We start from the raw sequence: 54,633 nt of genomic DNA on the forward strand, positions 1-54,633 counted from the left end.
CGAAGCGACGTTTCGCGAATGCGGTCGCCGAAGTGCGATGGGATGGATCGCCCGAGGCGTTGCTGGATCTGCTGCAGCAGATCGAAAATGCCTTCGGGCGGCGGCGGTGGCGGCGCTGGGGTGCGCGGGTGCTGGATCTGGATCTGCTGGCCTTCGGGCAGCTGAGGCTGGATGGCCGGCGCCTGCAGGTGCCGCATCCCGATCTGCACCGGCGTGACTTCGTGCTTCGGCCGCTTGCGGAGGTGGCGCCGGACTGGCGGCACCCGCGGCTGGTGTTGCGTGTGCGGCACATGGCCAGTCGACTTGCGCGGGCGCGGCCGCAGGATTGAGCGCGACCGATTTGACGGCGCGGGCAGGCCGCCTTACAGGCCGCGCGACAGAAGGCGTGTGGGCTCGTAGCTCAGTCGGTAGAGCAACGGACTTTTAATCTGTAGGTCCCGGGTTCGAATCCCGGCGAGCCCACCAATTTTCTCAACAGCTTGTTTCCAATTTGTCTGTGCCAGTGTGCCGGTTCAGGCACTGCGCAGGCGAGGCTGGTTAGCAGCGGTTCGCCTGAGCGGTTCGCCTGAGCGGGGCGGTTGAAGCTCGGCAGCGCTGCCTGGTTTGCCAGTACGCACTTGAGCCTGACTTTTCGCTTCCGAGCTTCTTCACAGGCCGGGTCAGCGGCGGATGTCAGGGGCGAGGCGTTTGCTGCGATGTGCGTTGCTGCATCATCTTCTGCATGGCGGCGCGTCCCTCTTCCCGGGTGACCTTTCCGTCCTTGTTGGCATCCATCATGGCGAAGCCTTCGGGGCGTCTGCCGGCGGCTTCCCATTCGGCCTTGCTGAGAGAGCCATCCCCGTTGGTGTCAGTCGCGTCGAAAAAGCGGCCCGGCTGGGGCTGCTGGGCGGCGGCCGGGGCCGCGAGAAGGGTGGCAGCGAGGGTGGCAATTATTATGCGGGGCACGGGATTCTCCTTCTTGCTGGCGAATGTCCTACGCGAAGTGTGGCGGAATTCCCACGCGCCGAGGACCCCATTGACGGCGGGAGGTGCGGATTGCTTGCCATTGAACGCGCGGGCTTTAGGGTTTGCAGGATGGCGGACGCTGGCGGAGATCATCGCATCGTGGCGGTCGAGCTGGATGAACGCACCGTTCTCTGGCGCAACGCGGACGTGGAGCAGGAGCGGCGTGTCGCCATCTTCGACCTGCTGGAAGGCAATATGTTCCGTCCGATCGAGATCGAGGGGCGTGGCCCCTGGCGGCTGCTGCTGCGTGTCGAGGATGGGCGGCTGGCGATGGATGTGGTGCAGGATGGCGGGGATGCGCGGGGCAGCATCCTGCTGGGGCTGGCGCCGTTCCGCCGGATCGTGCGGGAATATTTCGCAATCTGCGACAGCTATTACAAGGCGATCCGCAATGCGTCCCCCAGCGCGATCGAGACGATCGACATGGCGCGGCGGGGAATTCACAATTCCGCCGCGGAACTGCTTATGGAGCGGCTTGACGGGAAGGTGGAAACCGACTTCGACACGGCGCGCAGGCTGTTCACGCTGATCTGCGTTTTACACATCAGGCAGTAATGAGGTGATTCATGGGCGTGATGCCCGATAGCTGGATCCGCGAGCGGGCTTTGCGTGACGGCATGATCGAGCCCTTTGTCGAAGCGCAGAAGCGCGACGGCTGCATATCCTATGGGCTTTCGAGCTATGGGTATGACGCGCGGGTTTCCGACGAGTTCAAGATCTTCACCAATGTGGACAGCGCGGTGGTGGATCCGAAGCAGTTTTCCGACGCGAGCTTCGTGGACCGCAAGACGGACGTGTGCGTGATTCCGCCGAACAGTTTCGCGTTGGCGCGGACAGTGGAATATTTTCGCGTGCCGCGCGACGTGCTGGTGATCTGCCTGGGCAAGAGCACCTATGCCCGCTGCGGCATCATCGTGAACGTGACCCCGCTGGAGCCGGAATGGGAAGGGCATGTGACGCTGGAGTTTTCCAACACCACGCCCCTGCCGGCGAAGATCTATGCCCATGAAGGAGCGTGCCAGTTCCTGTTCCTGAAGGGCGAGGGCGTGTGCGAGACGAGCTATGCCGACCGGGCAGGCAAATATATGGGCCAGCGGGGCGTAACGCTGCCGAGGCTTTAGGCGGGCTGTTCAGAAGCGGCGGATGAGGGCCTGTACGCGGCCGACCCACGGGGCATCCGCCACGACGGTCTGCCGGGCGCCCGGCCGGGCGGGGAGGATCTGGAGCCGGTTGCCTTCGGTGGCGACGAGGCGGCCGAAGACGAACCGCCCCACCGAACGCGGGATCAGGACATCGGTGTTGACCGCTTCGGCGAAGCGATCCGGCGGAAGCTGTTCGAGCCAGAGGTGATCGCCGGCGCGATAATCGCCCTGCGAATCGCGGACGATCAGACCGATCGTGACGGCAAGCGGCGTGGGGGCGTGGATCTGAAGCTGTTCCGAGAGGGGCTGCGCGCCGTCTGCCGTGAGCTGGGCGGCGACGGCGATGGTGGAGTCGCCTTCCTGCGCGATGAGTTCCCGCGGTTCGATCTGCAGGGCGACGGCAAGCTTTTCAATCCAGGGAACGGTGAGCTGGCGGGTGCCGGTTTCGAGGCGGCCGATGGTGACGGCCGTTGTCGGCGGCGTGCACAGGGCGGCGACTTCGGCAAGGGTGAGGCCGCGCGATTTGCGGATTTCCCTGAGGCGGCTCATCATTTCAAAATCTCCGGCAAATTGCTGTCCTACAGAATGACCAATATGGCAATTCCGTTGTTCTGTCGAGAGGAGAGCTGCCATGGTGGATGCAATTGACTATCCGAATCGGGTGATCGGGCGACGGGTGCTGGCCCCCTCGGATGCGGTGGACCGGCAGCTTGTGGCGGTGAATCTGACGGAGTCGCCCGTCGGCTGGCTGGCGCGGCGGGGACTGCTGACGGCGGTGCAGGTTGCGGCGGCGGAACGGCTGCGCGGGGATCATGCGAAGGCCGGCCTGGGCGCGCGGGTGACGATGCGCTGGGATGCGGCACCTGGCGGGCGCAGCCAGGGCTGGCGGGACGGCGCGCATGCGCAATCGCTGACGGCGATCGACGCACGGCGCCGATTCGATGCCGCGCTTGCGGCGGTGGGGCCGGGGCTTTCCGATATCCTGTGGCGCGTGGCGTGCGAAGGCGAGGGGCTGGCGGAGGCCGAGAAGGGACTGGGCTGGCCCGTGCGGGCGGGCAAGCTGGTGCTGGGCCTGGCGCTGGACCGGCTGGCGACGCATTATGAAAACCAATATGGTAGAATATCTATTGACAATCGTGACGATGTGGACTAAAGACATTGGCATGCTCCGGAATTGCGGCTGAGGGGCGGGTTCCGGGCGGATGCGGCGGCCAGAGGCGAAAGGTGGGCGTTCCAATGCGCGAGCTTTCGCTGATGGAGCGGTTTGTCCGGCTTCCGGCCGAGCGGCGGACCGCATTGCTGTCGGATCTGGATGCATCCCGGCGGCTGCGGCTGATGCGGGCCTGGCGCTGGACGGCTCGCCCCGCGCAGTTGGCGCCGCCGGGGGATTGGGGCCTGTGGCTGATTCTGGCGGGGCGGGGCTTTGGCAAGACGCGCGCCGGGGCGGAATGGGTTTCGGCGATCGCGCGCAGCCATCCGGGGGCCCGGATCGCGCTGGTGGGACAGAGTGCCCGGGACGGCCTTGCGGTGATGATCGAGGGCGATTCCGGATTGCTGGCGACCGGGCCGGATTGGTTCCGGCCCCAGTGGAAGGGCACGCGGCGCACCCTTGTGTGGCCGAATGGTGCGCAGGCGACGCTGTTTTCGGCGGTGGAGCCGGATCAGCTGAGGGGGCCGCAGTTTCACTTCGCCTGGTGCGATGAGCTGGCGGCCTGGCCGAACGCGCGGTCCACATGGGACATGCTGAAAATGGGGTTGCGGCTGGGTGGGCACCCGCGGGTTGTGGCGACGACGACGCCCAGACCCGTGCCGCTGCTGAGAGCCCTGATGGAAGCGCCTGGCACGGTGATGACCCGGGGATCGACCTTCGACAATCGGGCCCATCTGCCCGAGCGGTTCCTTGCCGATGTGGCACAGGACTATGGCGGATCGGCGTTGGGCCGCCAGGAACTGATGGGTGAACTGCTGGAGGCGCGCGAAGGGGCGCTGTGGACGCCGGATGGGCTTGACCGCTGTCGGGAGGCGGAGGCGCCCCCACTGACGCGGGTAGTGGTGGGGGTGGATCCGCCTGCGGGACCGGGTGGCTGTGGCATCGTGGTCGCCGGTGTGGACGCGGCCGGCATCGCCCATGTGGTGGCGGATGCCAGTGTTTCGGCCATGTCGCCAGATGGGTGGGCAGCGGCGGTTTCGGCCGCCTTCCACCGCTTTGGAGCGGACCGGGTGATCGTGGAGGTGAACAATGGCGGGGCGATGGTGGAAACCACGCTTCGGGCCTCGTTCGGGGGACTGCCGCTGAAGCAGGTTCGTGCGAGCCGGGGCAAGGTGGCGCGGGCTGAGCCCGTTTCCGCGCTGTATGCTGCGGGTCGGGTGAGGCATGCGGGCGGATTTCCCGAACTGGAAGACGAGATGTGCGGGCTGATCCAGGGTGGCGGGTATGTCGGCCCCGGGCGATCGCCTGACAGGGCCGACGCGCTGGTTTGGGCGCTGACGGAGTTGATGCTGGTACGGCCCGGTGCGGGCCCTGCCCTTCGGATGCTGCAGGACTGAGGGAGACAAGCGAGATGCAACCCTTCTGGACGCGGGAGCCCTGGGCTTCCGCGATGACCTGGGCGCGCCTGCGCCTGACCGAAAGTTCCACCTGGGTGGGTTTCGCGACGATCGCGGTGGTGCTGGGTTCGGACCCCATGCAGGCCCATGGGCTGGCACAGGCCGTGTCGCTGATCATCGGCGGCGGCCTTGTGACGATGGGGCCCGCCGGGCGGCCGGAGGATGACCGGTGAGTTGGGCGCGCAAGATCATGGGGCTGGGCGAGACGAAATCCGCGCAGATGCCGCGCCCCTGGCTGTTGGCGGACCCATCCGGAGCCGAGCCGCCTGCCGGATATGCCGGACAGGTGCGGGCGGCAATGGCCAACCCTGTGGCGCTGCGGGCGATCCGTGTGGTGGCGGAGGGGCTTTCCAGCGTGAAGTTGTCGGCGGGCGGGGAGGCGCATCCAGCGGCTGCGCTGCTGACCCCGATTGTGCTGGAAGAGGTGGCGACGCATCTGCTGCTGCATGGCAACGCCTTCCTGGAGACCGGGCTGGACCTGGCCGGGCGGGCCGCGACGCTGTGGACCCTTCGGCCCGAGCGGATCCAGCTGGAGACGGACACGCGGGGCTGGCCAGTCGCCTGGCTGTACAGGGCGGGCGGCCATGTGCAGCGCCATCCTGTTGGTGGTGATGCTTCCCGCCCCGGACTGCTGCACCTGCGGGCCTTCGACCCGCTGGATGATCATCTTGGTATCGGCTGCGCCGGCGCTGCAAGCGAGGCTGTCGCGCTGCTGCAGGCGGCCGGGCGCTGGAACCGATCCCTTCTGGCGAATGCTGCGCGGCCTTCCGGGGCCCTGGTGCTGGACGGTGCAGAGGGCCCGCTTTCGGCCGAGCAGTTCGCGCGGCTGAGGGACGAGATCGAGGCCGGGTTCCAGGGTGCGCGGAATGCCGGGCGCCCCATGCTGCTGGAAGGCGGGCTGAAGTGGCAGCCGCTGGCGCTGACCCCGGCCGAGATGGATTTCCAGAAGGCGCGGGAAGCGGCGGCGCGCGACGTGGCGCTGGCATTCGGGGTGCCGCCGATGCTGCTGGGGCTGCCCGGCGATTCGACGCACGCCAATTATGCGGAGGCCAATGTGGCGCTGTGGCGGCTGACCATATTGCCGCTGCTGAACCGGATCCTGGACGGGGTTTCGCGGCACCTTTCCGCCTGGTGGCCGGGGCTGGTGCTGGAACCTGACCTGGATCTGGTTCCGGCCCTGTGGGCCGATCGCGAACGGCTGTGGCGGCATATCGGCGCGGCCGGCTTCCTGGACGATGACGAGAAGCGTGAAATGCTGGGCTGGGCGCCGCGAGCGGGAGGGAGCGGACAATGACCGAAGGCGTGCGGATCAGCGGCTATGTGAGCCGGTTCGATACGGCCGACCGTTGTGGCGACATTGTTCGCCCGGCAGCCTTTCTGGGCGCAAGGGCTGATGTGCCGCTGTTGTGGCAGCATGATCCGGCCCGGCCGATCGGGCGCGTGGTGAACCTGACCGAGGATGGCATCGGCCTGAAGATGGTGGCGGCGCTGAGCCCGGATTGTCGTGATGGACGGGATGCGCTGGCGCTTCTGCGCAGTGGAGCGGTGGACGGGCTTTCGTTTGGCTATCGTGTGAAATCGGCGCGTCCCAGACCAGCCGGAGGGCGGGAGTTGCTGAAGCTGGAACTGATCGAATGCTCGGTGGTGACGCTGCCGATGCATGGAGAGGCGCGCATCGAGGCGGTGGGCTGAGGCGCCTTGGAACTGGAGGAACCCGATGGACGGGTTCCGGTGAGGAGATGGACAGCATGGGGTATGAAACCAAGGCTGCCGCGGTGGTGACCGCGGCGGAAGCGCCGGCGCATGTGGACGCTGGCGGCATGGCGCTTCGCGGCGAGATCGAGGCGCTGCGCATGGAGCTGAAGCAGGATCTGGACGGATTTTCGCGGCGGCTGGCGACGGCGCCGCCGGCGCTGGCCGCCGGTGGGGCCGGGCGGGGCAGCGCGTTCGGTGACGCCTATCTGCGCAAGGGACTGGATGCGGGGTTCGAAAGCAAGAAGCTTTCGGTCGGGACCGGCAGCGAGGGCGGCCTGGCGGTGCCGCTGGAGATCGACCAGCGGATCGAGACGATGCTGAAGCAGATCTCCCCGATCCGGGCGCTGGCGGACGTGGTGAAGATCGGCTCCTCCAGCTATCGCAAGCTTGTGGCATCCGGTGGCTTTGCATCGGGTTGGGTGGCCGAGACGGCCGCGCGTGCCGAGACGGCGACGCCGACCTTCACAGAGGTGATGGCGCCGATGGGTGAGCTTTATGCCAACCCTGCGGCGACGCAGGCGATGCTGGACGACGCGCAGTTCGACGTGGAGAGCTGGCTGGCGCGGGAAGTGGCGGTGGAATTCGCGCGGGCGGAGGGCGTCGCCTTCGTGTCCGGCACGGGGACGTCGCAGCCCAGGGGTTTCCTGACCTATCCGGTGGCGACGGCGGGGGATGCAAGCCGGCCGTTCGGCACGCTGCAATATGTGCCTTCGGGTGCGGCAGGCGCCTTTGCCGCGAGTAATCCGCAGGACCGGCTGATCGACCTGGTCCATTCGCTGCGCGCGCCATATCGGCAGGGGGCCGTGTGGGTGATGAACTCCAACAGCATCTCGACCGTGCGGAAGTTCAAGGATTCGACCGGCGACTTCATCTGGAAGCCGGGCCTAGCCGACGGCCAGGCTTCGACGCTGCTGGGTTATCCGGTGGTGGAAGTGGACGCGATGCCGGACATTGGGGCCAACAGCCTGTCCATCGGCTTCGGCCAGTTCCGCAGCGCCTATGTGATCGCGGACAGGGGCGAAACGGGGGTGCTTCGCGATCCCTATTCGAACAAGCCGTTCGTGCATTTCTATGCGACGCGGCGTGTCGGCGGGGCGCTGGTGAACAGCGAGGCGCTGAAGCTGATGCGCTTTTCCGCGACCTGAGGCCTGAGGGCTGAGCGACTATCCCGGGGGCAGCTGCCCCCGGGTATTATTCCTGTGTTTTCCCGATCGGGGCGGAGCCGGCGATGACGATAGTCTCGACTGCCGTGGAGGCGAATGGCTGGGTGCTGGCGGTGACCGGCGACTGGCCTGCGACCGGTGGCGCCTGGGAGTTCGGCGGCGCCGACCGGCCGCATGGGCGCTTCCTGTTGGGCGGAATCGACCAGCTTCCGCTGGATGCCAATGGATCGCAGAAGGTGCAGCTGTTGGTGGATACGCCGGGCTTCGACCGGGTGGGCGGGCAAGCCCTGACCAATCCGGCCCGGCGGCGAACGGTTGTCGCCACCAAGGCGTTGCGCCGGCCGCATGGCGCGGCGACTCAGCTGGATGAACGGGACAATGGCGATGGCACGCGGACGCTGCGACTGGCCCTTTCCGAGCGGATCCACGCATCGGCTGTGGTTGTGGAAGCGCGCTTCGCCGCGGGTTGGAAAGCGGGCCACCCCGGGGGTGTGCTGACGACCGTTTCCAACCTGAGCAGCCGTCAGCCTGTGCCGCCCATTTCCCGCTGGGCCGTGCCGCCCTATGGCATCGTCGGCGGGACGGTCGATGCGCCTGCACATGTTGCGCAGGTGGACGTTCTGATTGCGTCCCATCACCCCGAGCATTGGGAAAGCGATCGCAACCAGGCCTGTGCGGCCCTGAAACTGACGGCGACCGACGGGACGACCAGTAAGGACTTCTGGTTTGCCGCGCCCCAGACCTCGCCGCTGTACGGGGACGAGCTGCGATGCTGGGGCGGCGGCATCGATCTTTCCGGGCTGAATCCGGGGATGATCACGATCCACCGGACGGTTTATCCCTGGCTGGGCAATGCGCGGTCGAGCGGGAGCGGGCACAACAGCAGCATCACCGGCTCGCTTTCGAGCGCGCACGATACGCCGCTGCAGCTGCTGTATGACCCGGATGGTTCGCGGTATCTGACGCGGCGGCGGTTCCTGTTCGTGGATGCGACGAGCCCGCTGACGACGACGGCGCAGGCGGGGCAGGTTGTGCTGCATACGAGCATCAACGCCGCGCGGGCTGCCGATGCGGGGACGAAGCCGGCCAATCTTGCCGTTGCGCTTCAGGCCTTCCGGAGCTTCCTGGACGCAAATCCGGCCCTGAACCTGCCGCAGGCGAACGGGGTGACGCAGGCGGGGACGCGGGCGGCGGATTTCTGGGAAATCCTTCTGACGGACAACCAGATTCATTCGACAGGCCCGGCCGTGACGGGATCTGGTTCCAGCATCAACGGCCGCGAGGGACTTGTGATCGTGCGATCCGATCCGGACGCGCCGAACCCCCGGGCGACGACCATTCTGCGGAGCGGATCTTCTGCAGGCGGGTTCCTGCAGTGCACGCGCTGGTGGTGGCGGAATTTCCGGCTGGAACTGGGGCAGGCGACGCTGACATCCGGCAGCGCATCGGTGCTGGTGCTGGACAACATGACCGTCACGGGAAAGGTCGGCTTCGAGGCCTCCACGAACCTGTTCTTCAGCTCTGGCGGGGAGACCCGCTTTGTTCTTCAGGGCGACATGCGCGCCTATGGCAACCAGCCGGGCGGACAACTGGTGCGGAACAGCCGCTATACCCGGACCATCGGCGGATCGACGCTGGTGAACTGCCGCATCGAGCGGGAGGCGGGCACCAACCGTGGCGTGCAGGCCTTTGCCCTGCCCAATGACACACCGGATTCGATGCTGTGGAATTGCCGGGTCTATGAATGGACCGGGCCGATCTTCAGCGCGCTATCGGGCAGCGGGGGCCACGGAAACCCGGCCACCCTGCGGCGGCTGGCGATCATGAACCTGCTGATGGAAGGCGCGGCGGGCGAGGCGGCGCTGCAGATAGGGGAATATTTCCATACCCAGATGCAGGATTGCATCTGGGAAGGATCGACCCTGCTGGGCAGCCGGTACAACTGGCACAACGAAACGCCGATGCCCTTCCAGGCAAGTGGAGCCACCGTGACGGCCGGTCTTGTCGGGCATGGGCTTTCGGCCGGGAGCGCGGTGATCATTTCGGGACTTTCGCCGGCAGCCTTCAATGGAAGCTTCACGGTTGTCAGCGTCCCGGACGCCAACCGCTTCACCTATGTGGCCGTGAGCGCGCCGGGCCCCCTTGCCGCTTATCAGGGGGGGACAGTGACGCGCGTGAGCGACGGCAAGATATTCGCTGTCGAGCGGCCATCGCTGGAGCATGGCGGAAACTGTGTGCGGAACATGGTGTTCGACCGCAATGCGACGAAGCAGGATCAATGGGTTGCGGACGGCACGCAGACAGGCGGCTGGGAGCTGCTGTATGGCGTGGGGCAAAGCTGCGTGTTCCGGGCGAACCGCGGGGTGAACAGCCCCCAGGACTGGCAATATGCATGGGCCGGCCTGGGTTCGGAGACGGACACCGCCTATGCTGTCCAGACCAGTCCGGCCGACTATGTCGATTATTATGGGCTGGTGAACGACGCGACCAACAGCGGGAGCGGCACCTGGGGCGGGGACTATCGGCCGAGCGGCGCGAAGGCGAGCAGGCTGATCGGCAAGGCCAGCCTGGCCTGTATCGATCGGGACATGGATGGGCGCGCACGGGCCGCGCACTTTGCCGCCGGCGCTTTCGAGGCGGATTACCTGCCCGCCCCGCCGGAAACGGTTTCGCCTTCGGCCGGGATGCATGGCCATCTGGCCGGACAGGCGATGCTGCATTGGCGGGGCGTGCTGAGCCCTTCTTCAACGGTGTTGATTCACGCCGCGGACGAGCCGGCGGTGACAGGATCCGCGCCCGGCCCGGATCCCGGCGCCGGGGTTCGGACGCTGGTTGTGGAATTCGAGGATCGGGGCCTGCTGGCCCCGGGCGATTGAGGCGGCACAGTTCGGGAGACGATGCATGGGCAAATGGGTGGCAGCCGGGATTCTGGATGGGGCGCTTCAGGCGATCGCGGCGGCGGACACGATGATTGCGGTGGAGGGGCAACCGCTGGACTTCGGTTCGGCAATGAGCGGGAAGCTGGCCGCAACCGCGATGACAGCGGGCGATTTCAACCTGGTCGACGGCGTCGCCGGCGGGCGGCGGCTGCTGATCCCCGCGAAGGGGGAAGTGCCCGTTTCGGCTGCAGGGGTGGCGGATCATATTGCGCTTGTCGACACGATCGGCGGGTCGCTTCTGTATGTGACGACCTGCCCACCGCGGTCGCTTTCGGCGGGTGGGAGCGTGAGCTTCGAGGCCTGGACAGTGGAGATCGGAGCGCCGGTCTGACGCTGCGGTCGGGGGAGACGAGCATGTTCCTGAAAGATGCGGAAGCAACACTCGACTATCGTGTGGACTGGTCGGCTGCGACGGGGGGCGGGCTGACGATCATGGCGAGCAACTGGGCTGCTGGTCCGGGTGGGCTGGTTGTTGCGGATTCGGGTTTGGATGGGGCTGTCGCCTGGGTGCGCCTTTCCGGCGGCACGCCGGGCGATGTCTGCCTGGTGCGGAACCGGGCAGTCTTTTCGGACGGGAGCGCAGATGAGCGCAGCCTGACGATCCGGGTGGGGGAGCGCTGATGGTGGCGATCGATCGGGCGCCGCCGGCGGCGGCACTGGCGGAACTGAAGGCGTTCCTGCGCATCGAGACCAGTCTTGAGGATGCCCTGCTGACGGGATTTCTGCGGGCGGCGACCGAGGCTGTCGAGGCGTTGCTGGGGCAGCTGATGTTCGAGCGGCCTGTGGCGGAGCGAGGGGTTCTGTCTGACGGGGGGCTGCGGCTTGCCGCCGGGCCTGTGCGCAGCCTGGTTTCGGTTGAGACGATCGGCACGGACGGCATGCTTTCGGTGGCGCCGGACGGCGCAGCGAGACTGTTGATCGGGGCCCATGGCGAAGGGCGGATCGATGCGCCGGAGTTGCCCGAGGGCGTCGGCGTTCAAGTCCGCTATCGGGCGGGACTGGCGGGGGACTGGAACGGGGTGCCGGAAGTGCTGCGGCTTTGCGTGATCCGGACGGCGGCGCATTTCCATACGCATCGGGATGCGCCGGATGATCCCGGCATTCCGCCGGCCGTGCAGCGAATGCTGGGGCCCTGGCGCGCGCGCCGCATCCGATAGGAGAGGATCATGGGCGAAGTTGCCGGACGGCTTTCGGAGCGGGTCTGCTTCGAGAGCAGGGACAAGGTGCGCGGATCCGCCGGGGAAATCGACGGCGCCTGGCGCCGGCGGTTCGAATGCTGGGCGAAGGTGGAGCCTGTTTCACGGTTCGAGACGCTGACGCCGCGCGCGGACACGCGGCAGACGACGCGGCGATGGCGACTGGAACTGCGCGCAGAAGTGCGGCCTGAGCTGGACATGCGGATCCGCTGGCGGGGCGAGACACTGCTGCCGACCTCTGTCGAGGTGGATCCGGCTGTGCCCGGGCGCATCATCCTGTGGGCCGAGGACTGGGCGGACTGAACATCGGTTGGAGGCGAAATGAGGGCTAGCCTTGAATTGCAGCGCCGGGTGGCGGCTGCACTGGCGGACGATGCGCATTTCCAGGCGCGGGGGATTCCGGTTTTCGACGGGCCCCCTGCCAATGCCCGGCCGCCCTATCTTTCGATCGGGGCGGACAGCATGGCCGGGCGGACCTGGCAGGGTGGGGCGGGAACCGAGCATCGCTTCGCGGTGAGTCTTTGGGACAATCGGGAAAGTCTGGCGGCGGCGAAGGAGATCCTGGCCGATGTCGAGCGCGCAGTGCTGACCATGCCGCCTTCGCGGGGCGGGTTGCGCCTGATCGGGCTTCGGCTGGTTCGGGCAAGCGTGCGCCGGACCTCCCGGAACTGGCTGCTGGGCCAGCTGGAATTCAGGACGCTTTCAGTGATGGAGAACTGACATGGCAGTCGAGAGTGGGGCGGCGTTTCTGCTGAAGATCGGTGACGGCGGCACGCCGGAGGTGTTTCAGACAGTGGCGGGACTGCGGACGACGCAGATGAGTCTTTCCGCGGAGCCGGTGGTGGTGACCCACAAGGGATCCGGCGGGTGGCGCGAGCTGTTGCCTTCGGGCGGTGTACGGTCGATTTCGATCAGCGGTGCGGGGATTTTCACGGGATCTGACGCCGAGGCGCGACTGAAGGGCCAGCTGCTGTCCGGTAGCCTTGACCGGTTCGAAGTGAGCTTCGAGGGCGGGGAGCGGTTCCGGGGCCGCTTTCAGGTGACGCGGCTGGATTATGCCGGCGATTTCAACGGGGAGCGGAGCTATACGCTGTCGCTCGAGAGCTCTGGCCCGGTGGACGCACTTTGAGTGCCGGGCGTGCGAATGCGCATCGCGGGGAAGTCGACCTGCCGCTTGAGGGCGACGTGCGCCTGTTGCGCCCCAGTTTCGAGGCGCTGGTGGCGGCCGAAGCGGAAGCCGGTAGCCTGTTCCGGTTGCTGGATCGCGCGGCAGCCGGTGAAGTGCGGCTGTCCGACATGGATGCGATGTTCTGGCATTGCCTGGGCGACAGGCGATCCGGCGAGCGGCGCGAGGCCTTTCAGGCGAGCCTGGTGACTGAGGGGATCTGTGCGCTTCTGCCGGTGTACAGGGCGCTGCTGTCGGCCGTGTTCAGGGCCGCGGGATGACGGGCTTTTCGGACATGGCAGTGCGCGCGGCACAGGTGGCGACAGGCGTGCTCGGCTGGAGCCCGGACCAGTTCTGGCGGGCGACGGTGGCGGAACTGGCGCAGGCGCTGGAGGGCCGGGCGGGACCGGCATCGCCCGCGCCGCTGGATCGGGGCGGACTGGAGCGGCTGGAAAGGGGAGCGGACGATGGACGATGAGCTGGATGCGCTGGCCCTGCGGGTGCGGGCCGGATCCGACGAGTTTGCCCGCGACGTGGCGGAGATGCGGGGCGTTCTGCGGGACGGACTCGGCCGGGAGGCCGCCAGCGCGGGCCGCGCGATCGAGGATTCACTGAGGCGTGCGGCGCGGAGCGGGCGGCTGGAATTCGAGGATCTGGGCCGGGCTGCTGCGAAGACGCTTGGCGAGATCGCGGGCGCGGCCCTGAAGCTGGATGGCGCGGGCCTGGCCGGGCTTTCTGCCGGTATGACCGGCCTGCTGGGGCTGCCCGGGCGCGCAACGGGTGGACCAGTGGCGCCCGGCCAGGCCTATCTGGTGGGGGAGCGTGGCCCGGAAGTGTTCGTGCCGACTTCCAGCGGGCGCATCGAGACTGGCGCACCCGCGAGACGTTCGGTGCAGCTGACGGTGAACATGCGCGGCGAGCAGCGTGCAGCAAGCCCGTTCATGGCCCCGACCGCGCGGCAGGTAGCGCATGAGATTCGCCGGGTGCTGGAGCGGCTGGATGGCTGAGGTGCCGCCCTATCTGGCGGCCCGCGGGGACCAGGCGCGGACGGGCTGGGCAAAGCGCTTCCGTCCGCAGCTGTGGACCGTGGATTTCGCCCGGCCGATGATGGCGGCGGCGACCGCGCCGGCGCCGGGCGTGCTGCGCCTGGATCTGGATTTCCTGACGCGCGCCGATCTGGCGGGGTTGATCTGGGAGAGCGAGGACAGATGGTCTCATCCCCTGCTCGCCTATGAAACGGACCGGGATTACCGGGGGTGCAGGCTGCGCTTCCGCTGGGTTTCCGGACCCGGCGTCATGCCGCTGGACGCACTGAACGGGCCCGTTCTGACCATAGAGGGCCGGGATTCAGCGGGCGTGGGGCGGACCTGGTATGTCAGGTTGTGGAACCATGCCGCGGGTTCGCCCACGGACGCGGTGATCGAGCTGGTGTTCGACGAACTGCGTGCCGGCTTCGGCCCGCACGGGGATGCCGTGTTCGCGGGTGATATCGACCGGATGTTCATTTCGATCGTGCCGGAGGGTTTCGACGGATCGGTCGATGCGCTTCCCGCGCCGGTTTCGACCTGGGTCGAACTGAGGGATCTTTCGGCCGACGGACTGCGAAGCGTGGTGCGCGTGGGGGATGCGTTCCTGCCGCCGCACGGGCTGCGGATGGCATCTGGCTATGACGACAGCTATCATCAGCCGCCCGAGCGCCTGGTGGAGCAGTGGGAGGCGCTGGGATACCGGCGGCTTGTCAATCATTATGTCGGGATGAGCCATTACCCGGCGCTGGCGCATGCGGGCGGTGGCCGGTTCGAGGTTTCCGGCGGGCTGTGCGCCGCAGCGACGGCCTGGCACCGGCGGCTGTTCGAGATTGCCGGCGACCATGGGTTTGAACTGATCCTTTCATTGTCGTTCGAACTGTTCGACGCCCATGCGCCGGACGACTGGGCGCAGAGGGATCTGGAGGGAGCGCGGGCGCTGACCGGCTGGTTTCCGCCATCCACGCTGCTTTCGCCCTGCAATGCGGCGGCGATGAGCTGGTTGCAGGAAATCGCGCGGGCATTCGCTTTATTGGCCGCCGAAGGGGGGCGAGATGTCTCCTTTCAGGTCGGGGAGCCCTGGTGGTGGGTCGGGCCATCGGGGCGGCCCTGTTTCCATGACGCGGCAACGGTGGCGCGATGGATCGCCGAGACCGGGACGGCACCGCCGGAAATGGCCGATGTGCGGGGCGTGCGATCCGAGACGGAGCGGGTGTGGCTGGTGTGGCTGGGCGCGCGGCTGGCGGAGGCGACACTGGCGTTGCGCGACGCGGCTTCTGCGGTTTCCGGGGCCGGATTTCGTTCCCACCTGCTTTTCTATGCACCCCAGGTGTTGGACGAAGCCACGCCGGACCTGGCGCTGGCGAATATGCCCGACGGCTGGGCGAGCCCCGCATGGGATCGCCTGCAGCTTGAGGACTATGAGTTCGTGACCGGCGGGAACGAGGCGGGATTGGCACGGGCGACGACCGCCGTCACGGCCCGGCTGGGATATGGCGCGGCGCAACAGCAGTATCTGGCCGGATTTGTGCCGGATGCGGGGCAGGCACAGGCGCAGTGGCCAAAGATCGCCGCCGCCGTGCGGTCCGCCCGTAGCCGGTCGGTTCCCGAGATATTCGTGTGGGCCTGGCCGCAGGTTGCACGCGACGGATTCACCTGGGTGGAACTGGGGCCTTCACCGGATGAGGAGATGGGCGTGGACGAGTTTCATGATGTCCGGTTTCCGCTGGATGTGGGATTTGATGCAGTGGGCGGGCCCGCCTTTTCGACGCAGGTCGCGATCCTGGCTTCCGGCCACGAGCAGCGCAACAGCATGTGGCAGGGCGCGCGGCTTTCCTATGACGCGGGGCTTGGTCTTCGATCCGAGACCGATCTGGCCTTGCTGCTTGCCTTTTTCCGGGCACGGCGCGGGAAGGCGGCCTCTTTCCGCTTTCGCGACCCGATGGACTGGACGAGCGGATCGTTCGGTGCGGAAATCACGGCGGTCGATCAGCTGATCGGCATTGGCGATGGCACGACGCTGAGCTTCCGGCTGGTGAAGCACTATGGTTCCGAGGCCGGTGCAGAAATTCGGTCCATCACGCGTCCGGAAGCAGGAACGGTGCGCATTGCCATCGGCGGAGTCGAGTGCCTTGCGGGCTGGGTGCTCGAGGATCGAGGCATAATCCGGTTCGACGATCCACCCGCATTGGGGATGGAGGTGCGAGCGGGCTTTGCGTTCGATGTGCCGGTTCGGTTCGATGTCGATCAGCTGCAGATTTCGCTGAGCGGTGTGCGTGCGGGCGAGGCGCAGTCGGTTCCCCTTGTCGAGGTATTCGAATGAGTGGGCCCGAGGCCTGGCTGGGCTGCCCTCTGACGTCCATTGCGCTTTGCTGGAAGCTGATCCGGACAGATGGCGTGGCGATGGGGTTCACAAGCCATGACCGGGATCTGCGGTTGGGCGGCCTGCTGTATCGCGCCCGACCGGGCATGACCCCTTCCGCCGTGAGCCAGTCGAACAGGCTGGAGCCCGATGCGATGGACGTGGAGGGCGTGCTGCAGGACAGTGCGATCCGCGGATTTGATCTGGAGGCCGGACGCTGGGCCGATGCACGGGTCGAGCTGTCGGCATGCGACTGGGCGGATTCTGCGGCCGAGCCGCTGGTTCTGCTGCGGGGCAGGTTAGGGCAACTGAGCCATGCGGTTGCAGGCGCCGGCGGGCAGTACCGGATGGAGTTGCGCAGCGGTTTGGATGGCATCGACGACAGGTCGGCGCCGGTGCTTTCGCCGACGTGCCGGGCTTCGCTCGGGGATGATCGCTGCGGCGTGGACATGGCGCCAAGGACCTGTCGCGTCGTTGCAGCGGGGGGGGCGGGGATGGAAATCCGGCTCGAACAGCCGCTGGATTTGCCGCAGCGCTATGCCGGTGGCCGGGCACGGGTGCTGGATGGCAGCCTGGCCGGTCTGGATCATCGGATCGAAAGGGCGGCTGGAACAACGCTGTTGCTTGACGAGCGGCTTGCCGCCGATCTGGGGCCTGGCATCCGTATCGAGCTGCGCGAGGGGTGCGACAAGCTGTTCGCAACCTGCCGGGATCGTTTCGGCAACTGCGCGGCATTCGATGGAGAGCCGCATGTGCCCGGCGCGGATGCGTTGCTTCGCTATGTCGATCCCTGACGTGCATCCGCGTGCGGCCCTGATCGTGGATCGGGCGCGCGGCCTGATCGGCGTGCCATTCAGGGCGCAGGGCCGCAACGAGGCCGGCGTGGATTGTCTGGGCCTTGTGTTGCTTGCGGCCGAGGCCGCAGGCGTTCGCCCGGTGATTGGGGCTCAGCCTTTGCGCGGACTGGCCATGAGGGATGTCAGCGACATGCTGCGCGTGGTTGGCTGCCATGAACAGGCATTGGCTGAATCGCGGGCCGGAGACGTGCTGATATCCGTACCCGGGGCGCGGCAGGTCCACCTGGGCATCTGCACCGACCGGGGCGTCGTTGAGGCGTGCGCGCGCATTCGGCGGGTTGTCGAGCGCAACACCATCGAGGCCGGAAGATGGCGAACAGCCTGGCGGCTTCCCGCAGGAGATGCATGATGGCATCGGTATTGTTGTCGACGGTCGGGCAGGCCGTGGGCGGCCCGTTCGGAGCGGGGATCGGGGCCGCGGTGGGCGCCAGCCTGGACTCTGCCCGCGCACAGCGAACGGGTCGGGCAGACGATCTGTATTTGCAGCGATCCGCCTATGGCGAGACAGTGCCGAGGCTCTTCGGAACAATGCGAACCGCCGGGCTTCTGATATGGGCACTGCAGCCCGAGGGCGGCGGCGGGCGCAAGGGGGACGGGCGACGCGAGGCAGAGGCCAGCTTTGCAATCGCCCTGTCCCGGGGGCCGGTACGGGAGGTGCGCCGAATCTGGGCGGATGGCCGCGAGATCCGGTGGGGCGACGGTGTATGCGCCTTTGAATTCGAGATGCGTCTGCACAGTGCGCCAGTGCGCGTTGCCGATCCGTTGATAGCGGCTGTGGAAGGCGCGGGTGGCGCGCCGGCATTGCGGGGGCTGAGCCATGTGGTGTTCGAGGGCTTTCCGCTTGGCCCGTTCGGAAACCGGATCCCCAGCCTGAGTTTCGAACTTGTCGCAGACCACGGGCGCGCGGATCAGTGGGCAGGCGTGCTGGCTTCGGACGCCGGCATGAGAGCCGGGGCGCTTTCCGCTCCGCCGGGTGTAACGGGTTTTGTGGAGTCTGGCGCGCGTCTGCTGGATGATATCGAGCGGCTGTCATGGATCTGCGGCGCGGAAATCCGGCTTTTAAATGGCGCCTATGCCCTGGGTGGCCCGGAGATGACACATGTGATCCGGCCCGTTGATGTGCTGTTCGATCCGGGAACCGAGATGGCCGGCGCGCGCTTCGTTCGGGAACGGCGCCCTGTCGGCCTGAGCCTGACCTATATCGATCCGGACAGGGATTATCAGCTTGGTCTGCAACGGCGGCAGCTGGAGCGCAGCGGCCAGTCGATTGAACTGAGCTGGGCGATCGGAGCGAGTGCCGGCGCGGCGATGGCGCTGTGCCGACAGGCCTTGCGCCGGGAGGGTGCACGACGCGAGCACCTGAACCTGTCTCTGCCCCACAGGTGGATGCATGTTTCCATCGGTGACCGCGTGGAGTTCGGTGAGAGTGGTGGCTGGCGGGTCGTTCGCCGGGATGTTCGCGGATTGAATATCCATATTGAGGCCGAACGGATCGAGGCATTGGCTGATCAGGGGGGCGTAGCCTCTGATCCCGGACGCAGCCTTTCCGATCCCGTGGTTCCCGCAGGCTCCACGCGGGCGCTGGTGTTTGAACCGCCCGTTCCAGCCGGATCCACTGGGCCCGTCGTTGCCGTGGTTGGCGGCGGGGGCCCGGGATGGCGGGGGGCTGACCTTTCAGTGCTGGATGCAGGCGCATCCGTTCCGATCGGCAGGTTGCCGACAGGCCGCGGGGTTGGCGAGTTGCTGGCCCACTTGCCTGCCGGGCCTGAGTCGGTCTGGGATGAGCATAATTTCGTGCTGATGAGACTGGTTGGACAGGATGGGTTGGCCAGCCGGGATCATGCCGGAGTCCTTGACGGCGGCGGGCTGATTCTGGTGGGGCGCGAACTGATCCAGGCGCGTCAGGTCGAACGTCTTGGCGAGGGCGTCGTGCGACTGACCGGATTGCTGCGGCGGCGCTATGCGACCCCCTGCGAATCGCAAGGCTGGCCCGTGGGAACCGGGGTGGCGGAAGTGATCCTGACGGATCATCCGGAATTTGCTGTGACGGGCGACGCGCCGGGCCGGGAGATCGTTTTTCTGGCTGAGGGACGGGGGGATCCGCCTGGCGGCACCGAGATCGTGTACAGAATCGAGGGAGCGGGACTGGCCCCGCTCGCGCCTGTCCACCTGCGGGCTGAACGGGATGCTGGCGGCGCGTTGAGGTTCCACTGGGTCGAGCGTCGGCGCGGTTCGTGGACATGGACCGAGGGAAGCGTGGCGTCAGAGCAGAAATATGTCTGGCGGTGTAGGCTGAGCCACGGGCGCATGCACGAGTTCCGGGTGGACGCGTTGGAGCTGACGCTGAGCCTGGCCGAGCAGCTTTCCCTGCTGGGCGAGGAACTCACCGCCGGCGAGTTTCAGGTGGAGGCTGTCGGGGATGGACCGAAATGGGTTCGTTGTTCGGCATGGGCGCGGATTTGAAGATGGGGGAGTGCCAATGACGGAACGAACGGCCCGGTTTGGCTTGCCGCTGCTGCTGGCAGGGCAGGGGCAGAAAGACGTGACTCACAACGAAGCCCTACTGGTGGTGGATGCGTTGCTTTGCCCGGTGGTGGAACATGTCGGGCTGGCGACCCCGCCTGCGGATCCCGTTGTCGGGCAGTGCTGGCTGATACCCGCAGATGCAACGGATGTGTGGGCGTCCCGCAGGGGACAACTTGCTGCATGGACTGAAGGGGGGTGGCGTTATCTTGAACTTCCAGTTGGTGTTTCGCTGTTTGACAGGCACAGCGAGCGGATGATCCGACGATCCGATTCGGGCTGGACGATCGACCGATGGCGGGGTGCGGTTGCGCCAGCCATCTCAACACCTTCGGGCGGGCTTGTGGCCGACACGGAGGCCAGGGCGGCGATTGATGGGTTGATCACCAGCCTGGTCGACATCGGGCTGATCTCTACATAAGGTTTGCAATCCGTTTCCATTGAATGGGCCATGTGGCTCTTGCAACACAGTTTTCGCGCCTGTCCCCCTTGCTAACGTATGGCCCCCTCGTTTACATGGCCCGGCCTGAGTGCGTCATTACGTAGAAGGGGATAGTCATGGGGAAGTTCGCCGTAGCGGTCGCGCTGGCGACCACGGTGCTGGCAGGAGCCGCGCAAGCGCGCGATAACTCCTGGTATATTGGGCTCGATGCCGGCGGCTTCATCGCCGAGACGAAGAGCTGGGATATTGAAACTGCAGCTGGTGCTGGTGTTTCGGGCGCTCTGCGCAACAAGTACGAGCCGGGTTGGGAACTCGGTGGCGTTCTTGGCTACGACTTCGGTGCGTTCCGCACGGAATTCGAAGTTGCCTACAAGAATGCCAACCTTGACGCGGTCACGGTTGCGAGCGGTATTCCGCCGATCAACTGGGGCTTTGGTCAAAACAGCTCCCCGCCTGCCGGGCGTTATGATGCCGCAGACGGCAACGCGCAGATCCTGAGCTTCATGCTGAATGGCATGTTCGATTTCGGCGCCGAAGAGGGTTCGCCCTTTGGCGGGTTCGTCGGTGGTGGCGTTGGCGTTGCTCGCTTCAAGGCCGACATCTGGCAGCTTTACAAGTATACGGCGGCTTTTGCTGACGACAGTGACACCGGCTTTGCTTGGCAAGCCCTTGCTGGCGTTCGTTATGCGCTGTCCGAAAAGGTTGATCTGTCCCTGAAGTACCGTTTCTTCAACATGAACGGTATCGATCTGCAGACGACCAATGGTCACGATCTGTCGGGTAACTGGCGTAGCCACAGCCTGTTGCTGGGCGTTAGCTTCAACCTGTTCGAAGAAGCCGCTCCGCCTCCGCCGCCTCCGCCTCCGCCTCCGCCTCCGCCTCCGCCTCCGCCTCCGCCGCCGCCGCCGGCGCCGGTTGTGCCTGGTCCGTTCCTCGTCTTCTTCGACTGGGACAAGTATGACATTACGCCGGAAGCGGCTGCGATCCTCGATCGTGCTGCGGAAGCCTATGTCCAGACGGGTCAGTCTTCGGTGGTGATCGACGGTCACACTGACACGTCGGGTTCGGCGAAGTATAACCAGGCTCTGTCGGAACGCCGGGCGAATGCTGTGAAGGCCTACATGGCTGGCAAGGGCATTTCCGAAGCGCAAATGACCACGCGTGGTTTCGGCTTTAACCGTCTGCTGGTCGACACGCCGCTGGGCGTGCGCGAGCCGCAAAACCGGCGCGCTGAAATCATCTTCGGTCAACCGGCTAACTGATGATCATCTGGCGGGGGCTTCGGCTCCCGCCAGACACCAATAAAGAGGCCCTGCATCGAGCGCGATGCAGGGCCTCTTTTCATATGTGGCGTCTAATTGAATCGTTCCTGCTGCGACGGAGCGAAAGCGATGCCACCGCAGGAGGGATAGGCTGGTAATCAGCCAATCAGCGAATGAATAATCGGTGCAACCTGTTTGAGGATTGACCGGCCTATCGGCAGCGGGACTTGCCTTTGCAGGGATCGGTCAACTGGGGAACAATGGCCCATTCGAGCTTGGGGGCAAGGATATGGGCCTGCCTCACGCCAAGGCTCTCGCGGAGAGCCGGGAGTTCCGCAGCGGCAAATTCGGCGAACTGTCCCTTGGGGACAGCTAGTGCACGCCGGCCGACCAGTGCTGCCATATTACAAAAACTGACCTGGCCATCGAAGCTGGCCCAGCTCTGATTGGATCTGGTCGCGTAGGTATCGAATGCACGCTGACCGGCCTTTGGCCCCTTTGTCCGCACGAAATAGCTTGTCATCTGCTTGAAGGCATCCGCCATCTCGTCCGAATGTTGTCGAAGCAGTGCATTGTATGTTGGCACAGTGGCCAAGAAAGGCGAGAACTGACACTGAAGTGCCGCAACGTTGAGCCCCGACCTGAGGCTCCAGACCTTCTCGGCCTTGTCTTCCCTTGTATTGAGGCCGGCCAGAGGCGTCGGGGCGGTTGTTGCCCCGACGCTCGTGCCGGCAAGCATTCCGCCAAGCAAAAGAGCTGTAGCCTTTACGGCAACCCCGATCGGCGAAACCTTCCTAGAAGCCAACATCAGCCCAGGATCTTCCCGAGTTGCATGGCGATCCCCATGTCACCTTCGACCTTCAATTTTCCCATCATGAAGGCCATCTGGGCATTCTGCTTGCCATCTGCAATGTCGATGAAGTCTGACATTGTCACCTTCACACGGCAGTCCGCAGGGCCATTGTCGTTGCTGACGGCTGCAGGGTTGCTGGTGCCATCGATACGGACGGCGCCATCATCTCCGAAGTCGAAGGTAACGACCTTTCCGGCAATCCCGCCATTCTTGGCGACGCGCTCGGACATTCCCTGGGTAATCTCATGCAAGCTCATGCTCTTCTCCCTCCACTTGCAAGAAAGGCCGCCTTTTTGAGGCGGCCTTTCCGAAACCAATCGACCTGATGGTCGAAACTGGACAACTTACTTGGCCGGAGCTTCCGCCGGAGCAGCAGCGGCCGCATCAGCAGCGGCAGCGGCCGCATCGGTCGCAGCGGCGGCCGCATCGGTCGCGGCAGCGGCAGCGTCAGCCGGGGCAGCAGCGGCATCAACGGGGGCCACATCAGCCGGAGCGGCTTCCACGGCAGCCGCTTCGGTCGGGGCGGCAGCTTCTTCGGCCGGCTTGGTGCCGCCGCAAGCAACAACGAACAGAGCAGCGCCGGTCACGAGCGCGGCAGCCTTCACCTTCTGGAGAACGTCACCCATTATCTGACTCCTGATTGGTCATTTTCGAAAGTTCTGGAGCTTTCGATCCCTACCGACCCCGAACCGGGCGGGAACCTAGCGGCAATCCCGGTGGGCCTCAAGCGTCTTGATACGTGGCGGCTCCGCTGCCGACAGGAAGTGCATCAAAACAGGCAGGTTGAGGTGCAATGCCTCATCCAGATGCGCCATCGTCAGGCCGGGCACCAGATCGGCGGCGCGTGTCACGCCGAACTCCGAGATACCGCAGGGTACGATCGCCTGATAATGTTCGAGATCGGTCGTCACGTTGAGTGCCAGCCCATGGAAACTTATCCACCGTCTGACACGAACGCCGATGGCACCAATCTTGTACAGGCTGTTGCCGGACAACACCCAGATGCCGGTTCCCGCATCACTGATCCCGGCCTCGACACCGCAATCAGCCAGTGATGCGATCGCCCATGCCTCAAGTGCCGAGACATAACGTCTCACGTCGCGCCCGCGCATCCTGAGATCCAGCATCGGATAGACAACCCGCTGGCCGGGCCCGTGATACGTGAAACGTCCGCCACGACCGACAGCGTGCACCGGAAAGCGTTCCGGCATCAGCAGGTCGGCGGGATTGGCGCTGGTACCTGATGTCAGCAGCGGAGGATGTTCGACAAGCCAGATCTCTTCGTGCGCCGAGCCGTTCGCCATCCGCTCGACATGGGCCTCCATCGCGGTGACAGTTTCCGCATAGTCCGACAATCCGGCGATCGGGCGCCAAAGGGGGTCCGGGGCAGGTGCCATGATTGCGCCAGATAGAGCCTTGTCAGCGACAATGCCACCGGCAAGGCAAAGTGGACTCTGGCGTAGCGAGTCCGCGCTGTGATATTCGCTCTGTAATGTCGGTACGTTCCCTCGTAGCAGCCGCGCTGCTGATTGGCATTGCAGCACAGGTTCATGGCCCTGCGCCGGCGCAGGCTCTCAGCCTTTTCGACCAGCAGAAGTATGCGGCCTTCGTGGCGGATGCTGAGACTGGCGAGGTGCTCTATTCGCGACGGGCCGATATGCAGCGGTTTCCCGCGTCCATCACCAAGGTGATGACGCTCTATGTGGTGTTCGAGCAGCTTGCGTCCGGAAACCTGAAGCTTGACGACCGGGTTGTGGTGAGCCGCAACGCGGCAAGCCAGCGGCCATCGAAGCTTGGGCTGAAGCCCGGTGAGAGCCTGACAGTTGATCAGGCCATCCGCAGCCTCGCGACCAAGTCCGCCAATGATATCTCGGTTGCACTGGCGGAACATATCGCCGGCAGCTCGGAGGAGTTTGCGCGGCTGATGACGGTGCGCGCAAAGCAACTGGGGATGACGAACAGCCGCTTCGTGAATCCGAACGGACTGCCGGATTCCCGCCAGATCACGACAGCGCGGGACATCTTCATCCTGTCGCAGGCAACGATCCGGAATTTCCCGCAATATTACAGCTATTATCAGCAACAGCAGTTCGTGTTCGGCAACCAGGTACTGCCCAACCACAATCATCTGCTGCGCACCATGCCCGGCGTGGACGGCATCAAGACAGGCTTTACAAATGCCGCGGGCTTCACGCTCGCTGCGTCGGCCGTACGGGATGGGCGGCGCCTGATCGCGGTGGTGCTGGGCGGCCCCACGCGGGTCGCCCGTGACAGCAATGTGGAAAGCCTGCTGTCTGCCGGGTTCGCCGTGCTGTCTGCCCGGGATCGCGGCCAGCGGGTTCAGGTGGCCGACCTGCTAGCGGAACCCGGCGACCTGAATGACGAAACGCTGCGCCAGCTTGTCGAGCAGGGCAGCGGAGATGCACCGCCGCGCAAGCGCTGACAAACCCGCCGCCGACTGCATTGCGATGCACATTGGGGCTACATTTCATAGCCCGCCTGTTCTACCACGGCCGCATCGGCAACTGAGCGGCGAGGAGAGCGGGGCATGACAGCTTTCGAAGGTGGGGCAGAAGGGGCCGATGCCGGCCGCCGTTCATCGATCTCGCGCCGCTCCCTTCTGGCCGGGCTGGGCGTCGCGGCTGTTGGTTTTTCACTTCAGGCCTGCGGCAAGGGCGGCGGGGATGCCGGTGGCGACAAGCTGAACTTCTACACATGGGATACCTACATCGGGGAAACCACGCTCGCCGATTTCCAGAAGGCCAGCGGCGTCAAGGTGCAGACCAGCTATTTTTCCACCAACGACGAGCTGTTCGCCAAGCTGAAGGCCGGCAACCCCGGCTATGATGTGATCGTGCCTTCGAACGAATTCGTGACGCGGATGCGCCAGGCCGACATGTTGCTGCCGCTGGACATGGCTCTGATCCCCAACATCAAGAATATCGCGCCGGAATTCCTGGGGAATGATTATGATCCGGCGCCCAAGCATAGCGTGCCCTACACCTGGCTCGTCACCGGCATCGGTTACCGCAAGTCACGCGTGAACGGCGTGCCCGACAGCTGGAAGTGGCTGTACGACAGCGAGCTTTACAAGGGCCGCATCGCGCTGCTTTCGGAGGCGGCCGACCTGATCCGGCTGGGGGCGAAATATCTGGGCAAGTCTCTGAACGGGATCGACGCCGCCACCGTGAAGCAGGTGGAGGAGATGCTGATCCGGCAGAAGCCCAACATCAAGACCTTCCACGAGGACAACGGGCAGGATCTGCTGCTGGCGGGTGACGTGGACCTGGTGATGGAGTTCAACGGCGACATCGCCCAGATCGCGGCGGAAGACCCCGACATCGGATTCGTGGTGCCGAAAGAAGGCTCGCTTCTGAACGCGGACACGCTGGCGATCCCCAAGGGCGCGCCGCGGCCGGAACTGGCGCACAAGTTCATCAACTTCCTGCTGGACGCCGAGGCCGGCAAGCATATCGCGGAAACCATCCTCTATCCGACGCCGAATGCGGCGGCGAAGGCGCTGATGCCGGAATCCTACCGCGACAACCCGATCGTCTTCCCGACCGGCGCGGGCATGGACAACAGCGAATGGGGCAAGTTCGAGGGGCCCGATCAGCAGCGCATGTTCGAGGACGCGATCACCCGCGTCCGCGCGGCCTGATGCCTTAGCCGGGGGCGGGTATTTGACCGACGGGGTGGACTGGCGGCGCGCCAAGACGGGACTTGCCGCCCTGCTGGGGCCGCCCCTGGGCTGGTTCCTGCTGTTCTTCGCCGTGCCCATGGCGGTGGTCTGGGCCTACAGCTTCGGTTCCAACGTGGGTGTGTCGGACATCGACATCTCCGGCACCTTCGCCAACTATGCCCGCGCGCTTGAGCCCCTTTACCTTGGCATCCTGATAAAGTCGCTGGCGTTTGCCGCGCTGGCGACGCTGATCTGTCTGGTCGTCGGATTTCCGGTCGCGCTTGCGATCAGCTTTGCGCCGCCGGGTCTGAAGACCTGGCTGCTGATCGGCGTGATGTTGCCCTTCTGGACGAACCTGCTGATCCGCACCTACGCGCTTATCGCCATCCTGCGCGACGAGGGGCTGCTCAACAGCGGGCTGGAGCTGGCGTTCGGCTGGGCGGGGTTCGAGCGGCTGCCGCTGATGAACAACAATTTCGCGGTGATGGTCGGCCTGGTCTATGTCCATTTGCCCTTCACGGTTCTGCCGCTCTATGCTGCGCTCGACAGGCTCGATCGCTCCCTCCTGGAAGCCAGCCTCGATCTGGGCGCCGGGCATCTGCGCACCATCTGGAACGTCGTGCTGCCACTTGCCGCGCCCGGGATCGTCTCGGCCGTGCTGCTCACCTTCATCCCCGTGCTGGGCAGCTATCTCCAGCCGGATCTGCTTGGCGGGCCGGACAGCCAGATGATCGCCAACGTGATCGAACGGCAGTTCAAGCGCGCGAATGACTGGCCGTTCGGCGCCGCACTCGCCTTCATGCTGATGTACCTGACTCTGTTCGGAATCGCGGTGCAGTCGCTGCTGAAGCGGCGGGAGCGCCCGGAATGAGGCGCCGGACATGAGCGAAAAGCCCGGCCTTCTCGATTATTCCCGTCGCTGGCCGCTGCGGCTGTGGATGCTGCTCGTCGGCATCTTCCTCTACGCGCCGCTTGTCGTCCTTGTGGTGATGAGCTTCAATGACAGCCGCCGGACCACCAAGTGGCAGGGTTTCACCTTTGATTGGTACCGAAAGGTGTTTGAGGACACGGAACTCGTCCAGTCGCTTGCCAACTCACTTACCATCGCGGCCCTGTCCACCATCTTCAGCCTTGTGCTGGGCACGCTGGCCGCCATCGCGCTCTGGCGCTTCCGTTTTCCGGGGAAGCCGCTGGTCGACGGCGCGTTCTCGCTGCCGATCGTGGTTCCGGAAATCTGCATGGGCGTCGCCATGCTGATCTTCTTCGCCCGGGTGATGCCCTGGCCCTCGGGCCTGCCATGGCCGCTGTCTCTGGGTGCGATCGTGATCGCCCATGTCGCCTTCAGCTTTCCCTTCGTGGCGGTCGTGGTCCGCGCCCGGCTGCACAGCTTCGATCGATCGCAGGAAGAAGCCGCACGCGACCTCGGCGCCAGTGACTGGCGGGCGCTGTGGGACGTGGTGATCCCGCATCTGAAGCCCGCCCTGCTGGCGGGCGCGCTGCTGGCCTTCACCCTCAGCCTCGATGATTTCGTCATCACCTTCTTCACGGCGGGGCCGGATACCGTCACCTTCCCGGTGAAGGTCTATTCGATGGTGCGCTTCTCGGTGACGCCGAAGGTCAACGCCATCTCCACGCTCCTCCTCGTTTTCACTGTCCTCCTCACCTTCATCGCGCTCAGGCTGCAGGCCCGGGCAGAAGCCGAAAAGACCAGCTGATGCCCGATCCGGCACCCCAGGCCCCCAGTGGGCGGACCATCATCGAGTTCCGCAACATCACCAAGCGCTTCGGCCCCGTCGTCGCGGTGGACAATGTCTCCCTGACAATTCGCGAGGGTGAATTCTTCGCCCTTCTCGGTCCGTCGGGCTGCGGCAAGACAACGTTGCTGCGCATGCTCGCCGGCTTCGAAAGCCCTTCGTCCGGGCAGATCCTGATCGACGGGCAGGATGTGACGAAGGTGCCGCCCAACAAGCGACCGGTGAACATGGTGTTCCAGAGCTACGCTGTCTTCCCCCACCTGTCGGTGCTGAAGAACATCGAATATGGCCTGAAGATGGAAGGCGTGCCCACCGTCGAGCGGCGCGAGCGCGCCAAGGCCGCCCTCAGTCTCGTCCAGCTCGAAGGCTATGGCGATCGCATGCCCGATCAGCTCTCGGGTGGCCAGCGCCAGCGCGTCGCGCTGGCCCGCGCCATCGTGAAGCGCCCCCGCGTGCTGTTGCTGGATGAACCCCTCTCCGCGCTGGACGCCAAGCTGCGTGAGGAACTGCGCTTCGAAATGTCCGCCCTGCAGGACAGGCTCGGCATCACCTTCGTGATGGTGACGCACGATCAGGACGAGGCGCTGGCGCTCGCCAGCCGTTGCGCGGTGATGAACAAGGGCTCGCTGATGCAGGTGGCGACGCCGGCCGATCTCTATGAATTTCCCGCCACCCGCCTCGTCGCCGATTTCATCGGCAGCGTGAACCTGTTCGAAGGCCGTGTGGAAGTCGACGACAGCGATCATGCCGTCATCGAACTCCCGGAAATCGGCATCAAGGCCTGGCTGGATCACGGCACGGGCGCCTCGGAAACCGTGCAGATCTGGCTCGCGCTGAGACCGGAGAAAGTGGAGATCCACAAGCGTAGCAATGGCGAAGCCCCCCCCGAGATGGAGGGGACGCCTGCGGGCTACAATGTCGTCGGCGGCACCATCCTGGACATCGCCTATCTCGGTTCGGAATCCGTGTTCGATATCCGCCTCAACGCACCCGAAGGCCGCGAGCCCAAGCGCGTCCGCGTCATCCGCCCCAATCTCACCCGCTGGGATCAGGAAGATTTCACCTGGGATGAAAATGTATGGCTTGGCTGGCATGCCGAAGGCGCACATGTGCTGCTCGCATGAGCCCGCAAGAGATTCTCATCGACCTGCCGGATGGGCAGATGTTCACGCTGCAATGGGGCAAAGGGCCGCTTCTGGTCTTTGCCCACGCGACAGGCATGTGTGCGCGCACCTATCTCCAGCTGCTTGAACCGCTGGGCGAACAATATCGAATCGTCGCCTTCGATGCGCGCGGCCACGGCCGCACCACCCTCCCGGCAGATCCGGCCATCATTCCGGCGGACTGGAAGCCCTACCGTCGGGATATCGCAGCCCTCGTCGCGGCGCTGGGCGGCGGCCCCGTCCGCCTTGCAGGCCACAGCTTCGGCGCCACCTCGGCCTTCGAAGCTGCAGTCGAAACGCCCGGTCTTGCCAGTTCCGTGCTGCTGATTGATCCGCCCTTCATCCCCTTCGATCAGGTGCAAGCCTACCGGGGAAACCCGGATGCCCCGCACCACATGGCCGAACAGGCGGCTCGCCGCCGTGCGCACTTTGCCAGCCGCGAATCCATCTTCAAAGCCTACCACAACCGGGGCGTCTTCACCGGCTGGCCCGATCGCGCCCTCAAAGATTATATCGAAGGTGGCACTCTGCCGGATCCGAACCCCAGCAACGAATGTGGTATCCGCCTCGCCTGCACGCCAGCATGGGAAGCCACCAGCTTCCGGGGCGTCAGCACCACCATGCAGCAGAGCATGGAGGCATGCCGCATTCCCTTCACCCTGCTGGCCGCAGAGATCGGCAGCACCGTCCCGCCCGCCGCAGAAGCCGAAATCCGCCGCCTGCACCCCGAAGCCACCGTCAGGCGCTTCCCCGGCACCGGCCACTTCCTGCCGGTCACCCACCCCGATCTGGTGCGGCCCTATCTCGCCGGGCTTTCCTAGGCCTCAGGGGCGGGCCGCCCGTCTCTTCTAGGGGGCCTTGGCGGACAGATACAGGATCTGCACAGTCACCGGCGTCTTGCCGTCTGCCGCGGCATCCTGCGCGAACAGGGCTTCCGCCGTCGCCCAGCGCCTTGGCGTCATCAAGCCGCGCGCCCGGCTCGTCAGCCAGCCGCTGTCACCATGCGCTCGCACATCCTGCGCCAGGTCGGCCAGGCTCCGATAGCGAAGCGTCAGCGTTTCCACCTCGGCGACGGGATCCAGAAAACCCGCCCGCTGCAGCAGCCCGGCCACCTCCGCCGGATCGACAGTCGGCCCCACGCGCGGCGCAACCCCGCCGCCAGCCGCCACATCGGCTTCCAGAAATGCCTCGCGCACGGCCCCCAGCGAGAAGCCGGCGGGGAAGGCCGCCTGGAACCGGCCACCGCGCACAAGCGCCCGCCGCGCCAGCAGCAGCGCACCGGGCAGGTCATTCACGCCATGAAATGTCATGAAGGCGGTGATCCTTGCGAACCGCCCGTCCGCGAAATGGCGCTGATCCTCGTCGCCGGCGATTCCACCATGCGCCGACGCAAGGCGGGGCGAAGGGTCCAGCCCCGCAACGCCAGGCGGCGGCAGCATCAGTCCGATCCACAATTCCTCGCCTTCGGGTGTCGCGCCCAGCAGACGTCGTCGTTCCGCCAGTTCGGCCGCCACATGCCGCAACACCTGTTCGCGCCCCGGGATCAGCCCGGCGGCCCGGTCCCGCGCCCGACGTCGCGCCGCCCTGTCGAAAGGCTCGAATTGCGCCATGGCGCGCCAGTCCCATCTTCATGCTAGGGTGCCGGCAAATGGTCGCCGCCAACCCGTTCCTTGATGCCGCCCGAACCACTGCGCGCGGGCTTGTCGATCTGCTGATGCCCCCGGCCTGCATCGCCTGCAAGTCCCCGGTCGCCACCCCGCTCAGCTTCTGCGCCGATTGCTTCGCTGCCCTGAAGCCCATCGATGCGGGCCGATGCGTGCAGTGCGCGATTCCCCTGCCGATGGCATGGCGCACCGAAAGTCACTGTCTCGGCTGCCTGAGGGATCCGCCCCGCTTCGACCGCACGGCCGCGCCCTATCTCTACGACGGCCCGGCCCGTCAACTCGTGCTGGCCTTCAAGAACGGGCGCGAGGCCTATGCCACCCCCATGGCCGCCGCAATGCTGCGCGCGGCGCCGGACTGGGTTGGGCCCGACACGCTGGTTTGCGCCGTCCCGCTCCACCGATGGCGACTGGCGGCGCGCGGTTACAACCAGGCGCTGGTGCTGGCGCGCGCCATCGCCCGCGCATCGGGCGCACCGCTCCATCCGGATCTGCTCGTCCGCGTAAAGGCGACGCCGCGCACGAAGGGCCTCAGCCGCCGGCAGCGCCAGTTGAACGTGAAGGGAGCGTTCCGGCTGGCACTCGATGCAGGGGCACGTATCGCCGGGCGCGAGGTGATCCTTGTGGACGATGTGATGACAAGCGGCGCCACGGCGTCCGCCGCCGCCCGGCTGCTGAAGCGGGCCGGCGCGGCCCGGGTATCGGTTCTTGTTCATGCCCGGGTTGCAGCAACCGATGCTGCTCCATATGTTGCACTTGCACCCAGTCAGGATGGTCATGGTCAAGGTTGAAATCTACACCAAGTTCCTCTGCCCCTATTGCACGCGCGCCAAGTCGCTGCTGGCGTCGAAGGGCGTGGAGGTTGTGGAGTATGATATCAGCATGGGCGGACCGAAGCGGGCTGAAATGATCCAGCGCGCCAACGGCCGCACCACGGTGCCGCAGGTTTTCATCGATGATCGGCATATCGGCGGCTCAGACGATCTCGCAGCCCTCGATCGGGCCGGCGGGCTCGACCCGCTGCTGGCGGCATGACGAAACTGGGTCTCGTCCAGACCCGGACTGGACTCGATCCTGATGCGAATGCAGCCAGCCTGGCCGAGGCGGCCGAACGGCTGGCCGCCGAAGGGGTGGAAATCGTCTTCACGCCGGAAATGTCGGGGCTTCTGGATCGAAACACCCGGCGCCTGCTGGCGGCGGCCCGAACCGAAGCGGACGATCCGGTGCTCGCCGCACTTTCCGATGTCGCCAGAAGGCGCAGCGTCGCCATTTCCATCGGCTCGCTTGCCATCCGCGACCCGGCGGCCTCCCCCGAAGGTCGGCTCGCCAATCGCAGCTTCCTGATCGCAGCCGACGGCCGCATCGCCGCTCGCTACGACAAAATGCACCTGTTCGACGTCGATCTCCCGAACGGAGACAGTTATCGCGAATCCGCAAGCTTCCTGTCTGGCGGGCAGTTGCAACTCGCGGATCTGCCCTGGGGGCGCCTCGGTCTTGCCATCTGCTACGACCTCCGCTTTCCGCAGCTGCACAATGCGCTGGCGCTTGCCGGCGCGCAGGTCATTGCCCAGCCGGCTGCCTTCACCGTCCCCACAGGAGAGGCCCACTGGCACGTGCTGCTGCGGGCCCGCGCCATCGAAACTGGCGCCTTCGTCGTTGCGGCCGCGCAATCCGGCCTGCACCAGGACGGCCGCGAAACCTATGGCCATTCCCTCGTCGTCGATCCCTGGGGTCGCGTCCTTCTCGACATGGGGACGGAACCGGGCATCGCGACCGTCGATATCGATCTGGGCGAAGTGGCCGATGCCCGCGCCCGCATTCCGAACCTGCGCCATGCCCGCCCGCTGGCCGATGCCCGGATCGCAGACGCGCGATGATCGTGTTCGACCTGAAGTGCGGCCAGTCCCACATCTTCGAAGCCTGGTTCGACAGCAGTTCGGATTATGAGGCGCAGAAGGCGCGCGGCCTCGTCGCCTGCCCGATGTGCGGCACGGCAGAGGTGGACAAGGCCGTGATGGCGCCGGCCGTGTCGCCCAAGGGGAATCGCCTGGTGACTGCGGCCGAACGCCAGACAGAGGCCGCCCGGCTCAAGGCCCTGCGCGCGGAAGTCGAAGCGAACTGCGATTATGTCGGTCGGGAATTCGCAGCCGAAGCCCGCGCCCGCCATGAAGCCGCCGACACAGGCGAACCGGCCCCGCGCGGCATCTATGGCGAAGCCAGCCTCGCCGAAGCGGCGGAACTCATTTCCGAAGGTATTCCCGTCGCGCCGCTTCCCTTCCGCCCCCGCCGGCTGGCAGATGCCTGACGCTTGCGATTCGGATGCCGATGCCGCAAAGCGCGCGCATGGTCCCGTAGCTCAGCAGGATAGAGCGGCGGTTTCCTAAACCGTAGGCCACAGGTTCGAATCCTGTCGGGACCACCATTTCCGGAATCATCCAGTGCCGGAATCCCTTTAGCGAGCCGGCGGCAGCTGATCAGTTCGCCAGACGAAGCCGACACTGCAGCGCGCCCGGATACATCCCCTCATTGCCCGGCCCCGATCCGGTTAAGCACCGTTTAGCCCTCCAGATTGTCGTGGAGCCGCTCCAGCAGCGACAGCAGCTTGTCGAATTCGTTGCGGTCCAGGCCGCGGATCACCCGGGCATAAACCGGCGCCGTCGCCCTTCGCGCCTGCGTCAGCTTCTCCTGCCCCAGCGGCGTGAGCGAGACCAGCGTCACCCGCGCGTCGGTGGCGCTTGCGGCCGTCGTGACCAGCCCGGCGGCCGCCATGCGCTGGATGATGCGGGTCATGGTCGAGATCGGAATCATCGCCGCCCCGGAAATGTCGCGCGTGCCCGAGGGATCCTTCTCCCCCAGGATCATCAGCACCCGCCAGGCCGGTATCTCCAGGCCGATGGCGCGCAGCTCGCGTTCGATCACCTTGTTGTACAGCCCGACCAGCCGATTGAGCAGGTAGAACGGATACTTGCGCACCTGGAATGCCGGTGTGCCAGGATCCCCCAGGATACGGGTGTCGATATCAGCCATCGTCTGCGGAACGGTAACGACGCAGCGCTGCTGCATCAATTGGGCCGCCTCAACAAAAAGGTTGCATATGCAAGTTTCTTGCATCAACCTGAGCCCATAACGGGAAAGGGAGAAATAAGGTGGCGCAATCATTGCTGCAGCAGTTCGCGGCCGGGCTCGCGAGCGGAAAGGTCCGCATCATAGACCTCACCCAGCCGCTGTCCGAGGAAACGCCGCTGCTTGTGTTGCCGGAACCGTTCGGCCAGACGGCCGCGTTCAGCCGCCAGCAGATCTCGCGCTATGATGACAAGGGCGTGGCCTGGTTCTGGAACAACTTCACCGTGGGCGAGCACACCGGAACCCACTTCGATGCCCCCGTACACTGGGTGACGGGCAAGGATCTGCCCGACAACAGTGTCGATACCGTCCCGCCATCGGATCTCGTGGCGCCGGCTGTCGTCATCGACATTTCCGACAGGGCCGAAGCCGATCCGGATTATCTGCTCACCGTCGATGACATCCTTGCGTTCGAGGCGCAGCACGGCCGCATCGCGCCGCGCCAATGGGTGCTGCTGCGCACGGACTGGTCGAAGCGCCAGGGTGATGCCTATACCAACCGTCGCGAAGATGGCGCGCACACCCCCGGGCCTTCGGCCGAGGCTGTCCGCTTCCTGGTCGAGGATCGGCAGGCGCTGGGCTTCGGTGTCGAGACGATCGGAACCGATGCCGGTCAGGCGCACCTTCTGGAGCCGATGTATCCCGCCCACGCGCTGTTCCACGGGGCCGGGCGCTATGGCCTGCAATGTCTCGCCAACCTCGATCAGTTGCCGCCGACAGGCGCCATCCTCCTTGCCGCCCCGCTGAAGATCGTCGGCGGCTCGGGCAGCCCGCTGCGCGTGTTGGCGCTGGTCGAGGGCTGAGACTGTGGCGGAGCGCTCGTTCCGGGAAGAGGTGGAGAAGCTTCGGCTTGGCGAAGGTGAAACCTTCGAAGGCGAGGGCATTCTGGCGGTTACCAAGGCGCTGCTGCAATCCGGCGTTGCCTATGTCGGCGGCTATCAGGGCTCGCCCATCAGCCACCTGATGGACGTGTTCGCAGACGCCGACCCGCTCCTGCGCGAGCTTGGCGTGCATTTCGAATCCAACGCCAGCGAGGCAGCGGCCGCTGCCATGCTGGCGGCTTCGGTCAATTATCCGCTGCGCGGCGCCGTTGCCTGGAAATCGGTGGTCGGCACCAATGTCGCGTCGGACGCGCTGTCCAATGTGGCGAGCGGCGGCGTGACCGGCGGCGCCCTCGTGATCGTGGGCGAGGACTATGGCGAAGGTTCCTCGATCATGCAGGAACGCACGCATGCCTTCGCCATGAAATCGCAGATGTGGCTGCTGGATCCACGCCCCAACCTGCCCAGCATCGTCGAGATGGTGGAACATGGTTTCGCCCTCTCCGAGGCGTCCAGCACGCCGGTCATGCTGGAACTGCGCGTGCGCGCCTGCCACGTGACCGGCAGCTTCATCGCAAAGGACAACCGCCGTCCGCCGCTCACCGTCGGGCAGGCGGCAGCAAGCCCCAGGCGCGATCTCGATCGCATCGTCCTTCCGCCGGCAAACTTCCTCCACGAACGAGAAAAGATCGAACGGCGCTGGCCGGCCGCGCAGCGCTATATCCAGGAACACCGCCTCAACGAATGGTTCGGCCCGGATTCCGGTGAAATCGGCATCATCGTTCAGGGCGGCCTGTTCAACACGCTGAACCGGGCGCTGGAACTGCTGGGCCTCTCCGATCAACATGGCGCGGCCCGGCTTCCGGTCTATTGCATGAACGTCGCCTATCCGCTGATTCCGGAAGAGGTGGCCCGCTTCTGCGCCGGCAAGTCGGCAGTGCTCATCCTCGAGGAAGGGCAGCCCGAGTTCGTCGAGCATGAGCTCAACACCCTCCTCAGGCGCGCCGACATCAACACCCGCGTGGTCGGCAAGGAACTTCTGCCCCGCGCCGGCGAGTACAGCGGGCAGGTGATCCTTGACGGCGTCCGTTCCTTTCTGGCGCAGTGGGCGCCGGCGCTTGCGCCCGCCGCCCCGCCGCCCCCCATGCCGGCAGAGCCCGAGCTTGCCTCAACGGTTCCGCAGCGGCCCGCCGGTTTCTGCACCGGCTGCCCGGAACGCCCCATCTTTGCTGCAATGAAACTGGTGCAGCAGGAACTGGGCGATCTGCATGTCTCGGCCGATATCGGCTGCCACCTGTTCTCGATCCTGCCGCCCTTCCACATCGGCAACACGACAATGGGCTACGGGCTTGGAACCGCGGGGGCCTCCGCGTTCAAGCCGGCCCCGGGGCCCGGTGGCCGGCGCGCGGTCGCGATGATGGGCGATGGCGGATTCTGGCACAACGGCCTCACCTCCGGCATCGGCAACGCCGTCTTCAACCAGGACGACAGCGTGACGATCATCGTCGACAATGGCTATTCGGCCGCGACGGGCGGGCAGGATATCCTTTCGTCCCGGGCGGAAAACAGCACCCGGACCACCTTTCACCCGATCGAGCAGGCCGTGCGCGGGATTGGCGTCAGCTGGGTCCGCACGTTGACGCGAACCTATGATGTCGCCCGCATGCGCGACACCCTGAAGGATGCGCTCACCAGCCCTGAGAAGGGGCCGAAGGTGATCGTCGCCCAGTCGGAGTGCATGCTGAACCGGCAACGCCGCATCAGGCCCCAGCTTGCTCAAGCCGTCCGCGAGGGGAAGCGGGTCGTCCGCGAACGCTTCGGCGTCGATCCCGAGACCTGCACCGGGGACCATGCCTGCATCCGCCTCTCCGGCTGCCCCTCGCTCGGCATCAAACCGAATCCTGATCCGCTGCGCCAGCATCCCGTCACCCATATCGACAACAGCTGCGTCGGCTGCGGCAATTGCGGCGAGGTGGCGCATGCGGCCGTGCTCTGTCCGTCCTTCTACAAGGCGCAGATCATCAGCAACCCAACGAAATGGGATCGTCTCCGCAACTGGGTCCGCCGCACGACGATCACATGGCTGCAGGACCGGCATGCCCGGGCCATTGCGGCCCGCGCCTTCTGAAAGCGAGCTGCTGAGATGAGACCGGATCGCGACCGCATCACAATCGCCATACTGGCGCTGGGCGGCCAGGGCGGCGGTGTGCTGGCCGACTGGATCCTCGATCTGGCCTCGCACAACGGTTATGTCGCGCAGGGCACTTCGGTTCCGGGCGTGGCGCAACGGACCGGCTCCACCGTCTATTATATCGAGCTGGTGAAGAAGGGTGCGTCGGGTGACAACCGGCCCGATCCGGTGCTGGCCCTGATGCCTGTTCCCGGCGACGTCGACATCGTCATCGCTTCCGAACTCATGGAAGCCGGACGCGCAATCCTGCGCGGCTTCGTCAGCGCGGAACATACCACGCTCATCGGTTCGACTCACCGCATCCACGCCATCTCCGAGAAGACCGTTCCAGGGGACGGAATCGCATCCTCGCAGCGGATCCTCGATGCCGCCGTGCGGCGGGCGCGCCGTTTCATCGGCTTCGACATGGACGCCGTCTCGGCCAGCTCGGGCAGTGTCATCAGCTCTGTCATGTTCGGCGCGCTGGCAGGGGCCGCTGTTCTGCCCTTTGGCCAGGAAGCCTTCCGGGATGCGATCCGGCGCAACGGCAAGGCGGTGGCGTCCAACCTGAAGGGCTTTGCGGCCGGCGTTGCGGGGGCAGAGGGACAGATCACCGAAGTCGGTGGGGATAATAAGGCGCCCGCCACCCCCGTCAGCGCCGCCGGCAAGGCGCTGGCCGCCAGATCCGGATCCGTCCTGCCGGAACCGGCGTGGCCGATGGCGAACGAGGGGCTGAAGCGCCTGATGGATTATCAGGGCAGGGCCTATGCCGAACTCTATCTCGACAGGCTGGCTGCGATCGCCGCGGTCGACGATGGCAGCGACGATCACCGGCTCACTGTTTCAGCGGCAAGGCACCTGGCGCTGTGGATGGCCTATGAAGACACGATCCGGATCGCGGATCTGAAAATCCGCGGCACCCGCGCGAAGCGCATCGCCGGCGAAGTGCAGCTGGCTGACGGCCAGATCCTAGAGGTCACCGAATATATGCACCCCCGCGTGCAGGAAATCTGCGATACCCTTCCCGCCGGACTGGGCCGCCGCATCCTGGAAAGCGACGGTCTGCGCCGGATGCTCGAACGCGCCTTCAGTCAGGGCCGTCATGTCGAAACGACGAGCCTGCGCTGGTTTCTTGCGCTCCGGCTTCTTGCCAGCCTGCGCCCGATCCGCCCCCGGACATTGCGCTATGTGCATGAACAGGCCCGTATCGAGGACTGGCTGGAACTGGTGCGGACGACCGCCCGGCGCGACAATGCGCTGGCGGTCGAGCTGGTCGAAACACAGTCGTTGCTGAAAGGCTATGGCGACACCTTCGATCGCGGGCTCGCCAACTTCAACCGCATCATCGCGATTGTGCGCGCCACGCCCGACGCGCCCGGAATGTCGCAGCAGGTGCGCGCGCTTCGGGAATCGCTGCTGGCCGGGGACTGCCCCACCGGCTTCGTGGCCGCAGCCTGATCCGTAGCAGCCTGATCCGCAGGCGCGGCCAGCGCCTGTCGTCAGTCCGTTTGATCTTCCCAGCGGGGGCGGACCATCTGGAACAGATCCGTCTGGCGGCTGTACCAGCCCGTTCCGTGGAGCCGCGCGATCAGCTTCATCGCCGGGGTGTCGATGTGACAGCGCTCTGCATCCAGCACGCAGTCGTCACGTACATATCCATGCACCACTTCGCCGATCACCAGGCGCTGCCGGGGCCCGGTGTCGATGGCCTGAAGCAGCCGGCACTCGAAACTGGCTGGCACGCCTGCGATGCGGGGCGGTGCAACCAGCCGGCTGGGGGTGGTTTCCAGTCCGGCGAACGCGATTTCATCGACCTCTGGCGGGGCGTCAATGCAGGTCAGGTTCATGGCCGGGCCATGCGCCTCATCCACCAGATTGATCACGAACTCGCGCGTTTCGACGATGTTGGCGGCTGTATCCTTGAACCGCCCCTCGGCATGGCCCAGGATTCCCAGAACGACGGTCGGCGGATCATCGCCCACCATGTTGAAGAAACTGTAGGGTGCGGCATTGGGCACGCCTGCACCCGACAGGCTCGTCACCCAGGCGATGGGCCGTGGCGTGATACAGGAAGCCATCAGCTTGTAGCGGTCGGCCTTCGCCAGTGTGCGAAAATCCCACTCCACCGGTCAGGAGATCCGCTCGACGGGCGGGCGCGGCCGTTCGTCGACGATCAGCCGGAAGACATCGGGCCGCGCATAATGCCCGACGACATCGAAATCATATTTGCCGCGCACCACTTCGCCCAGGTCGATGTCGGCATAGAGGATCGTCTCGCCGCTGAAATCCGGCCCCGCCAGGATTTGCCCGTGCGGGCTGACGATCAGGCTCCCGCCGCGCATCAGCAGCGTTTCCGGATCGTCCCCCAGCGCGCATTCGAAATCCGCCGGAAAGGCGCCGCGCCGGATATGCTGGCAGGCCGAAAGCACATAGCAGCGCCCTTCCAGCGCCACATGCTGCATGGAAGGCGCCCAGGTGTCGCGGTCGTCGGCGGTCGGCGCGCAATAGATGCTGATCCCCTTGTCGTACATCGCCAGCCTCAGTGCCGGCATGTAGTTCTCCCAGCAGATGACAGCCCCGATCCTGCCGAGTGACGTCTCGATCACCGGCATGGTGGAACCGTCGCCGAAGCCCCAGATCAGCCGCTCGGCGGCTGTGGGCATCAGCTTGCGGTGCCAGCCGACAAGACCGTTGGTGCCATCCAGAAACAGCGCCGTGCAATAAAGCGTTCCGCCGTCGCGCTCCAGGCAGCCCATCACCACGAACAGCCCGGTCTCGGCCACGGCCTGCAACACATGGGCCAGTTCCGGCCCGTCCAGGTCGATCGCGCCCGCATGATAGCGCCGATAGGCATCACGCCCCTCGGATTTGCGCATGCCCACGGGCGTGCCAAAGCCGGCCCCCTTCGGATAGCCGCCCAGAAACACTTCGGGAAATACGGCGAGCCGCGCCCCCGCGCCTGCGGCTTCGCGGATCAGCGCGGCCGCCTTTTCAGCCGAGGCCATCGGATCGAACGGAACCGATGCGGCCTGCACGACTGCTGCCCTGTACTGGCCCGCATATCCTTCCATCGGCACGTCTCCATCGTCTGCATGATCGTCCGCTTGCGCCTTCGCTGGCGCCCTTCGATCCACTCTTCCGCACTATGCCGCGCGTTGACAATCCGGCGCAAGATATTTTAGGCTTAGAATAATTTCCGAGCGGAGGCCCTGCATGGCAAGCGAGAGCTACGACAGCTACCGAGAGGAGGTCATCGGCCGTGCCAACGTCGCCGATACCGACGAGCTGGTGGCCTTCTACAAGGATCTCGAAAAGCAGGGCGCCGGTGCGCTCTGGACGGTCGCGAACAAGATCGAGCCCTGGGAGCCGGCCTCCACCTCCGTTCCGTTCGTCTGGCATTATGACCGTCTGCGTGCGCATGTGCTCCGGGCGCTGGATCTCGTCACCCCGGAACAGGCCGGTCGGCGGGTGGTCTATCTCGCCAATCCCGGCCGCGCGGATGTGACCGCGGCGGTCGGCTGGCTTTATTCCGGAATCCAGGTGATGCGCCCCGGCGAATGTGCGTCCAGCCATCGTCACTCCGCGTCCGCGCTGCGCTTCATCATGGAAGGTTCCGGTGCCTTCACCAATGTCGACGGCCACAAGATGACACTGGGCGCGAATGATTTCGTTCTCACCCCGAACGGAACGTGGCACGAACATGGCGTCAGCGAGGACGGCACCATCTGCACCTGGCAGGATGGTCTCGACATTCCGCTGATGAACGCGCTGGAGGCCAACTTCTACGAAGTGCATCCCGATCTTCAGCAGGCCGTCTCTTTCCCCATCGACGATTCCACCGCCAAATGGGGAAATCCCGCCCTGCGGCCAGCGGGCGAAAGCTGGTCCAAACGCTATTCCCCGCTGCTGAAATATGAATGGGGGCCCACCTACGAGGCGCTTCAGCGCCTCTCCCGCGTCAGCGACGGGTCGCCCTATGACGGGATCCACATGGATTATGTGAACCCCTTCACCGGCGGGCCGCCGATGCTGACCATGGGCGCTTCGATGCAGATGCTGCGCCCTGGGGAGCACACAAAGGCCCACCGGGAAGTCGGCAGCTTCGTCTATCAGTGCGCAAAGGGATCGGGCCATTCCATCGTCGGGGGCCGCAAGCTCGCCTGGAAGGAGCGCGACATCTTCGTGGTCCCCTCGTGGATGTGGCACGAACATGTGAACGGCTCCACGTCCGAGGATGCCTGCCTCTTCTCGTTTCACGATCTGCCGACCATGCGGGCGCTTGGCCTCTACCGTTCCGAAGGCCTCGCCGAAAACGGCGGCCACCAGCCCGTCCATTCCTGATACCCGACTTCCGAAAGGATATTCATGCGTCTCGTTACCTACCGCGCGTCTGTTGAAGCGGAGGCCCGGCTGGGCGTCCTGGTCGATGATCTCGTCATCGACGTGGCGAAGCTCGGCGCGCGCGCAGGCGTTCCCCTGCCGTCGCGGATGCTCGACCTCATCGATCTGGGCCCGGCTGCCCTCACGGAAGTTCGCGCTCTGCTGGACGAGGCCCGGGGCCGCTGGCCGGTGGATGGCGCCCCGCCGCTCGCCAATGTCAGGCTGCTCGCGCCCATCCCGCGCCCACGCAAGAACATCTTCGGGATCGGCCTAAACTATGTCGAACATGTCGCCGAAAGCGCGAAGTCGCTCGACACCTCGAAGGATCTGCCCAAGCAGCCGGTGATCTTCTCCAAACCGCCGACGACGGTGATCGGCCCGGACGACCCGATCGTGCATCGGGCGGACATCACGCAGCAACTGGATTGGGAAGTGGAACTGGCCGCCGTCATCGGTCGCACCGCCCGCCGGGTTTCGGTCGATCAGGCGCTGTCCCATGTGTTCGGCTATTCGCTGCTGATCGACATGAGCGCCCGCGACTGCCGCCGGGCCGGGCAATGGATCTACTCCAAGGGGCAGGACAGTTTCGCCCCGATGGGGCCATGCATCGTCACGGCAGACGAGATTCCCGATCCGCAGACGCTGGACCTCTGGCTGACCGTCAACGGCGTGGAAAAGCAGCGGTCCAACACCCGCCACATGCTGTTCAAGGTGGACGATCTGATTGCGGACATCAGCCAGGGCATCACGCTTGAGCCGGGCGACATCATCGCGACCGGTACGCCCGAAGGGGTCGGCGCCGGCCGCGACCCGCAGGAATGGGTGTGGCCCGGTGACGTGATCGAAGCCGGGGTGGAAGGCATCGGCCGCCTGCGGCACGCCATCGTCGCGGGCTGAAGCGAAACGGCCGCCGGCCCTTCCGCCGGCGGCCGCGTCTCAGGTCGCGGCGGAGTCCACCCGGGGCCGGATGTCCGCGGGCCATGGGATGGACCGGCCCGAATCAAGCTGGACGCAGACAAGAACAACCCGGGCGCTGAAGCGCAGTTCATCCCCACATGTAACCACCACGCGGACGGTCGCAGAACTGCTGCCGACCTTCTCGAATGTCAGTGCATAGTCGAGGTCGTCGCCCAGTCGGCTGGGGATGGCGAACTCCGCTTGCAGGCTCACGGTGGGCACGCCGATTCCGCGTCCCACATGCATGGCTGCAAAGTCGACGCCGATGAAATCCGCGAAATAATCCTCGACGGCCGCATTCAGCAGCTCGAAGTAACGCGGATAGAAGACGATGCCTGCCGTGTCGCAGTGGGCGAAGCGGACTTTCTGGCGCGAAACAAAGCTCATTCGATTCGGTCCGATCCGTTCAATTGCCTGCGGTGCGGCGCTGGAGGGTCCGGGTGAGCTGTTCCAGTCCGATGGACTGCAGGGGCGATATCTGCAGGCCGTCATAGCCTGCCTCTGCCGCCGCGCGCAGGGTCCACGAAGGATCCGCCAGGTGCGGGCGGCCAAGCGCCACCAGATCCGCACGGCCTGCCGCCAGGATGGAGTTCACATGATCCGGCTCGAAGATGTTGCCGACAGCGATCGTCGCCAGCCCGGCCTCGTTCCGGATCTGGTCGGAGAATGGCGTCTGGAACATCCGGCCATAGGTCGGGCGCGCCGCTGAGGTTTCCCCGGCCGACACGTCGATCAGGTCGGCGCCGGCCTCCGAAAGCGCCGCCGCAATCTTCACCGCCTCCTCCGGCGTCACGCCGGCCTCACCCGCCCAGTCGTTCGCCGAGATGCGCACCGCCAGCGGCATCGTGTCGCCCAACGCCGATCGCACGGCGCGGACAACCTCCAGCGGAAAGCGAAGCCGGTTTTCCAGCGATCCGCCATAGTCGTCGGTCCGCTGGTTCATCAGCGGCGTGATGAAGCTGGACAGCAGGAAGCCATGGCCGGCCTGCAACTCGACAAGGTCGAAGCCTGCGGCGCGCGCATTGGTTGCGGCCAGCACGAAGGCGTCGCGCACGCCGTCCATGTCCGCTCGTGTCATCGCGCGCGGCGTGGCGTTGCGCCGATAGGGAAGGGCGGAAGCCGCAAGCAGCGGCCAGCCCGCGTCAAGCGGCCTGTCCGGCCGCATGGCATCGGCCTCTGTCGCACCCCGCGGCCCGGCATGGCCCAGCTGGATGCCGATCTTTGCCGCACTGTTCGCATGCACGAAATCCGTCAGGCGTCTCCAGGCAGTGACCTGCGCATCGGTATGGATGCCCGGACAGCGCGGGGTGATGCGTCCATCGCCCGAAATGGCCGTCATTTCCGTCATCACCAGCCCGGCGCCGCCAGTGGCCCGCGCACCATAATGAACCAGATGGAAATCGCCGATCAGGCCGTCCTCTGCCGAATAGGTCAGCACCGGTGACACGACCACCCGGTTCGCCAGCTCAAGTCCGCGAAGCCGGAAGGGCGCAAACATCGGCGGCACGGGCTTATCCGCCTGCGCGCCAGCCTGGGCGAAGAACCATTTCTCGATATGGGCCAGCCACGCCGGATCGCGAAGACGCAGATTCTCGTGGCTGATCCGCTGGGAACGCGTCATCAGCGAATAGGCGAACTGCTCGGGCGCAAAGCCCAGATAGCGGTCCAGCGTTTCGAACCATTCGGTGGAATTCCGCGCGGCATTCTGGATCTTCAGCACTTCGGTGTGCCGCTCTTCCTGATACTCTGCCAGCGCCGCCGCCATCCCCGCCCGGCTGCTCACGCTCTTCCGGCTCATCACCTCGGCCAGCTTGATCGCATCCTCCAGCGCCAGCTTCGTTCCCGAGCCGATGGAAAAATGCGCCGTGTGGGCCGCATCCCCCAGCAGAACCACATTGTCGAACGACCAGTTGCGGCACAGCACGCGCCTGAAATTGATCCAGGCGGCGGATCCGCGAAGGTGGGCGGCATTGGTCAGAAGCGCCTCACCGCCCAGGTGCGCGGCAAACACGCGCTCGCAGGTGGCGATGATCTCGGCCTGCTCCATGTCCTCGAAGCCGAAGTTCCGCCAGGTTTCCTCGGAACATTCGACAATGAAGGTGGAGTGCGTCCTGTCGAACCGATAGGCATGCGCCCACATCCAGCCGTGCTCGGTCTTCTCGAACAGGAAGGCGAACGCCTCGAACAGGCGTTTCGTGCCCAGCCAGATGAACTTGTTGGCGCGGGTCTCGATGTCCACCCCGAACCGCTCGGCATGTTCGGTGCGGATGCGGCTGTTGATGCCATCCGCCGCGACGATCAGGTCATAGTCCTGATAGCGGGACAGATCCGCTTCGAACTCCGTCTCGAACACCAGCCTCACGCCCAGTTCGAGCGCCCTGTCCTGCAGGATCTGGAGCAGCCGCTTGCGGCCGATGCCGATGAAGCCGTGCCCGGATGAGCGTTCCACATGGCCGCCGATCACCACTTCGATGTCGTCCCAGTGGGCAAATTCCCCCGCGATCGTGGCCGCGCTCACAGGATCATTGTCGCGCAGGTTTTCGAGCGTCTGGTCGGAAAAGACCACGCCCCAGCCAAATGTGTCGCCCGCCTTGTTCCGTTCCAGCACCACGACATCATGGCCCGGGTTCCGCAGTTTCATCGAGATCGCGAAGTAGAGCCCGGCAGGCCCTCCGCCCAGACACAGGATGCGCATCAAATCCTCCATTTAATTTAGACCTAAAATATTATCCCCCTGCGTGCAACCCGCCTCGCCCGGCCCGGACGCGTCTTCCAATGGCATTGCGCGCGCGCATCCCCTTCTTTAGGCATGAAGCAATTCCGCAAAGGACAGGCGACGACAGGATGGCAACGAAGATCAGGGAAAAGCATGATGGCGCCCTGACCCGCCGGGTCGATGTCCGCCTGTGGCTGCGCCTGCTGAGCTGCTCGACCATCATCGAGAAGCGCCTGCGCCGCCGCTTCGCGGAGCAGTTCGGAACAACGCTGCCCCGCTTCGACATCCTCGCCACGCTCGATCGTCATAGCGACAGCCTGAGGATGAGCGAGCTCTCCCGCTCGCTGCTGGTCTCCAACGGCAATGTCACGGCCGTGGTGCGCCAGCTGGAAGCGGATGGCTATCTCACCATCCGCACCGCCCCGGATGACCGCCGATCTTCACTGGTTTCGATGACACCGGCCGGCCACCGGCACTTCCAGGAACTGGCCGCCGCGCATCACGGCTGGATCAAGGGCATGTTCGAAGGCATGGACCGGAACCAGCAGCTCGCGCTCTTCCACCTGCTCGACCAGTTGCGGCAGTCCATCGGAACGGAGGCCTCGGACGAGGGCTGACATCCGCCCGACGGACGCCGCTAGGCTATTGCCGCAAGGCGCGGATCTCGTCGTCCAGACCAGTCATCTCCCACCGGATCAACGAGATCGGGATCGAGCCCGCCGCGCGGAACCTGTCGTGGAAGGCCTTGATGTCGAACTTGTCGCCCTGCTGCATGGCAACATCGGAGAGCAGCTTCTCCAGCTCCACCTTGCCCATGTAATAGCCGATGCCATAGCCAGGCTGGCGCAGATATAGCTCGATATCGAACTGCGCGACGGCATCGCCGGGTTTCATCCATTTCGGAGTCCGCGCGATCAGCGATTCATTCGCCTGCTTCCAGGTCCATTCATTGGCCTGCATCTTCAGCTCGGGCAGCACGCGGGCCGCGCGCTTCGCGCCCAGGATATAGTCGATCTCGCGCGTTTTCGGCAGCTTTTCCAGCATTCCGGCCTGCAGGATCAGCTCCTCAAGGTAGAACGCCCAGCCCTCGTTCCGCAGGCCGTTGACGAAATAGAGCCGCGGCGCACCGCGTATCGGCCGCGTGTCGCGCGCGGCCTGCAACGAATCAAAGGCATGTCCGGGCAGATTGTGCGCGCGCAGCGGGCGCCCGTCGCGGAACTCCGCCTGGAAAAAGAAGTGAAGGTCCAGCGGCGGATCGAACAGGCCGGGCCTGGACGGATCCTTCTCGAACGGGAACTGGTAGGGCCCCTCTTCGGGGTCATGCTTCACATAATCGGGGATGGTCACCCAGTCGCCGTCGCGAAGGAACCTCAGCAGATCCTCGTCCTCCACCTTGCGCTTGGCGTCGAACTCGGCGCGCGTGGTCACGGGCTCCGGCATCGGGATGTCGCGGTTGCGATGCTCCTCGATCTTCAGGAACGCGACCTGCCGCTGATATTCACGCTCACCGATCAGGCCCACTTCCTCAGGCGTATAGGGCAGCAGCAGCACATTCTTCAGATACCAGGCGTAATTGTCCCGCCCGACCCCGCCATGCGCCGGCAGCCCTGCCTCGATTCCTTCCAGCCACGCCTTGAATTCCGCGGCCGCGGCCTGCGCCCGGCGGGCCGGTGCAGCAAGCTCCGGCTGCACCGCCGCCGCCCGTTCGGCCAGTTCGCCATAGACATTCACTTCCACCTGCTTCTGCGCGATCGCCAGGCGTGCAAGGTCGCCGCGTGCGTCGGTCAGGTTGGCCCGCGCCTGCTTCAGCGCCTCGGGCACGGCCTCAAGCCGCGCCTTGAACAGTGCGGCCTTGTCGGCCGACAACGGCAGCTTCGGGATCGGCAGGGCGCCATGCATCTTCGGGCCAAAGCCCAGGTTGGTCGTGCTGTAGAAGGCCGGGTCGCGCTTCCATGGCTGCACCACCCGATGCTGGAACTCCATCCCCCGCATCTCCGCAAGGACCAGCATGTAGTCGACGCGCTGTGAAACCGGCCAGCCACTGTCGTCGATCGCCTTCAGACGCGCCTGAAGCTGCTGCAGCCCTGCATATTGCCGGGCCATAGTGGCCGGGGAATAATCCGGCACACCATCCCGCATCGGCGGCACGGTGAAAGCCCGAAACTCCTTGTAGAGGGCCAGCAGCGCCGGATAGCCGGATTGCGCCTCCGCCTGCGCGGCCACAGGGGCCGCCATGGCAGCCGACGTCAGCGGCGCAGCCAGCAGGGCGGCCAGAACAAGCTTCATCTTCACGGCTATTCTCCCACTTCCGGCCACGCGGGGGCGGCCCGGCCCTTCAGGGCGAACTGGATCAAAGGGCGTTGAAGAAGCGACCCAACCGCTCCATCGCCTCGATGATCCGCGCCTCGGATTCCGATCCGAAGCAGATGCGCAGATGTCCCTCCCCGCCCGGTCCATAGAAGCTCCCCGCTTCCACGACGACATGCGCGTCGTTCAGGATGGCGGTGGCAAGTTCCTGCGACGATCGCCCTGTCCCGCTGATGTCGGGAAAGGCATAGATGGTGCCTTCGGGCTCGGCGCAGCTGACACCGGGCATCTGGTTCAGCGCCTGCACCACGATGTCCCGCTTGCGCCGGTCCGCCTCGACCATCGCATGCATGGCGTCCTGTGGCCCTTCCACCGCAACCCGCGCGCCTTCCTGGATGAAGACGTTCACATGGGTCACATCGGTCATTGTGATCCGCAGGATGGCGGGCATCAGCCGCGCATCGGCCGTCAGATAGCCAATGCGCCATCCATCCATCGAATAGGCCTTGGTAAAGGCAAAGCAGGTGATGGTCCGCTCGCGCATTCCCGGCAGGCTCGCGATGCTGATATGCCGGGCCTGCCCATAGGTGATGTGCTCGTAAACCTCGTCGGACAGCACCAGCAGATCATGTTCGATCGCAAGATCGGCGACATGCTGAAGTTCCTCGCGGCTATAGACACGGCCCGTCGGATTGGCGGGATTGATCAGCACGATCATCCGCGTCCGCTCGCTGATCCTGCTCGCGATTGCCGCCCTGGAGATCGCGAAATTATTGGCCTTGTCCAGCTCCGCGATCACCACCTTGCCGCCGGCCAGTTCGGTCTTGCCGATATGCTGGGGATAGTAGGGGTCCAGCAGGATCACCTCGTCACCCGGATCGATGGCGGCCATGAAGGCGGCAAAGGACCCGTGCGTCAGCCCGTTGGTCACCAGTACCTCGTCGACACCATAGTCCAGTCCATTGAAGCGCCGCAGCTTCTCGACCAGCGCCTGCCGGAACGAAAGGGTTCCGCGGAAATCCCCATAGTGCACGATTCCCGCGTCAAGGGCCGCCTTGGCCGCCTCCTTGATATGGGCGGGCGTGTCGGCGTGCGGCCGCCCGAATTCCAGGTGGATCAGGTCAACGCCCTGCGCCTCCAGCTTCGCTGCTTCCTCATACATGCCGAAGCTCTTCTTCGATCCCGCCGTCAGGCGCTGCGCCGGCCACTTCATGCCCAGGTCTCCGATAGGTTAAACAGGTGATTAATTGCGTGATAACAGGAATTACAAGCGAAAAGGGCCATACCCTCTCCGGCCGGCCGCTACTTCACCAGCAGGATGCGGCTGTTCGCGGGATAGACCCATTCAAGTCCCCGCTCGGTGACCACCCCATTGTCCTCCAGCGGGATCTTGATCTTGCGTTTCCCCCATTCGGGCACGGGCGTGTAGAGGAACAGTTCGATCGACAGGAAGTTGCTGGGTTTCAGCGTGTAGGTCATCCGCAGCGGGTTGAAATCCGCCATCGACGGCCCGGATCCATGCCCCCAGTCGCCAACGGAATGGCTGCCGATCACCACATCGGAAACGGCCGGGTCTGCGCTGGGGTCATCATAGCGGCCAAGCACAAGCCCCGGCGTTGCGGCCACCCGCCGGTTCACTTCGGCCAACGCGTCCCCGGCCGTAATGCCCGGCCGGATCACATCCAGGATCATGCGGCGCACGGCCAGCGCCTTGTCGAAGGCCCGCTGCACGCCCGGCGGGGGCGCCGTCTCGCCCGGCTTCAGCACATAGGCCATGCGTTTCATGTCGGTATAGGACAGCAGGTAATTCACCCCCCAGTCCATAGTGAGGAGATCGCCCGGCTGGATCACATGATCCCCCGAAACTGGGCCGCGATCGCCCGGCCCCAGCACATAGATGCTGGGAAGCCCGAAGCTGTTGCCCAGCCCTTCCTTGTGCAGCTGCTCCATCATCCACCAGGCCACATCGCCGGTGGTGGTATGGCCCGGCCGGATCACTTCGCCGGAAAGAGCCCGCTCGGCAATCCTGCGCGAATATTCGCCGGCACGCGCAAAGGCCGCGATTTCGGTGGCGCTATGACGAGAACGGAAATCCGATACCAGCTTCTCGGCCGAGACCATCCGCGCGGCAAGGTCCGGCCCCAGCGTCTGCTGCAGATGCCTGTGCAGCGAATGGCTCAATCCATCGGCGGTGCCGATCTCGGTCGCCACATTGATCCCGATCCGCTTCGGCGCCCGCTTCGCCACGAAATCGCGCAGGCCGGATGGCGATCCCTTCAGATCATAGAGTGGGCATTGATCGAAGGCGGCGCCGCCAACCCCCAGCGCCGCGCGCTCGATGCGGTCGCCACCCCGGTCGGTAAAGATATAATAGCCGATGTCGCCCACATAGCCGCCGCCAAGCATTGCGGCATTGGGGTCGTCATGGCCTTCGCGCGATGCGACGATCCACATGTCGATGCCATTCTCGCGCATGGCGCCCGGTAGGATCAGGTCCAGCTTGTCCTTGCGGATCTGGCACAGCTGCTCCCAGCGCTGGCGCGCTTCCTGTGCAGCCGCCGGCGGCGCGGCAAACGACATCTGCGCGGCCAGAAGCAGCAGCAGCATTCCACGGCGATTCGCCACCATGCGCATTCCCCTTCCGCCGCGCAGGCGCACCGCATGAAACCATCCGGCGAGTCTGCCGGGGCAGTCGGGCTGCGCGACGGCTCAATATATCCATAATCACAGGATTTCTGTCAAATAGCCATCATGTCGCCTCACCCTTGCGCGCACTCCAAAGCCGCCGGAGGCGGCGACATGTCTCAGGATTGCAACATTTTTTGCCGCGTAATGCAGGAAGTGCCCCAAAGCGGCGGACGCAATCGGCCAGGATTGCCGAAACAGGCGCACGAACTAAGTGCAAATACATATGTTTTCGGCTAGTTCGACGGGAACGCCACCCGCGCAAGACGGAACGGCTTGATTGAATTGGGGTTTTGAGGAACAGATGAGCGAACGGTCGACGAGTAAATCGACGGGGATGCGTGGGGGGATCATGGAGAATCGCGGCGACTACGACCCGAGCAGTCCAACCTTCCGGCTGGAGAATTCGCCATTCTATCTGATGGCGCACGCCGATTTCAAATATCATGAGGACATGGACAAGGTGCTGCACAAGCACGGCGTGTCCAAGCCGGTCTATCGGGTCATGACGGTGCTGCGCGAACGTCAGCCAGCCAGCATCGGCGCAATCGCGGAAGCCGCGCTGACCAAGCGGTCCACCATAAGCCGCATCATCGACCGGATGATCGAACAGGGCCTGGTGACGACCGAGCCCAACCCGGAGGACCACCGCATCACCGAGGTCACGCTGACCCCTGCCGGCCAGCAGACCCTCCGGAAGCTCACCCCCATCGTCGGGCGCCAGTTCACGCGCGCCATGGACGGTGTCAGCAACCGGGAGATCGCCCAGCTGCTGCGCACCCTCCAGAAAATCAGCGCCAACCTCGGCAAACTTCCGATCGAATAAGGCCTGCGCTATCGCGCGGGCCTTTCGACAACCACCTTGCCGTCCGCGACGACATAGCGAACATCGCGAAGATTCTTCAGGGAATCCAGCGGATTGGATCCAAGCACCAGGATGTCGGCGATCTTCCCGCGCTCCACGGTTCCCAGCTTGTCGCCCATCTTCATGATCTCCGCGCCCACCCGCGTCGCAGAGGCCAGAACAGCGGCATTGCTCATCCCGGCCTCCTGCAGATACGTCAGTTCCCGGAAGTAGGCGTCGGGATAGCGGGCTTCATTCTCGAACGGAATGTCCGTGCCCACGCCGATCGGAACCCCCGCGCGATAGGCCTCGCCCACGCGCTTCAGATGTTCCTTCTGGTCGATCACGAACCGGCGAGAGTGCGTGTGGTAAAAGCCGCCGCTCGGGATCCCCGCGGTGGGATAGCCCCCGTTCAGCAGATTGTCGAAGGCGCCGATGGTGGGCACAAAGGCCGTTCCATGCTTCTTCATCAGCGGCACGGCATTGTCGCTCATCGCCAGCGGATGCTCCAGCGTGTCCACGCCCGCCCGGATTGCCCGGTCGGTGTAGATGCCATAGCTGTCGATCGCGACCGGAACGCCCAGCGCGTGCGCCTCCTCGATTGCCGCTGCAATCTCCTCCTCATTCGCAGGCGCGCCCAGCTTGATCCAGTCGGCAAGGTTGCGCACCTGGCTCCTCACGGCCGTGCGCCACTCCCAGGGGCCGTTGAAGCCATTGCTCGGGCCTCCGAATGCCGGCTTCTGCCGCCCGGTCGCCGTAGATGTCACCTCGTCGCCATGGCCGCCTGTCGTTGAAATGATACGCCCGCTCCAGAACACGCGGGGGCCGCGGATGATGCCGCGATCGACGCCCTCCTTGATGCGAAGCGCGACGTCATCAACCGTGCCGACATCGCGCGCAGCGGTGATGCCTGCGTCGATCAGTTGCTCGGCCAGCGCAACCCCGCGGATTGCGGCGGCCGCCGGGCTGTCGGCGTAACGGCCGAAATCATGGCAGCGCTGCTGCGTGAAATGGATGTGCAGGTCAATCAGGCCGGGCATCACATAAAGGCCCTTCGCGTCGATCGTGCGCGCCGCGCTCGCCGGCATGGCAACAGTCCCGGCGGGGCCGGCGGCCAGGATTCGGTCGCCCTGCGTGATCACGACGGAATTGGGGATGGGCGCGCCCCCCCGCCCGTCGATCAGCGTGCCGCCCGCGATCACCACCAGCGGCTCCCGGCTCCGGTCGATGGGCGGGATGGGCAGGCGGCGGACATCATCCGTCGTCTCCGACATGGGGCCTGCCGCCGCCTGCGCCGGAACCGACAGCATGTTGAAAGAAGCGAGGATGCCAAGGCCCAGCAGACCACGGGTCAGGAAGCGATGGGCCCTGGCGTCGCATGTCCCCCTGCGGGTTGCAGAACGGCGGGTGGCGGGCATTTGCATCACTGCCTCCAATTACATGTGAAATTACACATGAATTAAAGCGAGACTTGCTTGACTGCACAAGGCGGATTTGCTTCGCTCGTGAACAAGCCGGATCGGCAGGCGATCCCGCCAGCCGGAGGCGCGGCATGCACCTTGACCCTTCACAAAGCCAGGCGCGGGAAATCGGCCATGCCATGGCGCTTGCCCGGTCAGGTCAGCTCGATGCGGCCGAAACCAGTCTACGGGCCATCCTGGCAGGCACGCCCGACCAGCCAGACGCGCTGCAGCTGCTGGGCATGGTCGCCCGGCGCCGCGGCAATCACGAAGCGGCGATCACGCTGTTCCGCAAGTCGCTCGATGTACGGCCGAATCAGCCGCATGTTCTCAACAACCTGGGCAACAGCCTGGCCGATACGGATCGCCACGCCGAAGCCGCTGCGGCCTATCAGCAGGCGCTCGAACTGGATGCCGCCCATGACGACGCGCGGCTGAATCTCGCGCTGGCGCGCATCAGTCTTGGTCAGCCCGCCAGCGCGGAACAGCTGCTGCGCCCCTTTCTGGTCGCGCGGCCCGATCAGGCGCGCGCCTGGGCGATCCTCGGCCAGGCGGCCAGCGCGCTGAAGCAGAATGCCCAGGCCATCGAAGCCTACCGCGCCGCCCTTCGCCTGCGGCCGGGGCACCTGCCGTGGATGCACAATCTGGCCGTCGCGCTCCGTCTGTCGGGTCGTCCCGCCGAAGCGCTGCCGCTGCTGCACGAATGCGCCGACCGTTCGCCGACAGAGGCAAGGATCCGCTACAATCTGGGCCATTGCCTGCAGGATCTGGGGCGGATCGACGAAGCCGCGGCTGCCTACCGGCAAGCCATCAGCCTGGCCCCCACCGATACTGCGATGCACGAATCTCTGGGCCGGCTGATGTGGGAACATCATGGCGGAGACAGCCATCTCGACAGTTTCCGCGCGGCATTGGCCCGGCACCCCCGCAATCCCGGGCTGCTGGAGGGCCTCGCCAATCGGCTCACTCTGGGCGGCAGGCCGCACGATTCAGTGGCCCTCCTCGCGCCGGCGGTGGCGCAAGGCATCGGCGGTGTCCGGCTTCGGTTCGGGCTCGCCCGCGCGCTCTGGTCCTGCGGGCGCACGGATGATGCGCTGGCCGCCTACGATATGGCCCTCGCAGCCGATCCCGGCCATCTGCCGAGCCTGCGGGAGCAGGGCAGGGCCCTCCTCATCCTTGACCGCCCGCAAGACGCACTGCTCCGCATCGAGAAATGCCTTGCCGCAGACCCGTGCGACCAGCAGGCCCTTGCGCTGCAGGGGATTGCATGGCGCCTCCTCGGGGATCCCCGGGCGGACTGGCTGAACGATCCGCGGCTGGTCGGAACGCTGCGCCTGCTGCCGGAAGGCGATCCCGCCGAAGACTTCAACCGCCGGCTCGACACGGCGCTGGACGCGCTGCATCTTGGCCGCAATCATCCGCTCGAACAGACATTGAAGGGCGGCACCCAGACGTCCGACGATCTCTTCACCCGTGATCTGCCCGAAGTGCAGGCGGTGCGGGCGATGATCGAACAGGCGGTCCACCGTTACATCGCCGCGCTGCCGGATGATCCCACCCACCCGTTCCTGAATCGCAAGACATCGGGCTTCGCCTTTTCGGGTTCATGGTCTGTTCGGCTGCATGATGGCGGCCACCACAGCAATCACATCCATCCGGAAGGCTGGATCAGCGCCGTCTACTATGTCGCGCTGCCCGATGCCGTCGCCAGCGGCGAACAGGGCTGGCTGACCTTCGGTGAAACCGGCCTGAAACTCGGCGCGCGGGAACGGATCGACCGGAAGGAGCGACCGGAACCGGGCCTGCTCGTGCTGTTCCCTTCCTATTTCTATCATGGCACGATCCCGTTCGCGGACCAGCGGCATCGAACCACCATCGCCTTCGATATCGTGCCGGCCGGCGACCACTGACCGGTCCCGGGCCGGGGCTTATCGGGCGGCCGCGATCCAGGCGTCCAGCTTCGCCTCCAGCATCGTCAGCGGCAGCTGCCCCTGCGCCAGGATCATGTCGTGGAATGCGCGGATGTCGAAACGGTCGCCCAGGGCCGCTTCGGCGCGACGGCGCATCTCGATGATCCTCAACTCGCCCACCTTGTAGGCGACAGCTCCGCCCGGCGCGCCGATATAGCGGGCCAGCTCGGTATCGATGTTGATGTCGGCGAGCGCGGTATTCTCCGCCAGGCAGCGCCGCGCCTCGGCATGGCTCCAGCCCTTCACATGGATGCCGGTATCGATCACCAGCCGGCAGGCCCGCCACATCTCGGTCGAAAGGCTGCCGAACTTTTCATAGGCGTCGCGATACACCCCCATCTCATGGCCCAGCCGCTCCGCATACAGCGCCCATCCCTCGCGGAAGGCGAGCAGGTCGCGCGCCCGGCGAAAGCCCGGCAGGGCCTTGTTCTCGTTGTTGAGCGCGCCGTGCGTGTGATGCCCGGGCGCTGCCTCATGCAGGCTCAGCGCCGTCACTTCATAAAGTGGCCGCTGATCGAGATGCGACGTGTTGACGATAAACGTGCCGGCAAAACCTTTCTCGAAGTCGCCGCCGCCGCCGCCGCGGGCCGTCGTATAGCCTTCCTCCAGCTCACGCGGAACGGGCACGATCGTGAACGGCTGGC

Annotated in this window: 60 protein-coding genes and 2 tRNA genes (2 of these 62 cut by a window edge); 45 read left to right on the top strand and 17 right to left on the bottom strand. The window is 65.5% G+C overall.

Annotated features, from left to right (window positions below):
• Together folK and ACW9TV_RS03830 are read left to right on the top strand one after the other, a co-directional pair.
• Positions 1-329 carry the 3' portion of a 2-amino-4-hydroxy-6-hydroxymethyldihydropteridine diphosphokinase gene (gene folK, locus ACW9TV_RS03825; RefSeq protein WP_494304533.1) on the top strand. The gene continues 187 nt to the left of window position 1, outside the view, so 329 of the gene's 516 nt are visible here — the last part of the coding sequence; the start codon falls outside the window, past its left edge; it ends in the stop codon at positions 327-329.
• A 60-nt stretch (positions 330-389) separates the two neighbouring features.
• A tRNA-Lys gene (locus ACW9TV_RS03830) sits at positions 390-465 on the top strand.
• Positions 466-672: 207 nt separating this feature from the next.
• Here the strand turns inward: ACW9TV_RS03830 and ACW9TV_RS03835 are convergent.
• Positions 673-945, bottom strand: coding sequence for an EF-hand domain-containing protein (locus tag ACW9TV_RS03835; RefSeq protein ID WP_494304534.1), 273 nt, complete (start codon positions 943-945; stop codon positions 673-675).
• Positions 946-1,074: 129 nt separating this feature from the next.
• Between ACW9TV_RS03835 and ACW9TV_RS03840 the strand changes: the two genes are divergently transcribed.
• The gene (locus ACW9TV_RS03840) at positions 1,075-1,560 is read left to right on the top strand and encodes a UPF0262 family protein (RefSeq protein ID WP_494304535.1); all 486 of its coding nucleotides are present in this window, start codon (positions 1,075-1,077) and stop codon (positions 1,558-1,560) included.
• 11 nt (positions 1,561-1,571) lie between these two features.
• On the top strand, positions 1,572-2,126 hold the full coding sequence (dcd, locus tag ACW9TV_RS03845) for a dCTP deaminase (RefSeq protein WP_494304536.1): 555 nt from the start codon (positions 1,572-1,574) through the stop codon (positions 2,124-2,126).
• A 9-nt stretch (positions 2,127-2,135) separates the two neighbouring features.
• On the opposite strand, the gene ACW9TV_RS03850 is transcribed toward dcd, so the two are convergent.
• On the bottom strand, positions 2,136-2,696 hold the full coding sequence (locus ACW9TV_RS03850; RefSeq protein ID WP_494304537.1) for a helix-turn-helix domain-containing protein: 561 nt from the start codon (positions 2,694-2,696) through the stop codon (positions 2,136-2,138).
• Between the two features lie 82 nt (positions 2,697-2,778).
• On the opposite strand from ACW9TV_RS03850, the gene ACW9TV_RS03855 reads away from it, so the two are divergent.
• The 22 genes from ACW9TV_RS03855 to ACW9TV_RS03960 all read left to right on the top strand — a co-directional run bounded on the left by ACW9TV_RS03855 (position 2,779) and on the right by ACW9TV_RS03960 (position 21,443).
• The gene (locus ACW9TV_RS03855) at positions 2,779-3,300 is read left to right on the top strand and encodes a DUF6456 domain-containing protein (protein WP_494304538.1); all 522 of its coding nucleotides are present in this window, start codon (positions 2,779-2,781) and stop codon (positions 3,298-3,300) included.
• Positions 3,301-3,383: 83 nt separating this feature from the next.
• On the top strand, positions 3,384-4,694 hold the full coding sequence (locus tag ACW9TV_RS03860) for a DNA-packaging protein (RefSeq protein WP_494304539.1): 1,311 nt from the start codon (positions 3,384-3,386) through the stop codon (positions 4,692-4,694).
• Positions 4,695-4,708: 14 nt separating this feature from the next.
• A complete protein-coding gene (locus tag ACW9TV_RS03865) occupies positions 4,709-4,927 on the top strand; it encodes a hypothetical protein (RefSeq protein ID WP_494304540.1) in 219 nt (72 codons plus the stop codon).
• On the top strand, positions 4,924-6,048 hold the full coding sequence (locus ACW9TV_RS03870) for a phage portal protein (protein ID WP_494304541.1): 1,125 nt from the start codon (positions 4,924-4,926) through the stop codon (positions 6,046-6,048). Before ACW9TV_RS03865 ends, ACW9TV_RS03870 begins: the two co-directional genes overlap by 4 nt.
• Positions 6,045-6,446 carry an HK97 family phage prohead protease gene (locus ACW9TV_RS03875; RefSeq protein WP_494304542.1) on the top strand — a complete coding sequence of 134 codons (402 nt, stop codon included), beginning with the start codon at positions 6,045-6,047 and terminating at the stop codon, positions 6,444-6,446. The genes ACW9TV_RS03870 and ACW9TV_RS03875 overlap by 4 nt, the downstream gene beginning before the upstream one ends.
• Before the next feature lie 47 nt (positions 6,447-6,493).
• A complete protein-coding gene (locus tag ACW9TV_RS03880) occupies positions 6,494-7,654 on the top strand; it encodes a phage major capsid protein (RefSeq protein ID WP_494304543.1) in 1,161 nt (386 codons plus the stop codon).
• Between the two features lie 83 nt (positions 7,655-7,737).
• A complete protein-coding gene (locus ACW9TV_RS03885; RefSeq protein ID WP_494304544.1) occupies positions 7,738-10,548 on the top strand; it encodes a hypothetical protein in 2,811 nt (936 codons plus the stop codon).
• A gap of 25 nt (positions 10,549-10,573) precedes the next feature.
• Positions 10,574-10,942 (top strand): hypothetical protein, encoded by a 369-nt coding sequence (locus ACW9TV_RS03890; protein ID WP_494304545.1) that lies wholly within the window; start codon positions 10,574-10,576, stop codon positions 10,940-10,942.
• Between the two features lie 23 nt (positions 10,943-10,965).
• Positions 10,966-11,232 (top strand): phage fiber-tail adaptor protein, encoded by a 267-nt coding sequence (locus tag ACW9TV_RS03895; protein WP_494304546.1) that lies wholly within the window; start codon positions 10,966-10,968, stop codon positions 11,230-11,232.
• Positions 11,232-11,768, top strand: a complete 537-nt coding sequence (locus ACW9TV_RS03900) for a head-tail connector protein (RefSeq protein ID WP_494304547.1) — start codon at positions 11,232-11,234, stop codon at positions 11,766-11,768. Before ACW9TV_RS03895 ends, ACW9TV_RS03900 begins: the two co-directional genes overlap by 1 nt.
• A gap of 9 nt (positions 11,769-11,777) precedes the next feature.
• Positions 11,778-12,110, top strand: coding sequence for a phage head completion protein (locus tag ACW9TV_RS03905; protein ID WP_494304548.1), 333 nt, complete (start codon positions 11,778-11,780; stop codon positions 12,108-12,110).
• Positions 12,111-12,128: 18 nt separating this feature from the next.
• Positions 12,129-12,527 carry a DUF3168 domain-containing protein gene (locus ACW9TV_RS03910; protein ID WP_494304549.1) on the top strand — a complete coding sequence of 133 codons (399 nt, stop codon included), beginning with the start codon at positions 12,129-12,131 and terminating at the stop codon, positions 12,525-12,527.
• A gap of 1 nt (position 12,528) precedes the next feature.
• A complete protein-coding gene (locus ACW9TV_RS03915; protein WP_494304550.1) occupies positions 12,529-12,936 on the top strand; it encodes a phage tail tube protein in 408 nt (135 codons plus the stop codon).
• Positions 12,933-13,253, top strand: a complete 321-nt coding sequence (locus ACW9TV_RS03920; RefSeq protein ID WP_494304551.1) for a GTA-gp10 family protein — start codon at positions 12,933-12,935, stop codon at positions 13,251-13,253. The genes ACW9TV_RS03915 and ACW9TV_RS03920 overlap by 4 nt, the downstream gene beginning before the upstream one ends.
• The gene (locus ACW9TV_RS03925; protein WP_494304552.1) at positions 13,250-13,450 is read left to right on the top strand and encodes a phage tail assembly chaperone; all 201 of its coding nucleotides are present in this window, start codon (positions 13,250-13,252) and stop codon (positions 13,448-13,450) included. Before ACW9TV_RS03920 ends, ACW9TV_RS03925 begins: the two co-directional genes overlap by 4 nt.
• Positions 13,440-13,979, top strand: coding sequence for a tail tape measure protein (locus ACW9TV_RS03930; protein ID WP_494304553.1), 540 nt, complete (start codon positions 13,440-13,442; stop codon positions 13,977-13,979). Before ACW9TV_RS03925 ends, ACW9TV_RS03930 begins: the two co-directional genes overlap by 11 nt.
• On the top strand, positions 13,972-16,320 hold the full coding sequence (locus tag ACW9TV_RS03935; RefSeq protein WP_494304554.1) for a phage distal tail protein, Rcc01695 family: 2,349 nt from the start codon (positions 13,972-13,974) through the stop codon (positions 16,318-16,320). The genes ACW9TV_RS03930 and ACW9TV_RS03935 overlap by 8 nt, the downstream gene beginning before the upstream one ends.
• 80 nt (positions 16,321-16,400) lie before the next feature.
• On the top strand, positions 16,401-17,153 hold the full coding sequence (locus tag ACW9TV_RS03940) for a phage/gene transfer agent baseplate hub protein (RefSeq protein WP_494305027.1): 753 nt from the start codon (positions 16,401-16,403) through the stop codon (positions 17,151-17,153).
• The gene (locus tag ACW9TV_RS03945) at positions 17,098-17,565 is read left to right on the top strand and encodes an NlpC/P60 family protein (protein ID WP_494304555.1); all 468 of its coding nucleotides are present in this window, start codon (positions 17,098-17,100) and stop codon (positions 17,563-17,565) included. Before ACW9TV_RS03940 ends, ACW9TV_RS03945 begins: the two co-directional genes overlap by 56 nt.
• On the top strand, positions 17,565-19,679 hold the full coding sequence (locus ACW9TV_RS03950) for a GTA baseplate fiber-binding domain-containing protein (protein WP_494304556.1): 2,115 nt from the start codon (positions 17,565-17,567) through the stop codon (positions 19,677-19,679). Before ACW9TV_RS03945 ends, ACW9TV_RS03950 begins: the two co-directional genes overlap by 1 nt.
• Positions 19,680-19,695: 16 nt before the next feature.
• Complete coding sequence (locus ACW9TV_RS03955) at positions 19,696-20,160, top strand: DUF2793 domain-containing protein (RefSeq protein WP_494304557.1); 465 nt, start codon at positions 19,696-19,698, stop codon at positions 20,158-20,160.
• Positions 20,161-20,297: 137 nt separating this feature from the next.
• Positions 20,298-21,443, top strand: a complete 1,146-nt coding sequence (locus tag ACW9TV_RS03960) for an OmpA family protein (protein ID WP_494304558.1) — start codon at positions 20,298-20,300, stop codon at positions 21,441-21,443.
• Between the two features lie 211 nt (positions 21,444-21,654).
• Here the strand turns inward: ACW9TV_RS03960 and ACW9TV_RS03965 are convergent, their stop codons facing one another.
• From ACW9TV_RS03965 to lipB, 4 genes are all read right to left on the bottom strand, one after another.
• Entirely contained in the window at positions 21,655-22,182 is a 528-nt protein-coding gene (locus tag ACW9TV_RS03965; protein ID WP_494304559.1) for a hypothetical protein, read from the bottom strand.
• A gap of 68 nt (positions 22,183-22,250) precedes the next feature.
• A complete protein-coding gene (locus ACW9TV_RS03970) occupies positions 22,251-22,553 on the bottom strand; it encodes an SCP2 sterol-binding domain-containing protein (protein WP_494304560.1) in 303 nt (100 codons plus the stop codon).
• Between the two features lie 87 nt (positions 22,554-22,640).
• Positions 22,641-22,922 carry a hypothetical protein gene (locus ACW9TV_RS03975; protein ID WP_494304561.1) on the bottom strand — a complete coding sequence of 94 codons (282 nt, stop codon included), beginning with the start codon at positions 22,920-22,922 and terminating at the stop codon, positions 22,641-22,643.
• Between the two features lie 75 nt (positions 22,923-22,997).
• The gene (gene lipB / locus ACW9TV_RS03980) at positions 22,998-23,693 is read right to left on the bottom strand and encodes a lipoyl(octanoyl) transferase LipB (protein ID WP_494304562.1); all 696 of its coding nucleotides are present in this window, start codon (positions 23,691-23,693) and stop codon (positions 22,998-23,000) included.
• Positions 23,694-23,788: 95 nt separating this feature from the next.
• On the opposite strand from lipB, the gene ACW9TV_RS03985 reads away from it, so the two are divergent.
• The 6 genes from ACW9TV_RS03985 (at position 23,789) to ACW9TV_RS04010 (ending at position 29,716) form a co-directional block, all read left to right on the top strand.
• Positions 23,789-24,739 (top strand): D-alanyl-D-alanine carboxypeptidase family protein, encoded by a 951-nt coding sequence (locus tag ACW9TV_RS03985; protein ID WP_494304563.1) that lies wholly within the window; start codon positions 23,789-23,791, stop codon positions 24,737-24,739.
• A 105-nt stretch (positions 24,740-24,844) separates the two neighbouring features.
• Positions 24,845-25,957: an ABC transporter substrate-binding protein gene (locus ACW9TV_RS03990; RefSeq protein ID WP_494304564.1), complete on the top strand. Its 1,113-nt coding sequence runs from the start codon at positions 24,845-24,847 to the stop codon at positions 25,955-25,957.
• A 22-nt stretch (positions 25,958-25,979) separates the two neighbouring features.
• On the top strand, positions 25,980-26,849 hold the full coding sequence (locus ACW9TV_RS03995; protein ID WP_494304565.1) for an ABC transporter permease: 870 nt from the start codon (positions 25,980-25,982) through the stop codon (positions 26,847-26,849).
• Between the two features lie 10 nt (positions 26,850-26,859).
• Positions 26,860-27,693, top strand: coding sequence for an ABC transporter permease (locus ACW9TV_RS04000; protein WP_494304566.1), 834 nt, complete (start codon positions 26,860-26,862; stop codon positions 27,691-27,693).
• A complete protein-coding gene (locus tag ACW9TV_RS04005) occupies positions 27,693-28,856 on the top strand; it encodes an ABC transporter ATP-binding protein (protein WP_494304567.1) in 1,164 nt (387 codons plus the stop codon). The genes ACW9TV_RS04000 and ACW9TV_RS04005 overlap by 1 nt, the downstream gene beginning before the upstream one ends.
• A complete protein-coding gene (locus ACW9TV_RS04010) occupies positions 28,853-29,716 on the top strand; it encodes an alpha/beta fold hydrolase (protein WP_494304568.1) in 864 nt (287 codons plus the stop codon). The genes ACW9TV_RS04005 and ACW9TV_RS04010 overlap by 4 nt, the downstream gene beginning before the upstream one ends.
• Before the next feature lie 27 nt (positions 29,717-29,743).
• Here the strand turns inward: ACW9TV_RS04010 and ACW9TV_RS04015 are convergent, their stop codons facing one another.
• Positions 29,744-30,505: a class I SAM-dependent methyltransferase gene (locus ACW9TV_RS04015; protein WP_494304569.1), complete on the bottom strand. Its 762-nt coding sequence runs from the start codon at positions 30,503-30,505 to the stop codon at positions 29,744-29,746.
• A 38-nt stretch (positions 30,506-30,543) separates the two neighbouring features.
• Here ACW9TV_RS04015 and ACW9TV_RS04020 point away from each other — a divergent pair, with 38 nt between their 5' ends.
• The 5 genes from ACW9TV_RS04020 to ACW9TV_RS04040 all read left to right on the top strand — a co-directional run bounded on the left by ACW9TV_RS04020 (position 30,544) and on the right by ACW9TV_RS04040 (position 32,978).
• Complete coding sequence (locus ACW9TV_RS04020) at positions 30,544-31,347, top strand: ComF family protein (protein ID WP_494304570.1); 804 nt, start codon at positions 30,544-30,546, stop codon at positions 31,345-31,347.
• Entirely contained in the window at positions 31,334-31,591 is a 258-nt protein-coding gene (gene grxC / locus ACW9TV_RS04025; RefSeq protein ID WP_494304571.1) for a glutaredoxin 3, read from the top strand. Before ACW9TV_RS04020 ends, grxC begins: the two co-directional genes overlap by 14 nt.
• The gene (locus ACW9TV_RS04030; RefSeq protein ID WP_494304572.1) at positions 31,588-32,433 is read left to right on the top strand and encodes a carbon-nitrogen hydrolase family protein; all 846 of its coding nucleotides are present in this window, start codon (positions 31,588-31,590) and stop codon (positions 32,431-32,433) included. Before grxC ends, ACW9TV_RS04030 begins: the two co-directional genes overlap by 4 nt.
• A complete protein-coding gene (locus tag ACW9TV_RS04035) occupies positions 32,430-32,861 on the top strand; it encodes a DUF1178 family protein (protein WP_494304573.1) in 432 nt (143 codons plus the stop codon). Before ACW9TV_RS04030 ends, ACW9TV_RS04035 begins: the two co-directional genes overlap by 4 nt.
• A gap of 40 nt (positions 32,862-32,901) precedes the next feature.
• Positions 32,902-32,978, top strand: a tRNA-Arg gene (locus tag ACW9TV_RS04040).
• A gap of 134 nt (positions 32,979-33,112) precedes the next feature.
• On the opposite strand, the gene ACW9TV_RS04045 is transcribed toward ACW9TV_RS04040, so the two are convergent.
• The gene (locus tag ACW9TV_RS04045; protein WP_494304574.1) at positions 33,113-33,619 is read right to left on the bottom strand and encodes a MarR family winged helix-turn-helix transcriptional regulator; all 507 of its coding nucleotides are present in this window, start codon (positions 33,617-33,619) and stop codon (positions 33,113-33,115) included.
• An 83-nt stretch (positions 33,620-33,702) separates the two neighbouring features.
• Here ACW9TV_RS04045 and ACW9TV_RS04050 point away from each other — a divergent pair, with 83 nt between their 5' ends.
• Genes ACW9TV_RS04050 through ACW9TV_RS04060 form a run of 3 tightly spaced genes read left to right on the top strand, consistent with a single transcriptional unit; the run spans position 33,703 to position 38,128 of the window.
• Entirely contained in the window at positions 33,703-34,482 is a 780-nt protein-coding gene (locus ACW9TV_RS04050; RefSeq protein ID WP_494304575.1) for a cyclase family protein, read from the top strand.
• Between the two features lie 4 nt (positions 34,483-34,486).
• Entirely contained in the window at positions 34,487-36,628 is a 2,142-nt protein-coding gene (locus tag ACW9TV_RS04055) for a thiamine pyrophosphate-dependent enzyme (protein WP_494304576.1), read from the top strand.
• A gap of 15 nt (positions 36,629-36,643) precedes the next feature.
• On the top strand, positions 36,644-38,128 hold the full coding sequence (locus ACW9TV_RS04060; protein WP_494304577.1) for an indolepyruvate oxidoreductase subunit beta family protein: 1,485 nt from the start codon (positions 36,644-36,646) through the stop codon (positions 38,126-38,128).
• A 41-nt stretch (positions 38,129-38,169) separates the two neighbouring features.
• Here ACW9TV_RS04060 and ACW9TV_RS04065 read toward each other — a convergent pair whose 3' ends face one another.
• Both ACW9TV_RS04065 and ACW9TV_RS04070 read right to left on the bottom strand, forming a co-directional pair.
• The gene (locus ACW9TV_RS04065) at positions 38,170-38,796 is read right to left on the bottom strand and encodes a flavin reductase family protein (RefSeq protein WP_494304578.1); all 627 of its coding nucleotides are present in this window, start codon (positions 38,794-38,796) and stop codon (positions 38,170-38,172) included.
• Positions 38,797-38,799: 3 nt separating this feature from the next.
• Entirely contained in the window at positions 38,800-39,741 is a 942-nt protein-coding gene (locus ACW9TV_RS04070) for a carbon-nitrogen hydrolase family protein (protein WP_494304579.1), read from the bottom strand.
• Between the two features lie 142 nt (positions 39,742-39,883).
• On the opposite strand from ACW9TV_RS04070, the gene ACW9TV_RS04075 reads away from it, so the two are divergent.
• Positions 39,884-41,011 (top strand): cupin domain-containing protein, encoded by a 1,128-nt coding sequence (locus tag ACW9TV_RS04075; protein WP_494304580.1) that lies wholly within the window; start codon positions 39,884-39,886, stop codon positions 41,009-41,011.
• Positions 41,012-41,035: 24 nt separating this feature from the next.
• Positions 41,036-41,947, top strand: a complete 912-nt coding sequence (locus ACW9TV_RS04080) for a fumarylacetoacetate hydrolase family protein (RefSeq protein ID WP_494304581.1) — start codon at positions 41,036-41,038, stop codon at positions 41,945-41,947.
• Between the two features lie 39 nt (positions 41,948-41,986).
• On the opposite strand, the gene ACW9TV_RS04085 is transcribed toward ACW9TV_RS04080, so the two are convergent.
• Both ACW9TV_RS04085 and ACW9TV_RS04090 read right to left on the bottom strand, forming a co-directional pair.
• A complete protein-coding gene (locus ACW9TV_RS04085; protein WP_494304582.1) occupies positions 41,987-42,394 on the bottom strand; it encodes an acyl-CoA thioesterase in 408 nt (135 codons plus the stop codon).
• Between the two features lie 19 nt (positions 42,395-42,413).
• On the bottom strand, positions 42,414-44,702 hold the full coding sequence (locus ACW9TV_RS04090) for a bifunctional salicylyl-CoA 5-hydroxylase/oxidoreductase (protein WP_494304583.1): 2,289 nt from the start codon (positions 44,700-44,702) through the stop codon (positions 42,414-42,416).
• A gap of 149 nt (positions 44,703-44,851) precedes the next feature.
• Between ACW9TV_RS04090 and ACW9TV_RS04095 the strand changes: the two genes are divergently transcribed.
• Positions 44,852-45,340 (top strand): MarR family winged helix-turn-helix transcriptional regulator, encoded by a 489-nt coding sequence (locus ACW9TV_RS04095; RefSeq protein ID WP_494304584.1) that lies wholly within the window; start codon positions 44,852-44,854, stop codon positions 45,338-45,340.
• 25 nt (positions 45,341-45,365) lie between these two features.
• Here ACW9TV_RS04095 and ACW9TV_RS04100 read toward each other — a convergent pair whose 3' ends face one another.
• The 3 genes from ACW9TV_RS04100 to ACW9TV_RS04110 form a co-directional block, all read right to left on the bottom strand.
• A complete protein-coding gene (locus ACW9TV_RS04100) occupies positions 45,366-47,009 on the bottom strand; it encodes a DUF885 family protein (RefSeq protein WP_494305028.1) in 1,644 nt (547 codons plus the stop codon).
• A gap of 64 nt (positions 47,010-47,073) precedes the next feature.
• Positions 47,074-48,243, bottom strand: coding sequence for a pyridoxal phosphate-dependent aminotransferase (locus ACW9TV_RS04105; protein WP_494304585.1), 1,170 nt, complete (start codon positions 48,241-48,243; stop codon positions 47,074-47,076).
• Between the two features lie 89 nt (positions 48,244-48,332).
• Positions 48,333-49,658: a M24 family metallopeptidase gene (locus ACW9TV_RS04110; protein WP_494304586.1), complete on the bottom strand. Its 1,326-nt coding sequence runs from the start codon at positions 49,656-49,658 to the stop codon at positions 48,333-48,335.
• Between the two features lie 361 nt (positions 49,659-50,019).
• Here ACW9TV_RS04110 and ACW9TV_RS04115 point away from each other — a divergent pair, with 361 nt between their 5' ends.
• On the top strand, positions 50,020-50,541 hold the full coding sequence (locus tag ACW9TV_RS04115; protein WP_494304587.1) for a MarR family winged helix-turn-helix transcriptional regulator: 522 nt from the start codon (positions 50,020-50,022) through the stop codon (positions 50,539-50,541).
• 8 nt (positions 50,542-50,549) lie between these two features.
• On the opposite strand, the gene ACW9TV_RS04120 is transcribed toward ACW9TV_RS04115, so the two are convergent.
• Complete coding sequence (locus tag ACW9TV_RS04120) at positions 50,550-51,983, bottom strand: amidohydrolase family protein (protein ID WP_494304588.1); 1,434 nt, start codon at positions 51,981-51,983, stop codon at positions 50,550-50,552.
• A gap of 128 nt (positions 51,984-52,111) precedes the next feature.
• On the opposite strand from ACW9TV_RS04120, the gene ACW9TV_RS04125 reads away from it, so the two are divergent.
• Entirely contained in the window at positions 52,112-53,929 is a 1,818-nt protein-coding gene (locus ACW9TV_RS04125; RefSeq protein ID WP_494304589.1) for a tetratricopeptide repeat protein, read from the top strand.
• An 18-nt stretch (positions 53,930-53,947) separates the two neighbouring features.
• Here ACW9TV_RS04125 and ACW9TV_RS04130 read toward each other — a convergent pair whose 3' ends face one another.
• Positions 53,948-54,633 carry the final stretch of a DUF885 domain-containing protein gene (locus ACW9TV_RS04130; protein WP_494304590.1) on the bottom strand. The gene runs 1,057 nt beyond the window's last position, so only the last 686 of its 1,743 coding nucleotides appear in the window; the start codon falls outside the window, past its right edge; it ends in the stop codon at positions 53,948-53,950.

This window comes from Sandaracinobacter sp. T42 (assembly GCF_059115405.1).

Coding starts and splice junctions, on each gene's coding strand:
- ACW9TV_RS04090 (WP_494304583.1), bottom strand. CDS start 44,702: ATGCGCATCCTGTGTCTGGGCGGAGGGCCTGCCGGGCTCTACTTCGCG.
- ACW9TV_RS04085 (WP_494304582.1), bottom strand. CDS start 42,394: ATGAGCTTTGTTTCGCGCCAGAAAGTCCGCTTCGCCCACTGCGACACG.
- grxC (WP_494304571.1), top strand. CDS start 31,334: ATGGTCAAGGTTGAAATCTACACCAAGTTCCTCTGCCCCTATTGCACG.
- ACW9TV_RS03985 (WP_494304563.1), top strand. CDS start 23,789: ATGTCGGTACGTTCCCTCGTAGCAGCCGCGCTGCTGATTGGCATTGCA.
- ACW9TV_RS04000 (WP_494304566.1), top strand. CDS start 26,860: ATGAGCGAAAAGCCCGGCCTTCTCGATTATTCCCGTCGCTGGCCGCTG.
- ACW9TV_RS04080 (WP_494304581.1), top strand. CDS start 41,036: ATGCGTCTCGTTACCTACCGCGCGTCTGTTGAAGCGGAGGCCCGGCTG.
- ACW9TV_RS03850 (WP_494304537.1), bottom strand. CDS start 2,696: ATGAGCCGCCTCAGGGAAATCCGCAAATCGCGCGGCCTCACCCTTGCC.
- ACW9TV_RS03975 (WP_494304561.1), bottom strand. CDS start 22,922: ATGGGTGACGTTCTCCAGAAGGTGAAGGCTGCCGCGCTCGTGACCGGC.
- ACW9TV_RS04120 (WP_494304588.1), bottom strand. CDS start 51,983: ATGCAAATGCCCGCCACCCGCCGTTCTGCAACCCGCAGGGGGACATGC.
- ACW9TV_RS03910 (WP_494304549.1), top strand. CDS start 12,129: ATGAGGGCTAGCCTTGAATTGCAGCGCCGGGTGGCGGCTGCACTGGCG.
- ACW9TV_RS03905 (WP_494304548.1), top strand. CDS start 11,778: ATGGGCGAAGTTGCCGGACGGCTTTCGGAGCGGGTCTGCTTCGAGAGC.
- lipB (WP_494304562.1), bottom strand. CDS start 23,693: ATGGCACCTGCCCCGGACCCCCTTTGGCGCCCGATCGCCGGATTGTCG.
- ACW9TV_RS03935 (WP_494304554.1), top strand. CDS start 13,972: ATGGCTGAGGTGCCGCCCTATCTGGCGGCCCGCGGGGACCAGGCGCGG.
- ACW9TV_RS03925 (WP_494304552.1), top strand. CDS start 13,250: ATGACGGGCTTTTCGGACATGGCAGTGCGCGCGGCACAGGTGGCGACA.
- ACW9TV_RS03875 (WP_494304542.1), top strand. CDS start 6,045: ATGACCGAAGGCGTGCGGATCAGCGGCTATGTGAGCCGGTTCGATACG.
- ACW9TV_RS03890 (WP_494304545.1), top strand. CDS start 10,574: ATGGGCAAATGGGTGGCAGCCGGGATTCTGGATGGGGCGCTTCAGGCG.
- ACW9TV_RS04035 (WP_494304573.1), top strand. CDS start 32,430: ATGATCGTGTTCGACCTGAAGTGCGGCCAGTCCCACATCTTCGAAGCC.
- ACW9TV_RS03915 (WP_494304550.1), top strand. CDS start 12,529: ATGGCAGTCGAGAGTGGGGCGGCGTTTCTGCTGAAGATCGGTGACGGC.
- ACW9TV_RS03880 (WP_494304543.1), top strand. CDS start 6,494: ATGGACAGCATGGGGTATGAAACCAAGGCTGCCGCGGTGGTGACCGCG.
- dcd (WP_494304536.1), top strand. CDS start 1,572: ATGGGCGTGATGCCCGATAGCTGGATCCGCGAGCGGGCTTTGCGTGAC.
- ACW9TV_RS03930 (WP_494304553.1), top strand. CDS start 13,440: ATGGACGATGAGCTGGATGCGCTGGCCCTGCGGGTGCGGGCCGGATCC.
- ACW9TV_RS04075 (WP_494304580.1), top strand. CDS start 39,884: ATGGCAAGCGAGAGCTACGACAGCTACCGAGAGGAGGTCATCGGCCGT.
- ACW9TV_RS04100 (WP_494305028.1), bottom strand. CDS start 47,009: ATGAAGCTTGTTCTGGCCGCCCTGCTGGCTGCGCCGCTGACGTCGGCT.
- ACW9TV_RS04095 (WP_494304584.1), top strand. CDS start 44,852: ATGGCAACGAAGATCAGGGAAAAGCATGATGGCGCCCTGACCCGCCGG.
- ACW9TV_RS03990 (WP_494304564.1), top strand. CDS start 24,845: ATGACAGCTTTCGAAGGTGGGGCAGAAGGGGCCGATGCCGGCCGCCGT.
- ACW9TV_RS04125 (WP_494304589.1), top strand. CDS start 52,112: ATGCACCTTGACCCTTCACAAAGCCAGGCGCGGGAAATCGGCCATGCC.
- ACW9TV_RS04060 (WP_494304577.1), top strand. CDS start 36,644: ATGAGACCGGATCGCGACCGCATCACAATCGCCATACTGGCGCTGGGC.
- ACW9TV_RS03950 (WP_494304556.1), top strand. CDS start 17,565: ATGGCATCGGTATTGTTGTCGACGGTCGGGCAGGCCGTGGGCGGCCCG.
- ACW9TV_RS04105 (WP_494304585.1), bottom strand. CDS start 48,243: ATGAAGTGGCCGGCGCAGCGCCTGACGGCGGGATCGAAGAAGAGCTTC.
- ACW9TV_RS03955 (WP_494304557.1), top strand. CDS start 19,696: ATGACGGAACGAACGGCCCGGTTTGGCTTGCCGCTGCTGCTGGCAGGG.
- ACW9TV_RS03945 (WP_494304555.1), top strand. CDS start 17,098: ATGGAGAGCCGCATGTGCCCGGCGCGGATGCGTTGCTTCGCTATGTCG.
- ACW9TV_RS03865 (WP_494304540.1), top strand. CDS start 4,709: ATGCAACCCTTCTGGACGCGGGAGCCCTGGGCTTCCGCGATGACCTGG.
- ACW9TV_RS04015 (WP_494304569.1), bottom strand. CDS start 30,505: ATGGCGCAATTCGAGCCTTTCGACAGGGCGGCGCGACGTCGGGCGCGG.
- ACW9TV_RS03965 (WP_494304559.1), bottom strand. CDS start 22,182: ATGCTTGCCGGCACGAGCGTCGGGGCAACAACCGCCCCGACGCCTCTG.
- ACW9TV_RS04030 (WP_494304572.1), top strand. CDS start 31,588: ATGACGAAACTGGGTCTCGTCCAGACCCGGACTGGACTCGATCCTGAT.
- ACW9TV_RS03885 (WP_494304544.1), top strand. CDS start 7,738: ATGACGATAGTCTCGACTGCCGTGGAGGCGAATGGCTGGGTGCTGGCG.
- ACW9TV_RS03840 (WP_494304535.1), top strand. CDS start 1,075: ATGGCGGACGCTGGCGGAGATCATCGCATCGTGGCGGTCGAGCTGGAT.
- ACW9TV_RS03860 (WP_494304539.1), top strand. CDS start 3,384: ATGCGCGAGCTTTCGCTGATGGAGCGGTTTGTCCGGCTTCCGGCCGAG.
- ACW9TV_RS03960 (WP_494304558.1), top strand. CDS start 20,298: ATGGGGAAGTTCGCCGTAGCGGTCGCGCTGGCGACCACGGTGCTGGCA.
- ACW9TV_RS04010 (WP_494304568.1), top strand. CDS start 28,853: ATGAGCCCGCAAGAGATTCTCATCGACCTGCCGGATGGGCAGATGTTC.
- ACW9TV_RS03895 (WP_494304546.1), top strand. CDS start 10,966: ATGTTCCTGAAAGATGCGGAAGCAACACTCGACTATCGTGTGGACTGG.
- ACW9TV_RS04070 (WP_494304579.1), bottom strand. CDS start 39,741: ATGGAAGGATATGCGGGCCAGTACAGGGCAGCAGTCGTGCAGGCCGCA.
- ACW9TV_RS04110 (WP_494304586.1), bottom strand. CDS start 49,658: ATGGTGGCGAATCGCCGTGGAATGCTGCTGCTGCTTCTGGCCGCGCAG.
- ACW9TV_RS03970 (WP_494304560.1), bottom strand. CDS start 22,553: ATGAGCTTGCATGAGATTACCCAGGGAATGTCCGAGCGCGTCGCCAAG.
- ACW9TV_RS04005 (WP_494304567.1), top strand. CDS start 27,693: ATGCCCGATCCGGCACCCCAGGCCCCCAGTGGGCGGACCATCATCGAG.
- ACW9TV_RS04020 (WP_494304570.1), top strand. CDS start 30,544: ATGGTCGCCGCCAACCCGTTCCTTGATGCCGCCCGAACCACTGCGCGC.
- ACW9TV_RS03940 (WP_494305027.1), top strand. CDS start 16,401: ATGGGGTTCACAAGCCATGACCGGGATCTGCGGTTGGGCGGCCTGCTG.
- ACW9TV_RS03855 (WP_494304538.1), top strand. CDS start 2,779: ATGGTGGATGCAATTGACTATCCGAATCGGGTGATCGGGCGACGGGTG.
- ACW9TV_RS03900 (WP_494304547.1), top strand. CDS start 11,232: ATGGTGGCGATCGATCGGGCGCCGCCGGCGGCGGCACTGGCGGAACTG.
- ACW9TV_RS04115 (WP_494304587.1), top strand. CDS start 50,020: ATGAGCGAACGGTCGACGAGTAAATCGACGGGGATGCGTGGGGGGATC.
- ACW9TV_RS04045 (WP_494304574.1), bottom strand. CDS start 33,619: ATGCAGCAGCGCTGCGTCGTTACCGTTCCGCAGACGATGGCTGATATC.